The 53,597-nt window shown below is 71.4% G+C and carries 59 protein-coding genes, 1 tRNA gene, 2 pseudogenes and 2 other annotated features (1 of these 64 running past the window's edge); of the genes and pseudogenes, 22 read left to right on the top strand and 40 right to left on the bottom strand.

The window, feature by feature from the left end:
* Positions 1-7: 7 nt before the first annotated feature.
* Both FDF13_RS08960 and FDF13_RS08955 read right to left on the bottom strand, forming a co-directional pair.
* Positions 8-502 carry an OsmC family protein gene (locus tag FDF13_RS08960; protein ID WP_137319337.1) on the bottom strand — a complete coding sequence of 165 codons (495 nt, stop codon included), beginning with the start codon at positions 500-502 and terminating at the stop codon, positions 8-10.
* 104 nt (positions 503-606) lie between these two features.
* Positions 607-1,980, bottom strand: coding sequence for a PLP-dependent aminotransferase family protein (locus tag FDF13_RS08955; RefSeq protein ID WP_137319336.1), 1,374 nt, complete (start codon positions 1,978-1,980; stop codon positions 607-609).
* A gap of 141 nt (positions 1,981-2,121) precedes the next feature.
* Between FDF13_RS08955 and pdxS the strand changes: the two genes are divergently transcribed.
* Entirely contained in the window at positions 2,122-3,006 is an 885-nt protein-coding gene (pdxS, locus tag FDF13_RS08950; protein ID WP_137319335.1) for a pyridoxal 5'-phosphate synthase lyase subunit PdxS, read from the top strand.
* On the top strand, positions 3,003-3,647 hold the full coding sequence (gene pdxT, locus FDF13_RS08945; protein ID WP_137319334.1) for a pyridoxal 5'-phosphate synthase glutaminase subunit PdxT: 645 nt from the start codon (positions 3,003-3,005) through the stop codon (positions 3,645-3,647). The genes pdxS and pdxT overlap by 4 nt, the downstream gene beginning before the upstream one ends.
* A 153-nt stretch (positions 3,648-3,800) precedes the next feature.
* Here the strand turns inward: pdxT and FDF13_RS08940 are convergent, their stop codons facing one another.
* Both FDF13_RS08940 and FDF13_RS15475 read right to left on the bottom strand, forming a co-directional pair.
* Positions 3,801-5,009 carry a YeiH family protein gene (locus FDF13_RS08940; protein WP_137319333.1) on the bottom strand — a complete coding sequence of 403 codons (1,209 nt, stop codon included), beginning with the start codon at positions 5,007-5,009 and terminating at the stop codon, positions 3,801-3,803.
* Positions 5,006-5,137: a hypothetical protein gene (locus FDF13_RS15475; protein WP_295687480.1), complete on the bottom strand. Its 132-nt coding sequence runs from the start codon at positions 5,135-5,137 to the stop codon at positions 5,006-5,008. Before FDF13_RS15475 ends, FDF13_RS08940 begins: the two co-directional genes overlap by 4 nt.
* Positions 5,138-5,419: 282 nt before the next feature.
* Between FDF13_RS15475 and zupT the strand changes: the two genes are divergently transcribed.
* Positions 5,420-6,217 carry a zinc transporter ZupT gene (zupT, locus tag FDF13_RS08935; RefSeq protein WP_254668756.1) on the top strand — a complete coding sequence of 266 codons (798 nt, stop codon included), beginning with the start codon at positions 5,420-5,422 and terminating at the stop codon, positions 6,215-6,217.
* Positions 6,218-6,287: 70 nt separating this feature from the next.
* Positions 6,288-7,976: pseudogene (locus tag FDF13_RS15610) on the top strand (FAD-binding dehydrogenase).
* A gap of 194 nt (positions 7,977-8,170) precedes the next feature.
* On the opposite strand, the gene FDF13_RS08920 reads toward FDF13_RS15610, so the two are convergent.
* Positions 8,171-9,079 carry a diacylglycerol kinase family protein gene (locus tag FDF13_RS08920; protein ID WP_175406930.1) on the bottom strand — a complete coding sequence of 303 codons (909 nt, stop codon included), beginning with the start codon at positions 9,077-9,079 and terminating at the stop codon, positions 8,171-8,173.
* Positions 9,080-9,093: 14 nt separating this feature from the next.
* Positions 9,094-10,248, bottom strand: a complete 1,155-nt coding sequence (locus FDF13_RS08915; protein ID WP_137319328.1) for a C40 family peptidase — start codon at positions 10,246-10,248, stop codon at positions 9,094-9,096.
* A 216-nt stretch (positions 10,249-10,464) separates the two neighbouring features.
* On the opposite strand from FDF13_RS08915, the gene FDF13_RS08910 reads away from it, so the two are divergent.
* The 4 genes and pseudogenes from FDF13_RS08910 to FDF13_RS08895 all read left to right on the top strand — a co-directional run bounded on the left by FDF13_RS08910 (position 10,465) and on the right by FDF13_RS08895 (position 14,266).
* Positions 10,465-10,968: a hypothetical protein gene (locus FDF13_RS08910; RefSeq protein ID WP_137319327.1), complete on the top strand. Its 504-nt coding sequence runs from the start codon at positions 10,465-10,467 to the stop codon at positions 10,966-10,968.
* A gap of 69 nt (positions 10,969-11,037) precedes the next feature.
* A complete protein-coding gene (locus FDF13_RS08905; protein ID WP_137319326.1) occupies positions 11,038-11,556 on the top strand; it encodes an O-acetyl-ADP-ribose deacetylase in 519 nt (172 codons plus the stop codon).
* A gap of 61 nt (positions 11,557-11,617) precedes the next feature.
* Positions 11,618-13,268: pseudogene (locus tag FDF13_RS08900) on the top strand (helicase HerA-like domain-containing protein).
* A gap of 164 nt (positions 13,269-13,432) precedes the next feature.
* Complete coding sequence (locus FDF13_RS08895) at positions 13,433-14,266, top strand: patatin family protein (RefSeq protein WP_175407038.1); 834 nt, start codon at positions 13,433-13,435, stop codon at positions 14,264-14,266.
* Positions 14,267-14,520: 254 nt separating this feature from the next.
* Here the strand turns inward: FDF13_RS08895 and FDF13_RS08890 are convergent, their stop codons facing one another.
* The gene (locus FDF13_RS08890) at positions 14,521-14,913 is read right to left on the bottom strand and encodes a YchJ family protein (protein ID WP_217494840.1); all 393 of its coding nucleotides are present in this window, start codon (positions 14,911-14,913) and stop codon (positions 14,521-14,523) included.
* Between the two features lie 95 nt (positions 14,914-15,008).
* Here FDF13_RS08890 and FDF13_RS08885 point away from each other — a divergent pair, with 95 nt between their 5' ends.
* A complete protein-coding gene (locus FDF13_RS08885) occupies positions 15,009-16,088 on the top strand; it encodes a DUF808 domain-containing protein (protein ID WP_137319323.1) in 1,080 nt (359 codons plus the stop codon).
* 12 nt (positions 16,089-16,100) lie between these two features.
* Here FDF13_RS08885 and FDF13_RS08880 read toward each other — a convergent pair whose 3' ends face one another.
* Entirely contained in the window at positions 16,101-16,676 is a 576-nt protein-coding gene (locus FDF13_RS08880) for a hypothetical protein (protein ID WP_137319322.1), read from the bottom strand.
* 128 nt (positions 16,677-16,804) lie between these two features.
* Between FDF13_RS08880 and FDF13_RS08875 the strand changes: the two genes are divergently transcribed.
* A complete protein-coding gene (locus tag FDF13_RS08875) occupies positions 16,805-18,445 on the top strand; it encodes an NERD domain-containing protein (RefSeq protein ID WP_137319321.1) in 1,641 nt (546 codons plus the stop codon).
* 129 nt (positions 18,446-18,574) lie between these two features.
* Here FDF13_RS08875 and FDF13_RS08870 read toward each other — a convergent pair whose 3' ends face one another.
* The 3 genes from FDF13_RS08870 to FDF13_RS08860 are packed head-to-tail and all read right to left on the bottom strand — an operon-like array spanning position 18,575 to position 21,107.
* A complete protein-coding gene (locus FDF13_RS08870) occupies positions 18,575-19,777 on the bottom strand; it encodes an ABC transporter permease (RefSeq protein WP_137319320.1) in 1,203 nt (400 codons plus the stop codon).
* On the bottom strand, positions 19,774-20,484 hold the full coding sequence (locus tag FDF13_RS08865) for an ABC transporter ATP-binding protein (RefSeq protein WP_137319319.1): 711 nt from the start codon (positions 20,482-20,484) through the stop codon (positions 19,774-19,776). Before FDF13_RS08865 ends, FDF13_RS08870 begins: the two co-directional genes overlap by 4 nt.
* Complete coding sequence (locus FDF13_RS08860) at positions 20,481-21,107, bottom strand: hypothetical protein (RefSeq protein ID WP_137319318.1); 627 nt, start codon at positions 21,105-21,107, stop codon at positions 20,481-20,483. The genes FDF13_RS08865 and FDF13_RS08860 overlap by 4 nt, the downstream gene beginning before the upstream one ends.
* A gap of 259 nt (positions 21,108-21,366) precedes the next feature.
* Between FDF13_RS08860 and FDF13_RS08855 the strand changes: the two genes are divergently transcribed.
* Entirely contained in the window at positions 21,367-21,612 is a 246-nt protein-coding gene (locus FDF13_RS08855; protein ID WP_137319317.1) for a hypothetical protein, read from the top strand.
* Between the two features lie 223 nt (positions 21,613-21,835).
* On the opposite strand, the gene ppk2 is transcribed toward FDF13_RS08855, so the two are convergent.
* The 6 genes from ppk2 to FDF13_RS08825 all read right to left on the bottom strand — a co-directional run bounded on the left by ppk2 (position 21,836) and on the right by FDF13_RS08825 (position 28,418).
* Entirely contained in the window at positions 21,836-22,783 is a 948-nt protein-coding gene (ppk2, locus tag FDF13_RS08850; RefSeq protein WP_137319316.1) for a polyphosphate kinase 2, read from the bottom strand.
* A gap of 120 nt (positions 22,784-22,903) precedes the next feature.
* Positions 22,904-23,401: a thiol peroxidase gene (gene tpx / locus FDF13_RS08845; RefSeq protein WP_137319315.1), complete on the bottom strand. Its 498-nt coding sequence runs from the start codon at positions 23,399-23,401 to the stop codon at positions 22,904-22,906.
* Between the two features lie 31 nt (positions 23,402-23,432).
* On the bottom strand, positions 23,433-24,446 hold the full coding sequence (locus FDF13_RS08840) for a DUF368 domain-containing protein (protein WP_137319314.1): 1,014 nt from the start codon (positions 24,444-24,446) through the stop codon (positions 23,433-23,435).
* Positions 24,443-24,901 carry a SufE family protein gene (locus FDF13_RS08835; protein ID WP_254668754.1) on the bottom strand — a complete coding sequence of 153 codons (459 nt, stop codon included), beginning with the start codon at positions 24,899-24,901 and terminating at the stop codon, positions 24,443-24,445. The genes FDF13_RS08840 and FDF13_RS08835 overlap by 4 nt, the downstream gene beginning before the upstream one ends.
* Positions 24,898-25,803, bottom strand: coding sequence for a sulfurtransferase (locus FDF13_RS08830; protein ID WP_137319312.1), 906 nt, complete (start codon positions 25,801-25,803; stop codon positions 24,898-24,900). Before FDF13_RS08830 ends, FDF13_RS08835 begins: the two co-directional genes overlap by 4 nt.
* On the bottom strand, positions 25,800-28,418 hold the full coding sequence (locus tag FDF13_RS08825) for an excinuclease ABC subunit UvrA (protein ID WP_137319311.1): 2,619 nt from the start codon (positions 28,416-28,418) through the stop codon (positions 25,800-25,802). Before FDF13_RS08825 ends, FDF13_RS08830 begins: the two co-directional genes overlap by 4 nt.
* A 76-nt stretch (positions 28,419-28,494) precedes the next feature.
* Between FDF13_RS08825 and FDF13_RS08820 the strand changes: the two genes are divergently transcribed.
* Positions 28,495-29,076 carry an HhH-GPD-type base excision DNA repair protein gene (locus FDF13_RS08820; RefSeq protein WP_175406929.1) on the top strand — a complete coding sequence of 194 codons (582 nt, stop codon included), beginning with the start codon at positions 28,495-28,497 and terminating at the stop codon, positions 29,074-29,076.
* A gap of 27 nt (positions 29,077-29,103) precedes the next feature.
* Here FDF13_RS08820 and FDF13_RS08815 read toward each other — a convergent pair whose 3' ends face one another.
* The 3 genes from FDF13_RS08815 to FDF13_RS08805 form a co-directional block, all read right to left on the bottom strand.
* The gene (locus FDF13_RS08815; RefSeq protein WP_137319310.1) at positions 29,104-29,601 is read right to left on the bottom strand and encodes a pyridoxamine 5'-phosphate oxidase family protein; all 498 of its coding nucleotides are present in this window, start codon (positions 29,599-29,601) and stop codon (positions 29,104-29,106) included.
* A gap of 89 nt (positions 29,602-29,690) precedes the next feature.
* Positions 29,691-30,098, bottom strand: coding sequence for an SRPBCC family protein (locus FDF13_RS08810; RefSeq protein ID WP_175406928.1), 408 nt, complete (start codon positions 30,096-30,098; stop codon positions 29,691-29,693).
* 110 nt (positions 30,099-30,208) lie between these two features.
* Positions 30,209-30,979 carry an SDR family NAD(P)-dependent oxidoreductase gene (locus FDF13_RS08805; protein WP_137319309.1) on the bottom strand — a complete coding sequence of 257 codons (771 nt, stop codon included), beginning with the start codon at positions 30,977-30,979 and terminating at the stop codon, positions 30,209-30,211.
* A 128-nt stretch (positions 30,980-31,107) separates the two neighbouring features.
* Between FDF13_RS08805 and FDF13_RS08800 the strand changes: the two genes are divergently transcribed.
* Entirely contained in the window at positions 31,108-32,892 is a 1,785-nt protein-coding gene (locus FDF13_RS08800) for a bifunctional 3'-5' exonuclease/DNA polymerase (protein WP_137319308.1), read from the top strand.
* Here the strand turns inward: FDF13_RS08800 and FDF13_RS08795 are convergent.
* Positions 32,874-33,659: a DUF429 domain-containing protein gene (locus FDF13_RS08795; RefSeq protein WP_137320447.1), complete on the bottom strand. Its 786-nt coding sequence runs from the start codon at positions 33,657-33,659 to the stop codon at positions 32,874-32,876. The two genes, FDF13_RS08800 and FDF13_RS08795, sit on opposite strands and share 19 nt — an antisense overlap.
* Positions 33,659-34,306 carry an endonuclease gene (locus tag FDF13_RS08790; RefSeq protein ID WP_137319307.1) on the bottom strand — a complete coding sequence of 216 codons (648 nt, stop codon included), beginning with the start codon at positions 34,304-34,306 and terminating at the stop codon, positions 33,659-33,661. Before FDF13_RS08790 ends, FDF13_RS08795 begins: the two co-directional genes overlap by 1 nt.
* A gap of 81 nt (positions 34,307-34,387) precedes the next feature.
* On the opposite strand from FDF13_RS08790, the gene FDF13_RS08785 reads away from it, so the two are divergent.
* Both FDF13_RS08785 and FDF13_RS14805 read left to right on the top strand, forming a co-directional pair.
* On the top strand, positions 34,388-35,095 hold the full coding sequence (locus tag FDF13_RS08785) for an MgtC/SapB family protein (protein ID WP_137319306.1): 708 nt from the start codon (positions 34,388-34,390) through the stop codon (positions 35,093-35,095).
* Positions 35,088-35,243, top strand: coding sequence for a hypothetical protein (locus FDF13_RS14805; protein ID WP_175406926.1), 156 nt, complete (start codon positions 35,088-35,090; stop codon positions 35,241-35,243). Before FDF13_RS08785 ends, FDF13_RS14805 begins: the two co-directional genes overlap by 8 nt.
* Before the next feature lie 24 nt (positions 35,244-35,267).
* Here the strand turns inward: FDF13_RS14805 and FDF13_RS08780 are convergent, their stop codons facing one another.
* Entirely contained in the window at positions 35,268-35,837 is a 570-nt protein-coding gene (locus FDF13_RS08780; protein WP_137319305.1) for a mismatch-specific DNA-glycosylase, read from the bottom strand.
* A gap of 197 nt (positions 35,838-36,034) precedes the next feature.
* On the opposite strand from FDF13_RS08780, the gene FDF13_RS08775 reads away from it, so the two are divergent.
* Entirely contained in the window at positions 36,035-36,694 is a 660-nt protein-coding gene (locus FDF13_RS08775; RefSeq protein ID WP_137319304.1) for a hypothetical protein, read from the top strand.
* A 25-nt stretch (positions 36,695-36,719) separates the two neighbouring features.
* On the opposite strand, the gene FDF13_RS08770 is transcribed toward FDF13_RS08775, so the two are convergent.
* Entirely contained in the window at positions 36,720-37,592 is an 873-nt protein-coding gene (locus FDF13_RS08770) for an alpha/beta fold hydrolase (RefSeq protein WP_254668753.1), read from the bottom strand.
* An 86-nt stretch (positions 37,593-37,678) separates the two neighbouring features.
* Here FDF13_RS08770 and FDF13_RS08765 point away from each other — a divergent pair, with 86 nt between their 5' ends.
* Together FDF13_RS08765 and FDF13_RS08760 are read left to right on the top strand one after the other, a co-directional pair.
* Positions 37,679-37,984 (top strand): acylphosphatase, encoded by a 306-nt coding sequence (locus tag FDF13_RS08765; RefSeq protein ID WP_137319303.1) that lies wholly within the window; start codon positions 37,679-37,681, stop codon positions 37,982-37,984.
* A gap of 11 nt (positions 37,985-37,995) precedes the next feature.
* Positions 37,996-38,691, top strand: coding sequence for an HAD family hydrolase (locus tag FDF13_RS08760; protein ID WP_137319302.1), 696 nt, complete (start codon positions 37,996-37,998; stop codon positions 38,689-38,691).
* A gap of 63 nt (positions 38,692-38,754) precedes the next feature.
* Here FDF13_RS08760 and FDF13_RS08755 read toward each other — a convergent pair whose 3' ends face one another.
* The 3 genes from FDF13_RS08755 to FDF13_RS08745 form a co-directional block, all read right to left on the bottom strand.
* A complete protein-coding gene (locus FDF13_RS08755; RefSeq protein WP_137319301.1) occupies positions 38,755-39,192 on the bottom strand; it encodes a hypothetical protein in 438 nt (145 codons plus the stop codon).
* A gap of 1 nt (position 39,193) precedes the next feature.
* Positions 39,194-39,580, bottom strand: a complete 387-nt coding sequence (locus FDF13_RS08750) for a hypothetical protein (protein ID WP_137319300.1) — start codon at positions 39,578-39,580, stop codon at positions 39,194-39,196.
* A 126-nt stretch (positions 39,581-39,706) separates the two neighbouring features.
* Positions 39,707-39,777: transfer RNA gene (locus tag FDF13_RS08745), tRNA-Gly, on the bottom strand.
* Positions 39,778-39,887: 110 nt separating this feature from the next.
* Here FDF13_RS08745 and FDF13_RS08740 point away from each other — a divergent pair.
* The gene (locus tag FDF13_RS08740) at positions 39,888-40,403 is read left to right on the top strand and encodes a hypothetical protein (RefSeq protein ID WP_137319299.1); all 516 of its coding nucleotides are present in this window, start codon (positions 39,888-39,890) and stop codon (positions 40,401-40,403) included.
* A gap of 88 nt (positions 40,404-40,491) precedes the next feature.
* Here FDF13_RS08740 and FDF13_RS08735 read toward each other — a convergent pair whose 3' ends face one another.
* From FDF13_RS08735 to FDF13_RS08680, 13 genes are all read right to left on the bottom strand, one after another.
* Entirely contained in the window at positions 40,492-40,962 is a 471-nt protein-coding gene (locus FDF13_RS08735) for an HNH endonuclease (RefSeq protein ID WP_137319298.1), read from the bottom strand.
* Positions 40,963-41,007: 45 nt separating this feature from the next.
* The gene (locus tag FDF13_RS08730; RefSeq protein WP_137319297.1) at positions 41,008-41,217 is read right to left on the bottom strand and encodes an integrase core domain-containing protein; all 210 of its coding nucleotides are present in this window, start codon (positions 41,215-41,217) and stop codon (positions 41,008-41,010) included.
* Positions 41,218-41,239: 22 nt separating this feature from the next.
* The gene (locus FDF13_RS15280; protein WP_368074060.1) at positions 41,240-41,566 is read right to left on the bottom strand and encodes a transposase; all 327 of its coding nucleotides are present in this window, start codon (positions 41,564-41,566) and stop codon (positions 41,240-41,242) included.
* Positions 41,544-42,311, bottom strand: coding sequence for a transposase (locus FDF13_RS08725; RefSeq protein ID WP_254668752.1), 768 nt, complete (start codon positions 42,309-42,311; stop codon positions 41,544-41,546). The genes FDF13_RS15280 and FDF13_RS08725 overlap by 23 nt, the downstream gene beginning before the upstream one ends.
* A 131-nt stretch (positions 42,312-42,442) precedes the next feature.
* The gene (locus tag FDF13_RS08720) at positions 42,443-43,366 is read right to left on the bottom strand and encodes an IS3 family transposase (protein ID WP_175406925.1); all 924 of its coding nucleotides are present in this window, start codon (positions 43,364-43,366) and stop codon (positions 42,443-42,445) included.
* Positions 43,286-43,402, bottom strand: a sequence feature (AL1L pseudoknot). Its footprint overlaps the gene before it by 81 nt.
* Positions 43,363-43,674 carry a transposase gene (locus tag FDF13_RS08715; RefSeq protein ID WP_137318392.1) on the bottom strand — a complete coding sequence of 104 codons (312 nt, stop codon included), beginning with the start codon at positions 43,672-43,674 and terminating at the stop codon, positions 43,363-43,365. (Overlaps the previous feature by 40 nt.) Before FDF13_RS08715 ends, FDF13_RS08720 begins: the two co-directional genes overlap by 4 nt.
* Positions 43,675-43,838: 164 nt before the next feature.
* Positions 43,839-44,603, bottom strand: a complete 765-nt coding sequence (locus tag FDF13_RS08710) for an IS3 family transposase (RefSeq protein WP_137319295.1) — start codon at positions 44,601-44,603, stop codon at positions 43,839-43,841.
* Positions 44,508-44,642, bottom strand: a sequence feature (AL1L pseudoknot). It overlaps the preceding gene by 96 nt.
* The gene (locus tag FDF13_RS08705) at positions 44,600-44,911 is read right to left on the bottom strand and encodes a transposase (protein ID WP_137319294.1); all 312 of its coding nucleotides are present in this window, start codon (positions 44,909-44,911) and stop codon (positions 44,600-44,602) included. (Overlaps the previous feature by 43 nt.) The genes FDF13_RS08710 and FDF13_RS08705 overlap by 4 nt, the downstream gene beginning before the upstream one ends.
* Positions 44,912-44,953: 42 nt before the next feature.
* Positions 44,954-45,703 carry a nuclear transport factor 2 family protein gene (locus tag FDF13_RS08700; protein WP_254668751.1) on the bottom strand — a complete coding sequence of 250 codons (750 nt, stop codon included), beginning with the start codon at positions 45,701-45,703 and terminating at the stop codon, positions 44,954-44,956.
* A 92-nt stretch (positions 45,704-45,795) separates the two neighbouring features.
* On the bottom strand, positions 45,796-46,620 hold the full coding sequence (locus FDF13_RS08695; RefSeq protein WP_137319293.1) for an energy-coupling factor transporter transmembrane protein EcfT: 825 nt from the start codon (positions 46,618-46,620) through the stop codon (positions 45,796-45,798).
* Positions 46,620-48,650 carry an ABC transporter ATP-binding protein gene (locus tag FDF13_RS08690; RefSeq protein ID WP_137319292.1) on the bottom strand — a complete coding sequence of 677 codons (2,031 nt, stop codon included), beginning with the start codon at positions 48,648-48,650 and terminating at the stop codon, positions 46,620-46,622. Before FDF13_RS08690 ends, FDF13_RS08695 begins: the two co-directional genes overlap by 1 nt.
* A 27-nt stretch (positions 48,651-48,677) precedes the next feature.
* Complete coding sequence (locus FDF13_RS08685; RefSeq protein ID WP_137319291.1) at positions 48,678-49,601, bottom strand: cell division protein FtsQ; 924 nt, start codon at positions 49,599-49,601, stop codon at positions 48,678-48,680.
* A 142-nt stretch (positions 49,602-49,743) separates the two neighbouring features.
* Positions 49,744-51,564: an HAD family hydrolase gene (locus tag FDF13_RS08680; RefSeq protein WP_137319290.1), complete on the bottom strand. Its 1,821-nt coding sequence runs from the start codon at positions 51,562-51,564 to the stop codon at positions 49,744-49,746.
* A gap of 133 nt (positions 51,565-51,697) precedes the next feature.
* Here FDF13_RS08680 and FDF13_RS08675 point away from each other — a divergent pair, with 133 nt between their 5' ends.
* From FDF13_RS08675 to FDF13_RS08665, 3 genes are all read left to right on the top strand, one after another.
* Complete coding sequence (locus FDF13_RS08675; protein WP_175406924.1) at positions 51,698-52,849, top strand: LacI family DNA-binding transcriptional regulator; 1,152 nt, start codon at positions 51,698-51,700, stop codon at positions 52,847-52,849.
* Between the two features lie 73 nt (positions 52,850-52,922).
* A complete protein-coding gene (locus FDF13_RS08670) occupies positions 52,923-53,174 on the top strand; it encodes a PspC domain-containing protein (RefSeq protein WP_137319289.1) in 252 nt (83 codons plus the stop codon).
* 105 nt (positions 53,175-53,279) lie between these two features.
* Positions 53,280-53,597: the start of an alpha/beta hydrolase gene (locus FDF13_RS08665; protein WP_137319288.1), read on the top strand. 363 nt of this gene lie beyond the right edge of the window; the window shows 318 of its 681 coding nt (coding positions 1-318); the start codon lies at positions 53,280-53,282; its stop codon lies beyond the right edge, outside the window.

Below are 53,597 nucleotides of genomic sequence, written 5' to 3'. Positions count from 1 at the left end.
ACCCGGCTCAGTCGGTGACTTCGGCCCGGGACGCGATCCGCACCGCGGTCGGGTGCTCGACGGTGCGCGACACCGTGCAGTGCTTGTCGTGGGACAGGCGCACGAGGCGCTCGACCATGCCGGCCGCCGTCCGGCCGGCCTCGTCGTCGGGGAAGGTGAGATCGAAGTCGATGCCGATGTCGGTGAGCCGGGAGGCGCCGTCCTCCTCGATCTTCCGCCCGCTCGCGGTCGCCCCGAATCGCTGCGGTTCGGTGCGCCGCGTCGTCACGGTGTCGACGTCGATCGCCGAGCATCCTGCGATCGCCGCGAGCAGCAGCTCGACCGGGGTGAGGAGCCCTTCCCCGCGCCCGAACTCCACCGCAGCACCGTTCGCGCCGACGGCCCGGTAGTGGTTCTCCGCCACCCGGGTGAGCTCGACGGAGTGCGTGGGCGCAGCAGCCCGGGAGGAATCGGCGGGCGTGGGGTCCTGGGGTGCTCCGGCACCGGTGCGGGGATCATTCATGCGCCCATGATGGCACACGCCACCAGGGCGCACCCGCCACCACCTCCGCCGCCGGCACTGCAGCAGACCGCACAGTCGCAGACCGCACCACCCCATCCCGCGGCTCAGCCGCACCCGGCGATCACCGCGAAGACTTCCCGGAGCTGGACGGGCGCGGCGTTCGCATGGGCGATGACGAGTCCGTGGCGGCGCGGTGCGCCGGACCAGCCGGCGGCGAGATCGCCCACCCGGATCCCGCGGACGGCGAGCGCACGGTGAGCTTCGCGGGTGGCCTCGGCCGGCATCTCCACGACGAGTCCGCGGCCGCGGTGCACGAGTCCGGGCAGGTGCGAGAACTCGGCGACGACCGTTTCCGCGGCCCGCAGGCGTCGGCGCCCGCGAGCGATCCGCCGGCGCAGTCCCCCGGCGGCCAGGTACTCGGCGAGCGCGTGCTGTATGACGGGCGGCACCGCCGGGCCGAGGCGCTCCCGGGCCGCACGGATGCGCGTGCCCTCCGGCCCGCGCGCCACGATGTAGCCCGTGCCGACCGCGGCGGTGAGGACCGTGGAGAAGGTCCCGATGTGCACGACCCCGCCGCCGGGCGCGGAGTCGAACAGCGGCGGCACCGCAGGTCCCAGGTAGCGCGCCTCGCTGTCGTAGTCGTCCTCGATGAGGAGCATCCCGGCATCGGCGGCCCACCGGCACAGCGCGGCGCGGCGGCCGGCGGGCATCGCGGTGCCGTAGGGGAACTGGTGGTTCGGGGTGACGAGCGCGGCCTCGGGCGGGCGGCCGGGAGTCCCGCCGGCGGGCACCGCGCCGGCGAGCCCTGCCGGGGGCAGCCCTTCGGCGTCGACGGCCACCGGGACGAGCTCGACTCCGTGCAGCGCGCGGCGCAGGCCGGGGAATCCGGGGTCCTCGACCACGAGACTGTCCGCGCCGATCGCCGAGAGCACGAGTGCCACCCCGTCCCGCGAGCCGGCGGTGACGAGGATGTCCTCGGCCTCGACGACCATTCCGCGCATGACCCGCAGGTGTTCGGCGATCGCACGGCGCAGCGGTTCCTCGCCGAGCGGGTCGGGAGGGGCCGGCCTGACGTCGAGGGCCCGGCGCCAGGCCGTGCGGAACGCCGCCTCCCCCAGCGGCGACTCCCCGCCGCGGCCCGGCCGCAGATCCACCCGGACGGCGGGGACGCGGGGCACCGGGGAGCTGCGCGGCGCGCTGGGAGCGGCGAGCGCGGCGGCGGGCAGCTCGGGGTCGATGACGGTGCCGCTGCGCGGGCGCTGGACGACGTAGCCCTCGGCGGCGAGCTGGGCGTAGGCGGTGTCGACGGTGCCCCGGGAGACACCGAGCGCCTCGGCGCAGGCGCGCGCCGAGGGGAGCCGGTCGCCGGGGGCGAGCCGGCCGGCGGCGACGGCGGCGCGGATGCCGCGGATGATCTGCACCGGCAGCGCGATGCCCAAGGAGCGGTCGAGGTCGATGCGGAGGTCGTTGCGTGCCACAGGCCCAGTCCATCACATCTGGCCCAATGGAGTGAGATGATTCTGGCACTTCTCCTGGTCCACATCCGGATCTAGCGTGACGAGTGACGCGCCATCCACGCACCCGCACCCGGCGTACGCACCCACCCACCGAGGAGAACCATGACGACCGTCGCCCAGCCCCTGCTCAACACCGGACTCGCCCAGATGCTCAAGGGAGGGGTGATCATGGACGTCGTCACTCCCGAGCAGGCCCGGATCGCCGAGGCGGCCGGCGCGGTCGCGGTGATGGCGCTCGAGCGGGTGCCCGCCGATATCCGCGCGCAGGGCGGGGTGGCCCGGATGAGTGATCCCGACCTCATCGCCGGAATCATCGACGCGGTGTCGATCCCGGTCATGGCGAAGGCGCGGATCGGCCACTTCGTCGAGGCCCAGGTGCTCCAGACGCTCGGTGTCGACTACATCGACGAGTCCGAGGTGCTCTCGCCGGCGGACTTCGTCAACCACATCGACAAGTCCGGCTTCGAGGTGCCGTTCGTGTGCGGGGCGACGAACCTCGGTGAGGCGCTGCGCCGGATCACCGAGGGCGCCTCGATGATCCGCTCGAAGGGCGAGGCCGGAACCGGGGACGTGTCCGAGGCGATGCGCCACATCCGCACGATCACCGGCGAGATCCGGGCGCTCGCCGCGCGCAGCGAGGACGAGCTCTTCGTCGCGGCGAAGGAGCTGCAGGCACCCTACGAGCTCGTCGCCCGGGTGGCGCGCGAGGGCGCGCTGCCAGTGGTGATGTTCGTCGCCGGCGGTATCGCGACCCCGGCGGACGCGGCGATGATGATGCAGCTCGGGGCCGACGGCGTGTTCGTCGGCTCGGGGATCTTCAAGTCCGGGGACCCGGAGAAGCGGGCGCGGGCGATCGTCGAGGCGACCACCCACTACGACGACCCGGACACGATCGCCCGGGTCTCCCGCGGCCTCGGCGAGGCGATGGTCGGGATCACCGTCGGGGAGCTGCCCGCCCCGCACCGGCTGGCCGAGCGCGGGTGGTGATCCCGGCTCCCGTCATCGGCGTCGTCGCGCTCCAGGGCGCGGTGTCCGAGCACATGCGGACGCTCACCGGGCTCGGCGCCGAGGTCCGCCGGGTCACCAGGCCGGAGCACCTCGCCGGGCTCACCGGGCTCGTGCTGCCCGGTGGGGAGAGCACCGCGATGGTGCGCCTCGCCGCTGGGACCGGGCTGTTCCCGGCGCTCACCGACGCGGCACGCGCCGGTCTGCCGGTCCTCGGCACCTGCGCGGGCCTCATCCTGCTCGCCCGGGAGGTCGAGGACGGTGCGGCACTCGAGGGCTTCGCACGCGTCCCCGTGCTCGACCTCACGGCCCGCCGCAACGCCTACGGCGCGCAGCGCGAATCGTTCACCGCGCGGGTCGCGCTGCGCAGCCGCAGGGCCCCCGGGACGGACCCGGACGACGGGCCGGACGCCCCGGATCGGGAGATCGACGCGGTGTTCATCCGGGCACCGCAGGTCACCCGGGTGGGTCCCGGGGTTGAGGTGCTCGCCGCGCATGCCGGATGTCCGGTGCTCGTGCGGCAGGGGGCGGTCATGGCGGCGGCCTTCCACCCCGAGCTCACCGCAGACCCGGCGGTCCACCGGCTGTTCCTCACCGCCGCCGCGGCCCAGCCGGTGCACTGACGCGATTCCCGGGTCACCCCAGTGCGGTCACCGGTCTCCGCGGTCGCTCCAGTGCGGATACCGTCCGGTAAGCGCACTGGAACGACTGCGGAACCTCGCACTCCCGGGCCGCCGGGCCGACCGGGCCGACCGGGCCGACCGGGCCAGTGGCCCTCAGAACTGGAAGGAGCTGAAGAGCAGCACCGCGAGGCCGAGGCCGGCGACGAGGTTGACGAGGGTGGCGGCGGCGAACACGAGGATCGGCTTCCAGCCGGCCTCGCGCACCGAGGACACTGTGAATTCGAGTCCGATCGACACGAAGGCGAGGCTGAGCGCCCACACCTGGAGCTCCTTGGCCGCATCGAGGCGCGGTTCGAGCACCGCCGGGTCGACCGTCACACCGAGCACCGTGGCGACGATCGAGGCGAGGAGGAAGCCGAGGACGAACTTGGGGAAGCGATCCCACACCATCGCCCAGGCGCGCGGCTTGTGCCCGGACGCACTCGCGGTACCCGCACCGTCACCGGCAGCCGCACCGTCACCGGCAGCAGCAGCCACCCGGTCGACGCGCAGCGCGAAGAACAGGGTGAGGAGGACGGCGACGAAGCCGAGCAGCGCGTTCTGCGTGACCTTGACGATCGAGGCGATCTGCAGCGGCTGCTCGCCGGCGACCGCACCGGCGGCGGTGACCGCCGCGGTGGTGTCGATGTTGCCGCCGATCCACGCGCCGGTCACCGCCGGTGGCAGCCCCATGAGGGAGGCGAGCCACGGGAGCAGGAAGATCGAGGGCACGGCGAACACGATGACGAGCGTCGCGGTGTAGGCGAGCTGCTCCTTCTTCGCCCGCACCGCACCGGCGGCCGCGACCGCGGCGCTCACCCCGCAGATGGACAGGGCCGAGGCGAGCAGAGCGCGCAGGCGGTCGTCGAGTCCGAGCACCCCGGCGAACCACCAGGTGAAGGCGAAGACGATCGCGATGAGGCAGATCGCCTGCATGACCGCCGGACCGAAGGCCTTGACGAAGATCGCGAAATTGATCGTCGCGCCGAGCAGCACGAGCCCGATCTTGATGAACAGCTCCGTCCGGAACGCGGCGTTCATCCGATCGCGCACCCCGCACAGCGAGAGCACCGCGTTGCCGAGGAACCCGAGGGCGATCGCGTAGATCGGGTACTCGATCGACTGCGCGACATCGCCGAACCACGTCCCGGCGGTCGCCTCGGGGACGGTGTCGGTGAGGAGCTGCACGAGGGCGGCGAGGCCGAGCACCACGACCGCACCGGCGATCGTCCACCCGGTGCGGGCACGCGGGGATGCCGGCGCTGCGGGCGCCTCGGCGGAGGTGGTGGCGGGTGCGGGCCCTGATGCGTCGGTGCGGCTCACGGGATGAGGTCCGCGCTGATGAGGCCGAGCAGGCACGCGCCGAGGAGCAGGAGGCCGATGATCGTCGCGGTCCAGTCCTCGTTCAAGGAGAACTTCCCGTAGTCGTCCGGTGAGCTGTCGTCGTCCACGCCCGTATCCCTTCCTCGCTCGGCCCGCCCCGCCCGAGCCGGGCGGCGCCACCTCATCCTATGAGCGTCCGCGACCGCACCCTCCCAGCGGTCTGCCGGGGTCGGGCAGAATTCATCCTCCCGTCACCGGGCGCCGGATCCGCGCCGCCGCTGTCCCGCATCCCGTCCCGGCGTGTGAGCCGGTCCACATTTGCTCACCTGCGCACATCACGACTTGTGCAGGAGCGATCCGAATCGCTAGAAATTGAGGATCGCCGAGCGGACGGATCGAGGAGGGATCGAGTGGAGAACGTGCTCTTCGCCTTCGCGCTCACGCTCGCCGCCGGCGTCGCGACGAGCCTCGGCGGTCTCATCGCGATCCTCGGCGGCGGCGGTCGGTCGAAGCGCTTCCTCGCCGCCGCGCTCGGATTCTCCGGCGGGGTGATGATCTACATCTCGCTCGTCGAGATCCTGCCGAAGGCCGCGGACTCGCTCGCCGAGGAGCACTCCTCGCAGGCTGCGTCCTGGATGGCGGCCGGCGCCTTCTTCGCCGGCATCGCCGTCGTCGCGATCATCGACCGGCTCGTGCCCGACACCGTGAACCCGCACGAAGTCCCCGGCGACATCCACGAGGAGCGGCCCCGGGAGCGCGCGCTGCTGCGGATGGGCACCTTCACCGCGGTCGCGATCGCCGTCCACAACTTCCCTGAGGGCTTCGCGACCTTCGTGTCCGGCCTGCAGGACCCGCAGATCGCGGTCCCCATCGCCGTCGCGATCGCCATCCACAACGTGCCCGAGGGCATCGCGGTCGCCGCCCCGGTCCATCACGCCACCGGGTCGCGGGGCCGGGCGCTGACCCTCGCGACGCTCGCCGGGCTCGCCGAGCCGGCCGGCGCGCTCATCGGGTTCGTGCTCCTCGCACCCTTCATCACCCCCACCCTGTTCGGCCTCGTGTTCGCCGCGGTCGCCGGGATCATGGTGTTCATCTCCTTCGACGAGCTGCTCCCCACCGCGCAGCGCTCCGGACACCATCACCACGCGGTGTACGGGCTCATCGCGGGCATGGCGGTGATGGCGGCCAGCCTGCTCCTCATGATGTGAGGCGGACGATGTGAGGCGGGCGCGGCCGGTACGCTGGGACCCCACCGACCGCGCTGCCCCGGGAGGCACCATGGACACCGACGTCCTCGTCATCGGCACCGGACTCTCCGGGCTCGTCGCCGCGACCCAGGCGGCCCGTGCGGGAGCACGCGTCGTCCTCCTCGACCAGGAGGGTGAGCAGGACCTCGGCGGGCAGGCGTACTGGTCGTTCGGCGGCCTGTTCCTCATCGACTCCCCCGAGCAGCGACGGATGGGGATCCGCGACTCCTTCGAGCTCGCCCGGGCCGACTGGATGGGCTCGGCCGGCTTCGAGGAGCACGATGTGTGGCCGCGCCGATGGGCGGAGGCGTACCTCGACTTCGCGCACGGGGAGAAGCGGGCGTGGCTCCACGCGATGGGCCACCGGTTCTTCCCCGTCGTCGGCTGGGCCGAGCGCGGGGACGGCACCGCCGACGGCCACGGGAACTCCGTGCCCCGATTCCACACATCACCTGGGGCACCGGCCCCGGCGTCGTCGCGCCGTTCCTCGCCCGCACCAAGGAGCTCATCAGCGCCGGCCGGCTGCAGGTCCGCTTCCGCCACCGGGTCGACGCACTCCTCACCGGGCCCGGTTCCGTCACCGGCGTGCGCGGCTCGCTGCTCGCCCCCGATGACAGCCCGCGCGGCGTCGCCTCGAACCGGGAGGTCACCGGGGAGTTCGAGCTGCGGGCCGGCGCGACGGTCATCGCCTCGGGCGGGATCGGCGCGAACCACGCGCTCGTGCGGCAGAACTGGCCGACCGACCTCGGCACTCCCCCGCGCACCATGATCTCCGGGGTGCCGGAGTACGTCGACGGGCGGATGATCCCGATCGCCCAGGCCGCCGGCGCGCACCTGCTCAACCCCACCCGGATGTGGCACTACACCGAGGGCATCCGCAACTGGGACCCGGTGTGGGCCGGCCACGGGATCCGGATCCTACCCGGCCCCTCGTCCCTGTGGCTCGACGACCGCGGACGGCGGCTGCCCGTCCCGCTGTTCCCCGGCTCCGACACCCGGGCCACGCTCAAGCACCTGCGGGAGATCGACGCGGAGCACTCGTGGTTCGTCCTCAACCAGCGGACCATCGAGAAGGAGTTCGCACTCTCGGGCTCGGAGCAGAACCCGGATCTGACCGGGAAGTCGGTCCGGGCCACGCTCGGGCGGGCGCGCGCGGGGGCGACCGCGCCGGTGGAGGCGTTCAAGCGCCACGGCGAGGACTTCGTCGTCGCAGATTCCCTCGAGGAGCTCGTCGCGGGGATGAACGCGCTCACCGGGGCCGAGGCGGGGCGCGCGGGGGCCGGGGCTGGCGACGGGTGCCCGGCACGTGCTCGACCCGGTGGAGATCCGGCGCATCGTCGAGGCGCGCGATGCCCAGGTGGAGAACGATTTCGGCAAGGACGCCCAGCTCGCCGCGATCCGGCAGGCGCGCGGGTTCCTCGGCGACCGGCTCATCCGGGTCGCCCCGGTGCACCGGATCCTCGACCCGGAGGCCGGACCGCTCATCGCAGTGCGGCTCCACATCCTCACCCGCAAGACCCTCGGCGGCCTCCACACCGATCTGCAGGCACGCGTGCTCGATGCGACCGGGACGCCGATCGACGGCCTCTACGCCGCCGGTGAGGCCGCCGGATTCGGGGGCGGCGGCATGCACGGGTTCAACTCGCTCGAGGGGACGTTCCTCGGCGGCTGCCTGTTCTCCGGCCGGGTCGCCGGCCGCGCCGCCGCGGCAGCGGTCTGAGCCGAGGCTCCTGACCCGGTGCGCGCTCTGCTGACCCGGCGCGCACCTCGAGCGCGGGGCACCTGCCCGGACCGTGGTGGAAACGGCGGACAGTGGTGGCATCGATGCCACCATTCCAGCACGGAACCACCACGGTCCGCAGCGCGCACTCGCGGGTCAGTGCCGGCGCGCCGGTGCGCGCGGGATCGCAGTGTTCAGACTGCCACGGACAGGGCGCCCGGGAGCACGGAGATGCGCAGCCGGGCGACGTTCGGGAACGGTTCGCCGTCGAGGTGGATCGGTGCCGGTGCCGCGGGGACGATCTCCGCCCAGGCGCACCGGTGGTAGGCGAGCACAGCAGGCGCCTCGTCCTGTCCGAGCAGCCCGAAGCAGGCGATCCGCGCCCAGTCCCGCGCGCTCCGCGGCGTGCACACGAGCAGCTCGAGGTGCCCGGCGTCCGGGGCGGCGTGCGGGAACACGCGGATCAGCCCCGGCAGGCCGGCGACGTTCCCGGCGAGCACGCTCCACGCCGGGCCGCGGAACTCCCCGTCGTGCCACCGCACGTGCACCCGGGTGCCGGCATCACCGAGGTGCCGGAGTCCGGCGACCAGGTAGGCCGGCCAGCCGAGGACCCGTTTGGCCCGGTCGGTGAGCCCCATGATCGTGGCGGCGTCGCGGCCGAGGCCGACTGCGGCGAGGAACACCTCGCGCACCTCGGCGCCGGTTCGGGTACGGATGACGGCGATGCCGACATCGGCGCGTCGCACCTCGGCGGCGAACTGCCGCGAGACGCTCGCCGGGCCCGGGGTGATGCCGAGGTTCCGGGCGAAGAGATTCGCGGTGCCCGTCGGCACGAGGGCGAGCGGCGGGAGGTCCGCGCCCTCCCCCTCGACGGCCATCATGCCGCGCACCGCGGAGCGCACCGTGCCGTCGCCGCCGACGACGACGATCCGGGCAACACCCGCACAGACCGCGGCAGCGGCCTGCTCCGCCCCTTCGTGCACCGGGGTGGTGCGGTGCAGGGTCCACGCGATGCCGCGGTCGGCGAGGAGCGCGGTGAGCTCCGCGCACCGCCGGCGGCCGCTCGCGTGGATCGGGTTGAGGACGATCGCCCAGGGGCCCACGTGCTCTGCTCGGGTCAGAGGTACCGCTTGATCCCGGAGAACTGCTTGCCGCGGTCCCAGGCCCGCCAGTCGACGATCTCGACGCTCTTCGAGGCGTTGGGGGCGTGGATCATCTTCCCGTGCCCGAGGTAGATGCCGACGTGGTGGACGGCCCCGCGGCCGCCGTTGCCGGCGAAGAAGATCAGGTCGCCGACTGCGAGGTCCTTCACCTTCACCGACTTCCCCGCGCGCGACTGGGGGCCGGAGTCGCGCGGGATCTCGATGCCGTGGGCGCGGTGCACCGCATAGGTGAAGCCCGAGCAGTCGAACCCGGAGGAGGAGGTGCCGCCCCACAGGTAGCGCACCCCGAGGAAGTCCTTCGCGGTGGACACGAGCTCGGAGGGCTTGGGCTCCTCCGGCCCGCTGCCGGCCGGGTGGAGGTCGACGTCGCGGGTGGGCGCCCAGCCCTTCGCCCCGTCGGGCAGCGCCACCCGCACCCGGTCCCCGGCGCGGGCGAGCACGGGCAGCTCGGCGTTGAACGGCACGTGCTCGACCGCGCCGCCGGTGGGCCGAGCGGTGACCTCGGTGGTGCTGCTGGTGACGATCGCGGTGCTGTGGGCGTCGAGCGCCCGGTCGAAGTCGCGGTTCTCCACGAGCTGGCGGGTCGGCACCCAGCCGGGGTAGCCGTGCTCGTCCCCCGGGCTCTGCTGGCGGGCGACGGCGACCTTCGCCCAGTCGTCGGAGATCTCGAGGATCCGCACCTCGTCGCCGTAGACCGCTTGGGTCTGCGTCCGCCCGGTGAGCGCACGCCGCACCTCGGTCGTCGACAGGTTCGTGCTCCATTCCCCGGTCCGCACGGGGTTCGCGAGCGCCGGTGCATCGATGCGGCGCGGTGAGGAGGGCTTCGTCCACAGGGTGGCGACGGTGACGTCGACGAAAGCGGTGTCCCCGGCCTCGAGCCCCTTGCCCGGGGTCGCGGTGGGGCCGGCGACGGGGGTCCGGTCGATCGCGCCGGCGGACAGGCCCGGGGCGGCACCGGCCGGCACTGCGACGCCGGCGAGGAGGCCGATCCCGAGGACGGCGGCGGTGAGACCGCAGCCCACCCGGCGACGGGGAGCACTGCGGGAGGACTGAGCAGCGGAGGTCCGAGCAGCAGCGCTCTGACGGACAGCAGGCAGGGGTGCAGGCATGGGTGCGTCCTAAGGAGTGGGAAGTGGGACAGCTGCCGACAGTGTAGACATGCCGATCCGCGGCTCCCCACCGGGAATCGCACTGGTGCGGGCCATCGTCACGGAATCGTGACTCTGCCGCGCGACTCCCCTACCGGAGGAGCCCGAGTCCCCGCCGCGCGATCCGTACCCCGCGAGATCCCACGATCCGTACGCCCGCGGTGGGACAATGGGTCCATGGTCCCGGCAGGCAGCATCGCGGCGCTGAGCGCGGCCCTCGGGTGCGGCAGCGACGAGGTCTCCGTGCTCGAGGCGATGCTCGTCATGGAGGAGAATCCCGTCACCCGCTCCTGTGCGGGTGAGCTGAGCTGGGAGTTCATCAATTCCGGGGTGGACTTCGTGTTCTCCGACAGCACCCTGTCCGCGATCGGCATCCGCCTCGTCTACGACCGCAGCGGCGGCTTCAACGGCATCGCGGTCCCCTCGTGGCTCGTCGCCGATTGGCACCGCCGCCCGGGCCCGGCGGACATGCGCCGGGCGTTCGGCGAGCCCGTCGCGGCCGGGGAGACCGCTCGTGAAGAGGTGCGGCTGCCGGAATGGGAGGCGCTCGGCGAGGTCTCGCAGCGCACCCGTCCCGGCACGCTGTGGGAAGTGTTCGACCTCGCGGACGGGGTGATCCACGCCGACTACGACGACTCCCGCACCGTGCGCACCCTCACCCTCATGGCCGAACCCCGCTGAGTCCTCGCACCATCTCCCCGAGCCCGGCACCCCCTCCCCCGGGCCCGTGCCTCTCGCTAGGCTGGCTCCATGGACATCACCCTGCGCACCGGAGACATCACCACCTCGACCGCGCACGCGATCGTCAATGCGGCGAACTCCTCGCTGCTCGGCGGGGGCGGGGTGGACGGCGCGATCCACCGCGCCGCGGGCCCGGAGCTGCTCGCCGAGTGCCAGGAGCTGCGCGCCACCACGCACCCGGACGGGCTGCCGCCCGGTCGGGCCATAGCGACCGGAGCGGGCGCGCTGCCGGCCCGCTGGGTCATCCACACCGTCGGCCCGAACCGGCACACCGGCCAGACCGATGTCGCCGTCCTCGAATCGTGCTTCGCCACCGCGCTCGACGAGGCCGAGCGGATCGGGGCGCGCACGCTCGCCTTCCCCGCGATCGGCGCCGGGGTCTACGGCTGGGACGCCGCCGAGGTGGCCCGCGCCGCCCTCCGGGTGCTCACCGATGCCGGTGCGGCCGAACGCTGGCCGGGGGTCGGGTCGGTCGAGTTCGTGCTCTTCGGCGACGCGGTCGCCGACGCCTTCGCCGCCGTGTTCTGACGCGGTTCCGCGGTGCGTCCGGTGCTTCGGCCGTGTCCGCGCCCTGTGCCAGAATGACCGCATGAGCGATTCCCAGGCGGCCCTCGAGGCCATCCGCACCGGCTACACCTTCGACGTCCCCGCACTCGACCTCGGCTCCGCCATCGACGGCGACACCGTGGTCACCGACGCCCGCGTCCGCCTGCCGCTGGGCATACTCAACCGGCACGGGCTCGTCGCAGGTGCCACGGGCACCGGCAAGACGGTGACGCTCCAGGTGCTCGCCCAGGCGATCTCCGATGCCGGGGTGCCGGTGTTCGCAGCGGACATGAAGGGCGATCTGTCCGGTATGGCGACGCCCGGCGAGGGCTCCGAGAAGCTGCTGGCCCGCACCTCGGCGAACGGCCAGGACTGGACTCCCGCGGCGAGCCCGGTGGAGTTCCTCGCCCTCGGCGGGGAGGGCACCGGGGTGCCGCTGCGCGCCTCGGTCACCTCGTTCGGCCCGCTTCTCCTGTCGAAGGTCCTCGAGCTCAACGACACTCAGGAGTCCGTACTCGGCCTGCTCTTCCACTACGCGGACGCGCAGGGTCTCGCACTCCTCGATCTCAAGGACCTCAAGGCCGTGCTCACCCACCTGACCTCGGACGAGGGCAAGGCCGAGCTCAAGTCGATCGGCGGGGTGAGCAGCGCCTCGGTGGGTGTGATCCTCCGGTCGATCGCCAACCTCGAGGCGCAGGGTGCCGACGTGTTCTTCGGGGAGCCGGAGTTCGACATCGCGGACCTCCTGCGCACCGCAGAGGACGGCCGCGGCATCGTCTCGATGCTCGAGCTGCCGGCGGTGCAGAACCGCCCGGCCCTGTTCTCGACCTTCCTCATGTGGCTGCTCGCGGAGCTGTTCGAGACCCTGCCGGAGGTCGGCGATCCGGAGAAGCCGGCGCTCGTGTTCTTCTTCGACGAGGCGCACCTCCTGTTCCGCGATGCCTCGAAGGCATTCCTCGACTCGGTCGCGCAGACCGTGCGCCTCATCCGCTCGAAGGGTGTGGGCATCGTGTTCGTCACCCAGTCCCCCACGGACGTCCCCGACGAGGTGCTCGCCCAGCTCGGCTCGCGCATCCAGCACGCGCTGCGCGCCCACACCCCCAAGGACGCGAAGGCCCTCAAGGCCACGGTGGAGACCTTCCCGATCACCGATTTCGACCTCGGGACGCTCCTCACCGGGCTCGGCACCGGCGAGGCCGTCGTCACCGTCATGGATCCCGACGGCTCCCCCACCCCCGTGGCCCCGACCCGGATCTTCGCGCCCGCCTCCCGCATGGGGGCCCACCGACGCCCCGGTCATGGAGCAGATGGTCGCGGACTCGCCCCTGCAGGCGAAGTACGGGGAGGCGATCGACCGGGAGTCCGCCCACGAGATCCTCACCCGGCGCTACGCCGAGGCCGAGGCGCAGGCGGACCCGGCGGACAGCCCCGCGAACGCCCCGCGCACCCCGGACGCCTCGACCACGGACCCGGGCCCGGCGGACATGCCGCCGACGCCCACCCGGCAGGAGACCCCGAACCGCATCCCGACGCCCGGCCGCGCGCCCCGGCAGCGCGCGGAGACGCCGCCCGCCCCGCAGGAGTCGATGTTCGAGAAGGTCGTCGAATCGCAGGCCTTCAAGCAGTTCACCCGCACCGCCGCCCGGGAGATCGCCCGCGGGATCTTCGGCACCGGGCGCAGGCGCCGCCGGTGACCGACGGCCCCGACGATCACGCACCGGGCTCCGCACACCCGGACTCCGGGGAACCGGCATCCGTGCCGCAGGCGTCCCCGGTGCCGACCACCGAGCACCATGCGCCGGGCGGCCCGCTGGCCCCGAACGTCACCGACACCGCGCTGATCTTCGAAGGCGGCGGGATGCGTGCCTCGCTCACCTCCGCCGTCGTCGTCGTGCTCCTCGATGCAGGGATCCGGTTCGACTACGTCGCCGGGATCTCCGCCGGGGCGAGCAATCTCGCCAACTACCTGTCGCAGGATTCCCGGCGGGCCCGCCGCTCCTTCGTCGACTTCGCCGCGGACCCGAGGTTCGGCGACGTGCGCACGATGCTCCGCGGCGAGGGCCTGTTCAACGCGAAGTACATCTACGAGGAGACCGGCCTGCCCGACCAGGCGCTGCCCTTCGACTGGCGGACCTTCGCCGACAATCCCGCCGACTTCCGGATCGGCGCCTTCGAGGCGGAGACCGGGGACGAGGTGTTCTTCTCCCGCGCGGATGTCACGGAGATGACCGACCTCATGGTGCGGGTGCGCGCCTCCTCGACGATGCCGGTGATCATGCCGCCGGTGACGATCGACGAGCGCACCTACGTCGACGGGGCGCTCGGGGCCGACGGCGGCATCGCCCTGTCCCGCGCCCAGGCGGACGGCTACGAGAAGTTCTTCGTCGTGCTCAGCCAGGAGCGCGCGTATCGCAAGGCCCCGCAGCGCTTCCCGTGGTTCTACCGACAGTACTTCCGCCGGCACCCGGCGATCGCCGAGGCCCTCCTCACCCGCTGGCAGCGCTACAACGACACCCGGGATCGGCTGCTCGAGCTCGAGCGGGCCGGGCAGGCCTACCTGTTCGCGCCCGAGGTCATGCCGGTGGGCAACGGCGAGCGCGACCTCGCGAAGCTCGCCGCGAGCCACCGCCGCGGCCTGTCGCAGGCCCGCCGCGAGCTGCCCGCCTGGCAGGAGTTCCTCGGCCGCGCCTGAGGTGCGTGCGATCGAGCTGCGTGCGAGCTGAGGCATTCGCGTGCGGACTGAGGCGCTCGCGCGCCCGCGCTCTGAGGCATTCGCGTGCGGTGGCCGGTCCCCGCGCTGCCCTCCCCGCCCAACTGCGGAGTATCCGAAGAGCGGCGCGCAATTGCGCGTCGCCTTCCGGATACCGCGCAGTACGCAGCGCGTCAGTGCCTCAGGTCAGTGCCTCGGGCCCGTGCCTCAGTTCACTGCCGTGCTCGGTCGGTGCCTCACTCGATGGGGTCGAGGTACATCCAGCGGCCGGCGCGGCGGACGAACCGCGACTTCTCGTGCATCCGGCCCTGCGCCATGAGGTCGCGGAACCGGGCGGTGAAGGTCACCGTGCCCTCCTCGTCCTCCGGTCCGCCGCCGGTGACGTCCTCGATCTCGAGACCGAGCCACTGCGTCGTCCGATCGGCCGTCGAATCCACCGGCCGGGTGCGCGGGTGCCAGGTGCGGAACAGGTGGTCGTCGTCGCGCAGCGCGAAGGCCGTGTAGCGCGAGCGCATGAGCGCCTCGGCGGTCTCCGGCCACACCTCGCCGGCGAGCGCCGGCCCGCAGCACTCGATCAGGGAGCTGCCCGCAGGCACTCCGCCGCACGGGCACGGGATCACAGCAGACATCTGTTCTCCTTCGTCTAGCATGACCCTATGCCGAATCCGCAGCACTGCACGACCGCCCCTGCCCAGCCTTCCCGCCGCGTCGGCCGGAGCACCCGATGAGCGGCGGTCTCGTCGCCCTCCTCGACGATGTCGCCGCACTCGCACGGATCGCCGCGGCGAGCGTCGACGACGTCGCCGCCGGAGCCGCGAAGGCGAGCGCGAAGGCCGCCGGCGTGGTCATCGACGACGCCGCGGTCACCCCGCAGTACGTCACCGGCGCTGAGCCCTCGCGCGAGTTGCCGATCATCTGGCGGATCGCCAAGGGTTCGCTGCGCAACAAGCTCCTCATCATCGTCCCGGTGCTCCTCGTCCTCAGCCAGTTCGTGCCGTGGATCCTCACCCCGATCCTCATGCTCGGCGGCACCTACCTGTGCTTCGAGGGCGCGGAGAAGGTGTGGGCGAAGATCCGCGGGCACCATGCGGAGAAGGGCGAGCCCGCGGTCTCCCAGGGCAAGGACGCGGAGGACAAGGTCGTCAAGTCGGCGATCACCACCGACTTCATCCTCAGCTGCGAGATCATGGTGATCTCCCTCAACGAGATCGCCGACGAGACGCTGCTCAGCCGCGCGATCATCCTCGTCGTCGTCGCGATCGGCATCACGCTGCTCGTCTACGGCGTCGTCGGCCTCATCGTCAAGATGGACGACATCGGCCTCCATCTCGCGCAGAAGGAATCGGAGGGCTCGCAGAAGTTCGGCCGGCTCCTCGTCGCGGGCATGCCGCACGTGCTCGACTTCATCTCGCTCGTCGGCACCTTCGCGATGCTCTGGGTGGGCGGCCACATCATCCTCGTCGGGATGGACGATCTGGGCTTCCACGCGCCGTACGCCTTCGTCCACGGCATCGAGGGCCTCGTCGCAGGGGTCGCGGTGATGGGCCCGTTCCTCGCGTGGCTCATCAACACGTTCTTCTCGCTCGTCCTCGGACTGCTGTGGGGCCTCGTCGTCGTCGGCATCGTCCACCTGCTGCCGATCGGTCGCAAGCACGGCGACGTCCACAAGGGCACCGACAGCGCCCGGGGAACCGCCGCCGAGGCGCGCGCCGGCTCACCCGCGCAGGCCGGGGAGCCGTCCCCTGACGGGGACGGGCCGACCGGTTCGCACGCCCCCGGGCACCGCCCGGGCGACTCCGCCTGAGGCGGCCCGGGTTCAGCGGAAGCGCCGCCACACCTCGGTGAGGAATGCGGTGAGCGGTTCGGCGCCTCCGCGCAGGGTGCTCGGCAGGGACAGGCCGGGTCCGCCGATGAGCTTCTCCTCGGTGGCGCGCAGGGACGCCAGGATCTCCGAGTCCGACTCCGCGATGTGCTCGGCGGCGGCCGGGGTGAGGCGGATGACGGTCATCTCCGTGGTGCGTCCGCTGCCGCCGGGCACCTCGGCCGTGTCGATCCCGGTGATGCCGGACCAGGCGAGCCGCCCGAGGTTGCGCTTGGAGTTCGGCCAGCCGCGCTTGAGCTCGACCCCGTCGGTGGTGACGATGAGCCGGTCGGGGTTGACGAACTGGCTGGCGAACAGCGGGAGGCCGAGCACTCCGAAGAAGCCGACGGACAGGATCCCGATCATCCACGACCAGGACCACATGGGCGATTCGAGGATCATGAGCAGGCCGGCGGCGGTGAAGCCGAGCGCGATGCCGAACACGCAGCCGAGCCCGGCCTTGCCCGTCGTGATGACGACGCGCCCCGAGCGGTCGAGCCGGGCGCGCCAGGTGTCGGTGAGGGATGCCATGGACTCACCGTACCCAGCCGCACCGGTGTTCGGAGATCCGGAATGTTCCGATTCCGTGACACCGGAGGCCGCCGTCCCCGCGCCGTGATCGCGCCCCACCGGTCCACCGTCCCCGATAGTCTGAGCCCATGAGCAGCGACGCCGCGGATCAGCAGGCCCCGGGACCGACCGTGCACTGCGACGACGAGCCCGAGGGGGCGGAGAAGGTCGTCCTCGATCACCTCCGCGCCCAGCTGCCCGACGAGGCGGTGATCATCCACGGGCAGCGGCTCACCACCCCGGACGCCGACGTCGAGATCGACTTCCTCATCCTGTGGCCGGGCTTCGGGATCGTCGTGCTCGAGGTCAAGGGCGGTCAGGTGCAGGTGGAGGACGGCCGCTGGTCGACGAGCGGGCACCCGCTGCGCCGCTCCCCGCTCGAGCAGGCGATGGAGGGCAAGTACGCGTTCCTCGACTGGATCCGGCCCCGGATGAGCATGCGCCCCGGCCGCACCGTCCACATGGCATGCCTGCCCTACACGAACACCTCGCGGTGGGACGACCTACCCGATGCGCCGCGCAGCCATGTCGTCGGCCAGCAGGACCTCGGCGGTCTCGCCGCGGCGATGAGCATGGTGCTGCGCACGAACATGCAGCGCGAGCACCCGCCGAGCCCGGCGGCCGTCGCCCTCGTGGTCAAGCAGCTGCGGCAGACGCACGCCGCGATCGAGAACGCGCGCTCGGCCGCGATCGAGCTCGAGGACCGCGCGAACCGCTTCACACAGGAGCAGGAGAAGCTCCTCTCCGTGCTCCGCTACCAGACCCGCGCCGAGCTCAGCGGCGGTCCCGGCTCCGGCAAGACCCACCTCGCGCTCATCAAGGCCCGGCAGCTCGCCGCGGACGGGCAGCGGGTGGCACTCATGTGCTACTCCCGCGGGCTCGGACGCTACTTCGAGCTCATGACCGCGCAGTGGCCGCAAGCGGAGCGCCCGGCCTTCATCGGCCTCTTCCACGACCTGCCGCTGAGCTGGGGCGCCGAGCACGCCGGTGACGACGACCCGCAGTTCTGGGAGGTCGAGCTCCCCACCCGGATGCGCGCGCTCGCCGCCGAGCGCGACCGGGCGGAGCTGTTCGACGCGATCGTCGTCGACGAGGGCCAGGACTTCTCCAACCTCTGGTGGGAGGCGGTGCTGTCGTGCCTGCGCGACCCGGACGCCGGCGTGCTCTACGTCTTCACCGACGAGCGGCAGCGGATCTTCGACCGCGACGGCGACGCCCCGATCGAGATGAACCCCTTCCACCTGGGCGAGAACCTGAGGAACGCGCAGACCGTGGCCGAGGCGTTCGGCTGGCTGTCCGACGAGCCGCAGATCGTCCGCAATCCCGGTGGGGAGCCGGTGGAGCAGATCGACGTGCCCTTTGACGCAGCGCAGGATGCCGCCGACGACGCCGTGGAGCGGCTGCTGGAGAGCGGCGAATGGCAGCCCGAGGACATCGCGCTCCTCACCACGTACAGCCGCCACCCCGAGCAGAGGCAGATCGTCGAGACCGAGGGCTACGAGGTCTACTGGGACGGCTTCTTCTCCGCCTCCCAGGTGTTCTACGGCCACGTGCTCGGCTTCAAGGGGCTCGAGCGGGCCGTCGTCGTGTTCTGCATCAACGGCTTCCGCGACCCCGAGCGCGCCCGCGAGATGCTCTACGTCGGGATGTCGCGGGCGCGCTCGAAGCTCGTGCTCGTCGGCGACATGGCCAAGATCCAGGAGCTCACCGCGGTCGCCGAGGAGCCCTGAATCGAAGCCCTCAGCCCCGCGCCCGCACGTCCTCGACGAAGGCGCGGGCCACCGGCGCCTCGGTCCCGGTGACGAGGAGCACAACGTGCTCCGGCGGGTGGATATCGTCGCCGTGAGGCGTTCGCGCCGCTACTGGCGGATCGCGTCGATGATCGTCACCCGGGCCGCGATCGCCCCGGGGATCACCCCGGCGAGCGCGCCGACGGCGATCGACACGCCGATCCCGATGAGCGCGGCGGACACCGGGAACGGCGGCACGTCGGTGACGATCTCCCCTATGAGGTTTGTCACCAGCGGCGACTTGAGGAGGAGCACCGCGGCGACGACACCGACGACCCCGGCGACGAAGGTCGCCACCACGCTCTCCATGACGATGGAGAAGAAGATCCGCCCACCGGTGGCGCCGAAGCTGCGCCGCACCCCGATCTCCCGGATCCGCTGGCGGACGGTGACGACGGAGATGTTGACGAGGCCGAGTGCGCCGAGCAGCAGGATGAGGGCGCTCACCCCGAGCAGCCCGTTACGCAGGCCGGCGAGGATGTCCGGCTCCTCCCCGGCGAAGAAGTCCATGCGGTAGGCGGACACCTCGTAGCCGGGCAGCTCTTTCGACAGCCGCGCCTCGAGCTGCGCGGCGAGGAGCTCGGCCTCGGCGTCGGGCACCCACAGCTTGGCGCCCACCCCGGTGCCGCTGAGGTCGAGGGCGTCGATCGACTGCGCGGTGCTCGGGAGCATGAAGAGCGACTCCGTGCCGGAGAGGCGCGGGACCTCGACCACCCCGATGACGGTGGCGGTGATGTGCTCCGCTCCCGGCAGGCGCATGGTCGTCGGCAGCGCGCTCGTGTCGATGCCGCTGCGCTCGGCGAGGTTCGAGTCGATGACGATCGGCGGGGACCGGTTCTCCCCGTCGCCCTCGGCGAACCAGCGGCCGAGCGCGGGCTGCTGGCGGTGGATGACCGCGTAGTCGGGCTCGACGATCCGCACGGAGACGGATCTCTGGGAGTCCGCGCCGGTGGACAGGGAGGTGTCGACGAGGAGGCTGGTGTGCCCGATCCCGAACTCCTCGGCGACGCCGTGGACCTCCGCGGCGACCTCCCCGAGGTCGCGGGCCGCCCCGGTGCCGGGGTAGAGGTCGACCTGCAGGGTGGCGGCCCGGCCGCCCTCGCGCTCGAAGGTCTCGCGCATCCCCTGGGAGGTCATCTCGCCGAGCGCGACGACGACGGTGAGCGAGCACACGGCGACCCCGACGCCGAACAGGGAGAGCAGCACGCGCAGCTTGTGGATGCGCAGCTCCTGCCAGGCCTCGACGCAGGCGGCGAAGAAGGTCGTGATCATCGGACCGCGCTCCCCTGCGCCTCGGGCACGAGACGTCCGGCGTCGAGCCGGAACCGGTGGTCGGCACGGGCGGCGATCGCGGGGTCGTGGGTGATCGTGACGAGTGCGGTGCCGAATTCCTGGGCGGCCTGCTGCAGCAGGTCCATCACCGCCCGCCCGGTGTCGATGTCGAGGGCGCCGGTCGGCTCGTCGGCGAGGATGACGCGGGGCCGGCGCACGAGGGCGCGGGCGATCGCCACGCGCTGCTGTTCGCCCCCGGAGAGGTTCTTCGGCTGGGCGTCGATCCGGTGGCCGAGCCCGAGCCGCTCGAGGACCTCGGCGGCGAGCGCATTGCGCCGGCGGAACTCCCCGGCCGTCCCGTAGAGCAGGGGCGCGGCGACGTTCTCGCGCGCCGTGCGGTCGGGCAGGAGGTTGAACTGCTGGAACACGAAGCCGATGTCGCGCCCGCGGATCCGTGCGGCTCTGCGGGCGGAGATCCGCTCGATCGGCTCCCCGCACCAGCGCATGGTGCCGGCGGTCGGCCGGTCGAGGAGGCCGAGGATGTTGAGTAGCGTCGACTTCCCCGAACCCGAGCGGCCGACGATCCCGAGGTGGTCCCCGGCACGCACCGTGAGATCGACACGGAACAGAATGGTGAGCACGCTGTCATCGGGCAGCCGAGCGGCGCGGGCGACCCCGGCAAGCTCGATGAGCGGGGCCTCGGTCACCAGTCGCCCTCGCCGCCGAACTCCCCAGGGTCGTCCGCGGCCTGCTCGGGTGCGGTGCCGGGGACGAACTCGGCGATCGCCTCGCCCTCCTCGAGCCCGGAGACGACCTCGACCATGGTGCCGTCGCTCATCCCGAGCTCGACCGCGCGCTCCTCCTCGGTGCCGTCGGCGCCGATCGTCCACACGGTGCCCTTCTCGGTGAGGCCGCGCACCGCGGTGACGGGCACGATGAGTGCATCCTCGACGGAGCCGGCGTCGACCTCCATGGTCATCGGCAGCCGGTTGTAGACGGTGACCTCGTCGGGCACGAGACAGGTGAGTGACACCGTGTCCCCGCCGCCCGGGTCGGGTGCCGCGCCCGCGTCCTCGGCCGGGGCCGGATCCGCCTCGCCCGTGCCCTCGGAGCCGCCGGTGCTGTCGGGACCGGCAGTGTACCCGGCCCCGTCGCCACCGTCGTCGCCGCCCGTCGATCCCTGGTCGATGCGCAGTCCGGTGCAGTCGAAGGGCTCGGGCCCCTTGGTGATGGTGATCTCCGCGGAGTCGGGCAACTCAGTCAGCCGGTAGAGATCGATCGGCTCGATCACACCGACGGCGCGGAAGATCCGCTGCGCGACGGAGGTCACAGGGGTGCCCTTCGCCACCTCGTCGCCGATCTCCTGGGTGAACTCCCCGAGCGTGCCGTCGGCCGGGGCGACGACGGTGTGGTAGCGGTAGCGCGGCGCGGCGGGCGGGGCGGGCGCGGGCTCCGCCGCGTCGGGGTCGGTGCCCGGGGCGGGTTCCGGTGCTTAGCTCAGATGTCTCCTCGGCCCGGATCTGGAACAGCTGGTCGCCGGCCCGGACCTCGGCGCCGGCAGCGACGAACAGGTGGTTGATCGTCCCCGCGTGGCTCGCCTCGACGGGTTTCGCCGGGTCGATCCGGATCGTCCCCGACACCGTCATCGTGTTGGTGATGGTCCCTCGTTCGACGACGACCTCGGTGCTCAGCGGAGTGCCGCTGGGTTCCTCTCCCCCGCCGGCGGCCTGCCCGGTGGGCCGGAATGCGATCCACGCCAGGGCGATCGCGATGACGAGGAGGACGACGAGGAAGCCGGTGGGGAGGATGACGCGGCGGAACAGCTGCACGGGTGAGGCGCCCTTCTGGTGACGGACCCCGGGACGGGGAATGACCCGACGGTAACATCGGGATCCGTGCGGACTCCCGCGGCGGCGTTGCGGTTGTGCGGCGATCGCGTGACGAATCGGGCACCGCAGCGGCCCGCGACCGGATATGCCGAACGGCCGCCGGATTCCTCCGACGGCCGTTCCCGATCGACTCGTCACCGTGTCGGGCGGCGGCCCTTTACCGCGGATGTCACAGGTTGGGGAAGCTCCCGATCGACTCGCCCTCACCGGCTTCCAGGAGCGACTTGCCGCGGCCGACGATCTTCTTGTCGACCTTGCCGACGACCCGATGGTCCTTCTCCGGGTAGTCGAACTGCGAGAGCACGTAGCGCATCGCCTCGAGGCGGGCGCGCTTCTTGTCGTTCGACTTCACCACGGTCCACGGGGCGTGGGCGGAGTCGGTGTAGAAGAACATCGCCTCCTTCGCCTCGGTGTAGGCGTTCCACTTGTCGCGGCTGGCGAGGTCGGTCGGCGAGAGCTTCCACTGCTTGACCGGGTCGTTGGACCGGGCCTGGAAGCGGGCGGCCTGCTCCGCCTGGGAGACGGAGAACCAGAACTTGATGAGGTGGATGCCGGAGTCGACGAGCATCCGCTCGAACTCGGGGCAGGTCCGCATGAACTCGAGGTACTGGGCGGGGTCGCAGTAGCCCATGACGCGCTCGACGCCGGCCCGGTTGTACCAGGAGCGGTCGAAGAACACGATCTCTCCGCCGCTGGGCAGGTGCTCGACGTAGCGTTGGAAGTACCACTGGGACTGTTCGCGCTCGGTGGGAACGCTCAGTGCGACGATGCGGGCGCCGCGCGGGTTGAGGTGCTCCATGAACCGCTTAATCGACCCGCCCTTGCCGGCGGCGTCGCGGCCCTCGAAGAGGATCGCGATCTTCTGGTCGTTGGTCTTGACCCAGAGCTGGAGCTTGAGGAGCTCGACCTGGAGCTGTCGCTTCTGGCGCTCGTAGCTGCGCCGGGACAGCTTGGTCTCGTAGGGGTAGTTCTCCTGCCACGCCGGGATCCCGCCGGGACCGCTGGGAGCGGTGGCCTTGGCGTCCTTCGCCGCCTGCACCTTGACCTTGGAATGGAGTTCGACGAGCTCGTCGACCTCGTACCGGTTGTGGTCGTGCTCGATATCGAGTTCGGTCATGCGGCACCCTCGGCTCTGCGGCTCAAGCGACGCAGGATACGCCGCCGGTCAATTGTACAGGACATGGACGGTGCCCGCCGTGCCCGGGGGCTCCGGCACGGCGGGCATCGCGAGCGGATCTCAGCCCAGGGCTGCGACGGCGGCGTCGTAGTCCGGTTCGGTGGTGATCTCGGGGACGAGCTCGGTGTACGTCACGGTGCCGGACTCGTCGAGGACGAGCACGGCCCGGGCGAGCAGACCGGCCATCGGCCCGTCGGCGAGCCTGAGACCGAAGTCCTCGCCGAAGCTCGAGCGGAACGCCGAGGCGGCGGTGACGTTGTCGATGCCCTCGGCCCCGCAGAAGCGCGCCTGCGCGAACGGCAGGTCCTGGGAGACGCAGAGCACAGCGGTGTTCTCGAGGCCGGCGGCGAGCTCGTTGAACCGGCGCACCGAGGCGGCGCAGACGCCGGTGTCGATGCTCGGGAACACGTTGAGGACGAGGCGCTTGCCGGAGAACGATCCACTCGTCACCGCGCCGAGGTCAGTGCCGACGAGGTCGAACGCCGGGGCCTGGGCACCGGTGGCGGGGAGATCGCCGGAGGTGTGGACGGGTGTCGATTTGAATGCGGTTTCAGCCATGACCCCATCCTCGCCTGCCCGCGGCCCGCGATCAACCGTCTGCGGCATCCGTCCGGGTTCGCCGAGCGGCCTCCCGCTCGTCCTCCTCGGCCTCGATCTCGTGGACCGTGGGCGAGAACTTCCGCTCGAACACGACGAGGGCGGCCACCGCTGCGGCGCCGAGCAGCGCGAGCAGCACGGGGCCGAGGACGGGGTCGTACGGGCCGAGCAGCATTCCGGGCGCGCTGTCGTCGCCGCCGGCCGACGACTGCCACGGCCACAGGGCACGGAGCGAACCGATCATCAGCCCGGTCATGACGAGCAGGGTGAGGCGGCGGTGGCGGGTGAGGAGGTGCTTGAGGAGCCGCACGAACGAGGCGAGCCCGACGAGCGCGCCGAGACCGAACACCGCGATGTAGCCGAGGTCCCGGTCGTCGAGCGCGCTCATCGTCGTCGAGTACAGGCCGACGGCGAGGAGGAAGAAGGAGCCGGAGACCCCGGGCACGACGAGCGCGCAGATCGCGATCGAGGCGGCGAGGAACACGACGAGGAGCGAGGGGTCGGTCTGCGCTCCGCCGCCGGCGAATCCGATGAGCACGAAGGCGATGATCGCGGCTCCGATGACGAGCCCGGCATCGAGCAGCCGGGCGCCGGCCGAGGGCGATTCGCGGGAGGGGAGCATGAGGACCGGGACGAGGATGCTCATCGCGACGAGTCCGAAGAACAGGCCGCGCGAGGCCTCGGGGTGGTCGGCGACGAAGCGGGCCATCACTCCGGCGGCGGTGAGCACCGCGGCGGCCATCCCGATGAGCACCGGGATGATGAGCAGCCACTGCGTGCGCGCGAGCTCCGCCCGGAACCCGGCCCAGCGGTCGGGGCCGGCGACGAGCCGCTTGATCGCGGACAGCATGTGCGAGGCGGAGTCGATGAGCTGGTCGTAGACCCCGGTGACGAGTGCGACGGTGCCGCCGGACACGCCCGGGACGAGCTCGGCCATGCCGATGAGGAAGCCGCGGACGAGGTCGAGGGGCAGCACCCACAGGGGGCGTCGGACCGGGGCGCTCATTCGGCCCCCGCAGCGGTGCGCTCGCTCACCTGGCGCTGGATGCGCGCGAGCATGCCGCTCATCCCGCGCAGCCGCAGCGGGCTCACCTGCTCCTCGAGGGACAGGCGCAGCGGCAGCTCCGCCGGGACTGAGAGCACGGTGGCGGCCGGGCGGCCGTCGAGTCCCTCGTGGAGGATGCCGGCGAAGCCGCGGGTGGTGGGTGCTTCGGGCGGGGCGCTGAAGTGGAGGTGCACGGTGCGCTCGGAGTCGTCGTCGATCTCGGTGACGAGGAAGATCGGCGACTGGCACTCGGGCACCGGTTCGAGCAGCTCGGGGTGCTCGGCGAAGCGGTCGGGCAGGTCCGGCAGCTCCTGGCTGAATTCGAGGAGCAGCTGGAGCTTGTCCGCGTCCGGCATCGCGGCGAAGTCGTCGGCGATCTCCTGCAGGCCGCCGGGCAGGGGTGCGGTCTCGCTCACGACGTCCGGGCCTCCCCCGGCTCCTCGCCGCGCGCGATCGGCACGCGAACGACGTTGCCCCATTCGGTCCACGAGCCGTCGTAGTTCTTCACGCCGCGGAAGCCGAGCAGGTGCTCGAGGACGAACCACGTGTGGCTCGAGCGCTCACCGATCCGGCAGTAGGCGATGACGTCCTCGTCCGTGTCGAGCCCGAGGTCGTCGACGTAGATGCTGCGGAGCTCCGCGGCGGACTTGAAGGTGCCGTCCTCGTTCGCGGCCCGGGCCCACGGCACGGAGCGGGCGGTCGGGATGTGCCCGCCGCGCAGCGCGCCCTCTTCCGGGTAGTCGGGCATGTGGGTGCGCTTCCCGGTGTACTCGTCGGGGCTGCGGACGTCGATGAGCGGGACGCCGCCGATGCGCTCGAGCACCTCGGGGAGGAAGGCGCGGATCCGCGAGTCGTCGCGGTCGATGACAGGGTAGTCGGTCGCCGGGCGCTCGGGCTTGGCGGTGGTGAGCTCGCGGCCCTCGGCCTGCCACAAAGCGCGGCCGCCGTCCATCAGACGGACGTCGGAGTGGCCGAACAGGGTGAACACCCAGAGGGCGTAGGCCGCCCACCAGTTGGACTTGTCCCCGTAGATCACCACGGTGTGGTCCCGGCCGATGCCCTTGGCCCCCATGAGGGCGGCGAATCCGGCACCGTCGACGTAGTCGCGGGTGACGGGGTCGTTGAGCTCGGTGTGCCAGTCGATCTTCACCGCGCCGGGGATGTGCCCGGTCTCGTAGAGGAGGACGTCCTCGTCGCTCTCGACGACGACGACGCCGGGGGTGTCGAGGTGGTCGGCGACCCACTGGGTGCTCACCAGCCGCTCGGGGGCCGCGTATTCGGCGAACTTGGGGTTCGTGCTGTCGGCGGGTGCTCTCACGGTGCCTCCACGGTGTCGGGTTCGGGGTGCTCGTCCGGCGCGGCGCCGGTCGGGTCGGTAGGGGCAACGGCGGGCCGGGCCCCGGATATTCCCGCCTGCGCGTCTCCGGTCCTCCCGCCCAGGGCCAGGCAGCGGCCGGTCGCGGTGCCGGCGGCGGCGACCTCGGCCGGGGTGCCGGCCGCGATGATCCGGCCGCCGTGCTCGCCTGCTCCGGGACCGAGGTCGATGACGTGGTCGGCTCCGGCGACGACGCGCATGTCGTGCTCGACGAGGACGACGGTGCCGCCCTGGTCGACGAGGCGGGAGAGCTCGGCGAGGAGGAGGTCGACGTCGGCGGGGTGGAGCCCGGTGGTCGGTTCGTCGAGGAGGTAGACGGTGTGTCCGCGGGGTGCGCGCTGGAGCTCGGTGGCGAGCTTGATGCGCTGGGCCTCGCCGCCGGAGAGCTCCGTGGCCGCCTGGCCGAGCGTGAGGTAGCCGAGCCCCACGGCGGCGAGCGCATCGAGGGCGCGGGTGATGCGGGCGTCGGAGGCGAACACCGGGCGGGCGGCTTCGACGGTGAGGTCGAGGACCTGCGCGATGGTGAGCCCGTTCCACGTCACCTCGAGGGTGTCCGGGGCGTAGCGGGCGCCGTGGCAGTCCGGGCAGCGGGCGTAGCTGCCGGGGAGGAACACGAGCTCGACCTCGATCTGGCCCTCCCCCGCGCAGGTCGGGCAGCGACCCTCGACGACGTTGAAGGAGAAGCGGCCCACGCCCCAGCCGCGGGCCGCGGCTTCCGGGGTGTCGGCGAACAGCCGGCGCACCCGGTCGAACAGGCCGGTGTAGGTCGCCAGGCAGGAGCGCGGGCTGCGGCCGATCGGCTTCTGGGTGATGTGGACGAGTCGGTCGACCGATTCCGCCCCGGTGACGGCGCGCACGTGCACGGCATCCGCCCCGGCGCCGTCGTCCCCGTCGTCCCCGACGACGGTGGTGCGCACCCGTCCGGCGAGCACCCGGGCGAGCACATGGGTGACGAGCGTGGACTTGCCGGAGCCGGAGATCCCGGTGACCGCGGTGAGCACGCCGAGCGGGATCTCGACGTCGAGATCGTTCAGCGTGCGCGCGGTCACCCCCTCCAGGCACAGGCGGCCGGTGGGGGTGCGGACCTGAGCAGCGGTGCGCGGCGCGGGAGGCGGGGCGCCGAGGTAGCGCGCGGTGACGGAGTCCGGGACGCCCGCGAGCGCGGCGACCGGGCCGGAGTGGAGGATCCGGCCGCCTCCGGTGCCGGCGCTGGGACCGACGTCGATCACCCAGTCCGCGCCGGCGACGAGTCCCATGTCGTGCTCGACGAGGAGGACGGAGTTGCCGTCGGCGATGAACCGGTCGAACAGCTCGGTGAGCACGCCCTTCTCCGTCGGGTGGAGGCCGGCGGAGGGCTCGTCGAGGACGTAGGCGACGCCGAACAGGCCGGAGCGCAGCTGGGAGGCCAGGCGCAGGCGCTGGAGCTCGCCGGCCGACAGGGTGGCCGCCGGCCGGTCGAGGGACAGGTGGCCGAGGCCGAGCCGCACGATGGTGTCGAGCACGGGCAGGGCCGAGGGCAGGAGGATGCGTTCGGCCTCCTCCTCCGGGGTGCCCTCCCCGGCAGGCAGCGCGGCGAGCCGGTCCGCGAGCCGGGTGCGGACCTCGGCGGCGGTGCGGGCGGCGAGTGCGGGGATCGGCTCGCCGAGGTAGGTCACGCGCAGGGCGTCGGCACCGAGCCGGTGGCCCTCGCAGACGGGGCAGGTGCGGGTGTCGAAGTAGCGCAGGGCGCGCGTCCGGGTCTTCTCCGATTTCGTGTCGTGGTAGGTGTGCAGCAGATAGCGGCGCACGGAGGACCACTTGCCCTGGTAGTCGCGCTGGATGCGGCCGGCCTCGCGCTCCGGTGAGACGGTGACGACCGGCTGCTCCTCGGTGAAGAGGATCCATTCCCGCGTGTCGGCGGGCAGGGAGTCCCAGGGAGCGCGGAGGTCGATGCCGAGGGTGCGGAGGATGTCGCGGAAGTTCTTGCCGAGCCAGGCTCCGGGCCAGGCGGCGATCGCGCCCTCGGCGATCGAGAGCGACGGGTCCGGGACCATCGAGGACTCGGTGGGTTCGTGGAGGACGCCGGCGCCGTGGCAGCGCGAGCACATGCCCTCCGGGGTGTTGGGGCTGAACGCGTCCGAGGTCAGGCGCCCGCCGTGGAGCGCGGAGCCGCGGGCGAGGACGTCTGCCGGGTGGTCGCCGGCCCGGGAGTACAGCAGTCGGATCGCGTTGGACAGCGTGGTGATCGTGCCGACCGTCGAGCGGGTTCCGCCGGCGGTGTGCCGCTGCTCGAGGGCGACGGTCGGGGGCATCCCGGTGACGGATTCGACGCGCGGGTCCACGGCGGAGCCGATGAGGCGCCGGGCGAACGGGGCGATCGATTCGAGGTAGCGCCGCTGCGCCTCCCCGTGGAGGGTGCCGAAGGCGAGCGAGGACTTCCCGGAGCCGGAGACGCCGGTGAACGCGACGAGACTGCCGCGCGGGAACGACGTGGAGACGTGCTGGAGGTTGTGGAGACGGGCGTCGCGGACCCGGACGTCACCGGTGGGCACGGCGGGTGCGGCTCGATTCGCTGGCATGGCGTCCACGCTACCGGCAGGCACGGACGCGGGCGCACCGGGCGCACTCGCCGGCGCACCGGGCACAATGGTGGGCATGAGCGATCTCTACCTGTCCACGGATGCCCGCGCCGACGCCCTGCTCGCGGAGAACCCCTTCGCCCTGCTCACCGGCATGCTGCTCGACCAGCAGGTGACGATGGAGTCCGCGTTCGCCGGCCCCGCGAAGCTCGCCGAGCGCCTGGGCGGCTACTCCCCCGCCCTCGTCGCGGACATGGACCCCGAGGCGTTCCTCGCGGCGTTCCGGGAGAAGCCGGCGGTGCACCGGTTCCCCAAGTCCATGGCCGAGCGGGTGCAGAAGCTCGCCGCCGCGATCTGCAGTGATTACGACGGCGACGCCGCGGCGCTCTGGACCGCGGGTGACCCGGACGGCTCCGAGGTGCTCCGCCGTCTCAGGGCGCTGCCGGGGTTCGGGGAGCAGAAGGCGAAGATCTTCCTCGCGCTGCTCGGCAAGCAGTTCGACCTGCAGGCCGCCGGCTGGGAGGCCGCCGCCGGCGAGTACGGAGCCCCGGAGGCCCGGCTGTCGATCGCCGACGTCGTCGACGAGCACACGCTCGCCGAGGTGCGTGCGACGAAACAGGCCCGCAAGGCCGCCGCGAAGGCGCAGAAGAAGCGCTGAGCAGCGGCGGCCGGCGGCGCCGTTCGCTCACATGTCGACGGTGCGCGATTCCCCGGTCTTCGGGGTGCCCTTCGTCGCCGCCGAGGTGAGCATCGAGAGCATGGTGCGCACGCCGCCGGGCGAGTCCCAGTACTGCGCGGTGTGCGGGGTGACGCGGATGAGGCGCACGGCCGGGTCGTCGGCGCCGCCGTCGAACCAGGCGGAGGTGAAGGTGTTCCACAGCTCCTTCTGCTTCGCGACGTCGCGGACCACCGTCGCGGTGCCGGACACGGAGACCCAGCTCGACTTGCCGGAGTAGGCGACGTTGACCTGGGAATCGACGGCGAGCTCGTCGACGATGTCGGAGTCCGCGGTGGTGATGAACCAGACGTCGCCGTCCTCGACGACCTCCTGGGTGCCCATCGGCCGGGATACGAGCGTGCCGTCGGTGTCGACCGAGGTGAGCATCGCGATGCGGGTGTCGTTCATGAGCTCGCGGACCTTCTCGCGGAGCTCGGCCTCGGAGGTGCGGGTGGTGTCATTCATGGCGGGTTCCTTCCCATCGTCGTGTGCCCCCACTCTTCCAGGAACAAGGCACCTTGTCGATGGAACGGCCTCGAGGGCTCGGCGGATGCTCAGCCGGAGGCCAGCCGCTCCCGCAGTCCCCGCTCCCCGGCGGCCATGACCCGGCCGTGCGCCCAGGGTGCGAGCGGTCGCAGTGCGCGCACGAGCCGGCGGCGGCTCACCACGCACCAGGTGATGGTGAGTGCGCTGCCGGCCCCCGCCTCGGCCGCGGTGAGCCGCCCGGTGCCGCGGAGGTCGCCGGCGGCGCGGACGCGGGCGCACTCCGGCGGGCTGGCCTCGGCGAGCTCGAGGGCGAAGCGCAGGCGGTACCCGAGCGGGCTGCCGATGGTGAGGGCCACCCGCCGACCGGGCGCGCCCTCACCGGTGTCGGCGATGACCCGCGCGCTGCGGATCCCCGGCCACCACCGGGGCCAGTGCTCGACCGCGATGAGCTCCTCCCACACCCGCGCAGGCGGCACCGGGGCCGTCCACGTCGAGGTGAAGTGGAACGCCGCGGATTCCCCGGGTGCAGGTGCGGTGTGCCGGTGGGGCCCGGCCGGTGCGGGGGGCGCGGTGATCGGGGTGCCGCTCAGCCGGCGGACCAGCCGGCGTCGACCGGGATCACGGCGCCGTTGACGTCGGAGGCGGCGTCCGAGGCGAGGAAGGCGATGACCTGGGCGAGCTCCTCGGGCTTGGCGTTGCGGATCGCGCTCTGGTGGACCGGGGTGATCGCGGCGAGCCCGTGCTCGGGGTTCATCGCGGACATGTCGGTGCCGGACATGATGTTCGTCTCCACTCCGCCCGGGCAGGCCGCGTTGCAGCGGATACTCTGCTTGCCGTAGGTGTAGGCGGTGTTGAGGGTGAGGCCGATGAGCCCGTGCTTGGAGGCGGTGTAGGCGGCACCGGCGGCGCCCCCGCGCAGGGAGGCCGAGCTGCCGACGTTGACGATCGCGCCGCCGCCGCGCTCGAGCATGACCGGGATCGCGGCGCGGATGAGGTACATCGGGGCGGTGAGGTTGACCCGGAGGATCCGGTCCCACTGCGCGGTGTCGACGTGGGCGGCCCCGGCGAAGGCGTCCATGATGCCGGCGTTGTTGACCAGGCCCAGGCGGTCGCCGCGCTCGGCGGCGAGTGCGATGAGATCGGCGGCGGCCTGCTCGTCGGAGATGTCTGCGACGACGGCGGTCGCCTCGCCCCCGGCTCCGGTGACGAGCTCGACGGTCTCGTGCGCGGACTCGGCGATGTCGGCGACGACGACGTGCGCGCCGCGGGAGGCGAGGAGCTGCGTCGTGGCGCGGCCGATCCCCGATCCGGCTCCGGTGACGACGATCGTGTGTCCGGTCATGTCGGTGGTGGTCATGGATCCTCCGTGATTCGGCGGGTGCGTGCGGTCGCGCTCGGGTGTGAGACGCGCCACCTCGAGCCTGTCACAATCACCGGGCCCCCGCATCCGAACTTCTGGCGAACGCACGGCGTGATAATGGGGGGATGCACATCGTCCTCGGCCCCGCAGATCCCGGTCCCGGAGCATCCGGGCCCGCGGACCCGGGCCCGTCCCCCTGGCGGGCCCTGCTCGTCGAGGACGGCCGGACCGTCGGCGCCCGCGACGCCCCGCTGTCCGAGCTGCCGGGCCTCGTGCGCTCGCTCGCGGCGGAATCGCCCCGGCCCGAGGCGATCCGCTGGGTGTGGTCGCAGACCGCCCGGGTCTACCCGCCGCTCCTCGCCGCCGGATTCGAACCGGCCCGCTGCTGGGACCTGAGCCTGTGCCAGCGGATCCTCAGCCAGGCGGCCGGCTTCCCCGACACCGGGGTGGAGTACGCGCCGGTCGTCGCGCTCGATCCGACCCCGCCGGAGCCCGCCGAGGAGCGGGTGCTGCCGCGCGTCGATCCCGCCCAGGGATCACTGTTCGACTCCCCCGCGGCCGCCGGGCGCTCAAGCGAGCCCACGGCCGATCAGCTCGCAGCTGAGCTCGCCGCACAGCTGCGCGCCGTCGCCGGGAGCCGGTACCCGCAGCGGCTCACGCTCCTCCTGGCCGGGGAGTCGCAGGGCGGGATGATCGCGGTCGAGATGCACGCCGCCGGCCTGCCGTGGCGGCGCGACCTCCACGAGGCGCTGCTCGCCGACGCGCTCGGGCCGCGCCCGGCCGACGGCGCCCGGCCGGCCCGGATGCAGGAGCTCGCCGACCGGATCGCCGCCACCCTCCAGGTCGCCGGAGTCAACCCGGACAGCCAGCCCTCGCTGCTCAAGGCGCTCCACACCGCCGGGATCCCGGTACGGACGACGAGCAAGTGGGACCTCATGGCGTGGGCGGAGGAGGGCGGCGAGCGGGTCGAGGAACGGCGAGCGCTCATCGCCGAGCTCCTCGAGTACAAGACGCTCCAGCGGCTGTGGACCGCGAACGGCTGGCACTGGCTCGACGAATGGGTGCGCGACGGCCGCTTCCATCCGTCCTACGCGGTCGGCGGGGTGGTGACCGGCCGCTGGGCCGCTCACGGCGGCGGGGCGATGCAGGTGCCGGCGACGGTGCGCGGGGCGGTGCGGGCCGACCCGGGGTGGCTGCTCACCGTGGCCGACGCCTCCCAGGTCGAGCCGCGCATCCTCGCCGCGATGTCCGGGGACCGGGCGCTCGCGCAGGCGGGCCGCGACGGCGACATGTATCTGGCCGTCGCAGAGCTCGGCCGGCGGGCCGGGTCGGCGGTGAGCGAGCGCTCGCGGGCGAAGATCGCGCTGCTCGGCGCGATGTACGGGTCGACGACCGGGGACTCCGGGGCGCTCGTGCCGCACCTGCGCCGGCTGTTCCCGGCGGCCCTCGAGTTCGTGGAATCCGCTGCCCGGATCGGGGAGCGCGGTGGTCGCGTCGCGACGTGGCTCGGCCGCACCTCGCCGGCCCCGAGCGCGGACTGGCAGGCGCAGGTCGCCGATGTGTCGACTGCGGAGGCCGAGTCCCGGGCGCGGTCGATGACCCGCTCCCACGGGCGGTTCACCCGGAACTTCGTCATCCAGGGCACGGCGGCGGAGTGGGCGCTGTGCTGGATGGGTGCCGTGCGCCGGCGGCTGCATGCGGGAGGCGCGGACGGCGCGGGGCTGCGCACGCGGCTGGTGTTCTTCGTCCACGACGAGGTCGTGCTCCACGGCCCGGCGGAGGAGGCCGGGGAGGTCCGGACCCTTCTCGCCGAGGCGGCCGCGGAGGCCGGACGGCTGCTGTTCGGCAATGCTCCCGTCGAGTTCCCCCTCACCGTGTCCTCGGTCGAGTCCTACGCCGAGGCGAAGTGAGCCGGCGGGGTCGGTAGATCGGTCGGCAGGCAGATCCACCCCTCGGCGCGAGCCGCCTCGTCCTGCTCCGGTTCGGGCCGGACGAAGCGTCCCCGGTCGATCTCGCGCGCGAGGAGAGCTGCGACCACGGCGTCGAGCGCATCGTCGCTGTCTGCGCAGAGCGCCTCGCTCCCCTGCCAGTCCAGCCACGGGAGCGTGGCGGCCAGCTGCTGCACGAGGGCCCGCCGGCGTTCACCGCCGTCCGTGCGCTTGTATCCCCGGTGCGGAAGTCCCCATCGCTTGAGTGCGGCGGCCGGATACACCTCGCATGCGCGACCGGTTCCGTCCCGGGCGGTGTCGGCTCCGGACTGTCCAAGTCGCGCGGCGATGGCGGCCCACCGGAAGGCCGGGTGCGCGATCCTGTCGGCAGACACGCTCAGCGGCACCAGCCCGGTCCGCTCGTGGACGAGGAGATCCGTCGTCCGCATCGCCAGTCGCCTGCGCCATCCGTCGCCGGTGGGCCGCGCTGGCCACTCCCCTCCCCGCGCATGGGCCCCGACGAGTTCGACGAAGGGCTGCGGCCAGCCGAACGGCACGTCAACCCCGGCCCGAGCGGCGCGCAGCACGGCGGCGATGATCGCCTCGTCGTCCGCGCCGACTGTCACTGACTCCACCCGGACGCGATGGTCCGAGGGATCCTCGGTCAGGAAAGCCAGTCCGGTCCTCCTTGGGTCCGCCGCCAGATCGATCCCGCACCAGACGCCCCCGGCCGAACCATCCTGCCTCATCACCCGTCGAGCAGCCCCGGGTCGCGGGCGATCCTGACCAAGGCGGCGGCGAGTCCTGCGAAGTCGTCGCCGCTCACCAGCGCACCCAGGGCTTCGAGGTCCGTCGGCAGCCCGGCCGCCTCGGCGCCCTGCAGGACGAGGTCGTCGGCCAGGGGCCGGAGCGAGGGCCACACCGCCTGCACCTCGCGCAGGAAGATGTTCGCCCCGGCAGGTCCGATCCCATCGAATTCCTGCAATCCGTCCGCGATCCTGCCGGGGTCGCCCTCCGCCTCGTCGCGCAGGCGCCGCAGGTCGCCCTTCCACCGGTCGAGGAGCAGCGCCGCGGCGTCGTCGAGGCGCGTCGCGGTGCTCTCGTCGTAGCGCCGGTAGCCGCCCCGGCCGAGCGCATCGACCCGTTCCTGCCAGGTGCTCTCACGCAGGTGCTTCGGCGTGCGCCAGCCGGCGTCGAACAGCTCTCCGGCGGTGGCGACGGCGATCTCCGACCGGATCCGGGCCGACAGCAGCAGGCTGAGGACGAGCAGCTGCCACAGCGGTGCCGGAGTGTCGCGCAGGGTGATGCCCGCCTCGTCGCAGAACGTCGTGCCGAACCCCTCGAGCAGGCGGCGGGCGGTCGCCTGCTCGGTCGCTGATCGCTTCTTCGCCGTCATAGGTGTTCCATCTTCCACCCCGGCGCGGATTCCGCAAGGCCCGGCGCTCCCGGACATAGGATGTCCCCACAGGAGGCAGGTATGGACTTCGACGTGATCCCGGACGACCTCGCGACCCAGGCGGTGCTGCTCGGCTGCGCCTTCGTCCTCTCCGCGATCATCGGGATCGAGCGCGAGGTGCGCCACAAGAGCGCGGGTGCCCGCACCCACATCCTCGTCGGCCTCGGCGCGGCCCTGTTCACCCTCGTCTCCGCGTACGGCTTCGCGGGCATGGTCGACGGCGATTCCGTCCGCGACCCGGGCCGCATCGCCGCGCAGATCGTCACCGGCATCGGCTTCCTCGGTGCCGGGGTGATCTTCGTCAAGCAGAACGTCGTGTCCGGTCTCACTACCGCCGCCTCGATCTGGGTGAGCGCCTCGGTCGGCATGGCGTGCGGCGCTGGGATGCCGATCATCGGAGCGCTCGCCGTGGTGTTCTACCTGTTCACCGTGACGGTGGTGAATGCGCTCGTCGAACGGATCAAGCGCCCCGAGCTCGCTGAGCATTTCACCGTCCAGTACGAGGACGGTCGCGGGGTACTGCGCGACATCCTCGGCGAGACCTCCCGGCAGGGCTACGAGTCCTCGCTCAATCACACCCGCCGGGTCCGGGGCGAGAGCGGGAAGCTCGTCGAGGCCGACCTCCGCTTCACGCCGCGGCAGAGCGGGGTGGACCGCGGGGTGTTCGAGATCCTCCACGACATCACCGGGGTGCACTCCGTGGAGATCAACGAGCAGGTCAATGACTGACCTCCGCAGGAGCATCCCGCACGACCGCCCCGGCGTCCGCGCAGACGCGCCCACCGGCGCCGGTCGGACGTGGGCGTCGGGCCGAAGCCGGGGCGCGGTGCTCGAGGTGTTCGCCCGCGCCCACCAGCAGTTCTCCGGCCGGCCCTGAGAGCCGGAACCAGCCGGAACCGTGTCAGTTCCCGCCGATCGCGGCGGCCGTCGCGATCCCCCGATAGGCCTCGGCGAGGTCGTCGAGACTCGCGTGCGCATTGAGCCCGCTCGGATTCGGGGCGACGAACAGCGCGGTGCCCGGCCACGGCGATTCCTGCCGACCGGTGACGGCGCGGGGCGCCTCGAACGCGGTGCGGTACGCGGTGATCCCGAGCACCGCGACGACCCGCGGGGCGTGCTCGGCCACGAGCCGGTCGAGCCGCCGGGCCCCGGCGCGCAGTTCCTCCCGGGTGAGCTCGTCGGCGCGGGCGGTGGCGCGCGGGCAGATGTTGGTGATCCCGATCCCCCGCCCGGTGAGCTGCGCCCGGTCGGATTCCGTGTACCCGTCCGCGGCGTCGATGAGGGTGTCGGTGATGCCGGCGCGGTGCAGCGCAGGATGGAACCGGTTGCCGGGCCGGGCGAAGTGGGCGCCGGTCGCCGCCGTCCAGAGGCTCGGGTTGATCCCGACGAACAGCAGCCGCAGCGGCTCCGGCAGGAGGTCGGGGACGGTGGCATCGCGGAAGCGCTCGAGCTCGGCACGGCTGAAACCCATGCGCCCAGGCTACGCGGGGCGCTCCGCGCACCATGGCGGCCGGTCGGCGTTGCCCGCGCCGGGGCCGGGGACTACCGTCGGATCCGATGGGTCCGCAGCGTGCGGACCGCTCCCCGGAGGAGGAGACCCTCATGATCATGGCATCCCCTGCCCTCCGCGCTGCCATGCAGGGGCATCGACCCCAGGGAGCCTGAGTCATGAGCAGGGATCGTGAGCGACTCAGGCCGGCACAGCTCCGCCGGGTCGACGAGCTGTGGGGCCGGCTGTGGCACACGGGCTCCGTCGAGATCCCGCCGCGCACGGGGCGCCTCGTGCTTTTGCTCATCGGGGCGGTCGTGTTCACCCTGCTCATCTGCATACTGCTGTTCACCACCGCGGTCGCCGTCGGCAGCGGGGAGGAGCCGTGGTGGGTCGCGTTCAACCCGCTGACGCTGATCATGTTCGTCGGGCTGTTCTTCTTCGGCTTCCTGGGGATCCCGGCCGTCATCATCGTCATGGTCAACCGTCCCACCCTTGTGCTCAACCGGGACGGCTACGCCGAGGTCGTCGGACGCGGCAGCAGCCGGAAGGTCCGCGCGTTCCTGCCGTGGGACGACGTGGAGCGGATCGGTGCGACCTTCATCGCGGCCCACAAGTGGCCGATGCCGCCGACCCACCTCGTGACGATCGTCCTCACCCCGGAGGCGTTCGCGCGGCACACCGCGGGCAGCGGCAAGCTGGCCCGCATCCTCTCCGCGGCCGACCGCTCGATCTCTGGGCCGCGCTCGTTCGTCCTGCGCCACGGCATCCACGGTCACGGCCGGGTGCTCCAGGAGCTCTTCACCCGGGCGCAAGAGCAGTTCGCCCGGACGCGGTGACCGGGGCGACCAGGGGTGGCCGGGGTCAGTCCCTGTCGTCGAGGAGGAATCCGCGCAGCACGGCGATGAACTCCTCGGGCTTCTCCGAGTGGAGCCAGTGCCCGGAGTCCTTGATCATCATCCGCGTGGTGCGCGGGAACAGGGCGCGCATCGCCTCCCCGTATTCGGGGCGGATGTAGTCCGACTTCGCGCCGCCGACCCACAGCACCGGGTGATCGAACCGGGCATCGCCGAGTTCGGGGAAACCACCGATCACCGCCAGCGAGTCGTGGAGGAGTTCAAGGTTCGGCTCCCAGAACAATCCGTCGTCGCCGCTGCGGAGGTTCTGGAGGAGGAAACCGCGGACCGTGCGGTTGGGGATCGACTCGCTGAGCGCCTCGTCCGCAGCCGCACGGTCGGCCACGGAGCCGAAGTCGAGAGCGCGGAGACTGCTGAGCAGATGGTCGAACTCGGACCCGCCCGACCCGGCGTCACCTGCGTCATCGGAGACTGCGTCATCGGACACTGCATCACCGGATTTCGCGGCCTCGGTCCCGACCGGGGAGATGTCCTCGACGACGAGCCGGTCGACGAGCTCGGGGTGGCGCAGCGCGAGCACCATGGCGACCTTGCCGCCCATCGAATGGCCGATGACGTCGACAGGGCCGGCCGCGGCGAAGTCCGCACGCAGCGTCGCGGCGACGTGGTCGGCCATGGCGCGGTAGTCGAACTCCTCCGTCCAGTCCGAGCGGCCGTGGTTCGGGAGGTCGACGAGGAGGCTCGTGCACTCCGGCTCGAGGCCCTTGGCGATCCGGGTGAAGTTCTTGCCGCGGCCGAACAGCCCGTGGAGGAACACGACGCGGCGCTCCCCGTCGCCGACGGTCCGGGTGAAGAGGTCGATGCTGTCTGAGTCCGTCACGCGTGCAGTCTAACGGGGCGGCCGGGTCGACGTGGGCAGCCCGAGCCCCCTCCCCGGGTGGGGATCCGCTCGTTAGGGTGGAGGTCATGACGAACGCTGAGCAGACCCCGGACCAGGCGGAGGACCGAGCGGCGCGGGTCGTGGTCACCGGTGAGGTGCAGGGCGTGTCGTACCGGGAATCGTGCCGCCGCGCAGCGGAGTCCCGAGGGGTGGCCGGCTGGGTGCGCAACACCGAAACCGGGACCGTGGAGGCGCTGTTCGTAGGTCCCGGAGCCGCGGTCGACGCGATGATCGACTGGTGCCGCACCGGACCGCCCGCGGCCGAGGTGGCCGGCGTGCACGTCGAGCCGAGCGACGAGTCGGCCCCTGACGCCGGTTTCACGGTCCGCTGAGGGAGCGCGCGATGACACACGACACCGTCCTCCTCGACGTCGACGGCACCCTCATCGATTCGACGTACCACCACGCGATCGCCTGGCACCGCGCCTTCGGCGACTACGGCATCGACCTCCCGATGTGGCGCATCCACCGGGCGATCGGCATGGGCGGCGACCGGCTCATCACTGCCGTTGCCGGGGCCGAGGTCGAGGAGCGGCTCGGCGACGTGCTGCGCACGGCGCACGGGGAGAAGTACGAGGAGATCGCCGAGGATGTGGGCCCGCTGCCCGGGGCGCGCGAACTCGTGCAGTTCCTCGGTGAGCGCTTCATCGTGGCGCTCGGGTCCTCGGGCAGTCCCGAGCACACCTCCCTGGCACTGGAGAAGGTGGGGCTCGGCGAGCACGATATCGCCGCCGCGACCTCATCCGGGGACGCGGACTCCTCCAAGCCGGCGCCGGACATCCTCCGGGCCGCGCTCGAGCAGGCGGGCGGGACGAGCGCGATCGTCATCGGCGACGCCCCCTACGACATCGTCGCCGCCGCGCGGATGGGTGCCCCGTGCATCGCAGTGCGCACCGGGGGCTTCGGACCGGCCGAGCTCGAGGCGGCCGGAGCGATCCTCGTGGTCGACGGGCTGCCCGAGCTGCTCGAAGCGGACTGGGATGCACTTGCTCGCGCGACCCCGCCGGCGGGCGCCGAGGACGACCCGCCGGTGCTCTGAACAGCGTTTCGGCGAGTCCCGGTACTCGGGGTTCATCCGAACAGTGTCAGAAGCGCCGCGGCGTCAGAAGCTCCACGGGCCGCCGTTGAGCGTGCCCGCGATCATGGTGAGGGCGCCATTCACCACAACACTCACGAACGTGTAGGCGGCGACCGCTGTCGCGACCACGACGAGCAGCCTGCGAGGTCGGACGCGGGCAAGGTGGACGATCCCGAGGACGAGGGCGACCAACGAGATGATCACACTGACGATCACCCCTGTCCGACCGAAGAGGACGTAGGTGTTGAAATCGATCGGCCCGTCGATGACCACCGGGAGCAGCTGGAGCACCGCGCTGTACCCGATCTCGACGAGCCACGCCAGCGCCGCAAGGACCACAGCGCTGATGCCCAGGGAACCGCCGAACAGCGAGCGAGCGAGCGGCGGATGGTGCGGCGCAGGGCCCGAGTACGCGCCCGGATGCGGATCTGCGGGCCGGAACTCCGGAGTCGCGTCAGTCATCTCAGAACCTCCCTGCAAGGAAACCGGTCGACAAGCCGAGGACGCCGAAGAACACGGTGTCGAACACGATGAGTCCGGCGATCGTCGTGGCGATGACGGTCAGCGAGCGACGGGGCCGCACCCGCACCAGACCGATGGTCCCGCAGACGAGTGCGGCGAGAGCGGTGACGAGGATGACGATCGCGCTCACGAACGCGAACAGACCGTACAGCTCGAACGACCCCGAGAAATCGGGTGCCAGCAGTGGGAACAGGTACAGTCCCACTGACCGCGCCACAGTGAATGCCCACGCGAGACCGGCGAGGATGACAGCGACGAGACCGATCGGGCCGCCGGTTCTCGAGGAGCGCGGTGCCGGCGGCGCCGCATACTGCGATGGTTCGGTCATGGTACGAGCATAAGCAGTCGGCGGGTGTGCAGACGCCACTGGGCGAGGACGACGAGCCCGCGGCTGGAGATCAGCAGGCCGGCCGCGGCTGTGCAGCCGATGTCGGGCGCCTCAGGGCATGAAGAGAGCGGGCGACGGGAATCGAACCCGCGTATCCAGCTTGGGAAGCTGGCGCTCTACCATTGAGCTACGCCCGCGTGCAGTGAGAGTCTAACGCACATCTGGCCGGTGCGAAGAACCGGGAGGTTGAATCCACAGCCTGTGGAAAACGCCTGCACGACGATCCGAACCCGGTCACACTGTTCTCATGGGAATCAGATACCGCGCCTTTCCGCTCCGCACTGAACTCGACCTGATGTACGCCCGAGCGAACCCGTTGGAATGCGCTCACGCGCTGGACCACCGCGAACATGAATGGGAGCACACCGCTCCGGGAACTCCTCGAATCGGTGAGCTGTACCTCGATAAGGCGTGGAGGCAACTGCAGTGGTACTTCTCGGAGAGCCCGCCGATACCGGATGAGCTGCGGGGTCCCGTCGCGGCTCATTCGCTCGCGCGGCCGGGTCTGCTCCTGCTGAGCGGCGACGTTTCGTTCGTCGGAACCGACTACGGCTGGGACCCTTACCTCGGCGTCGTTCCTGCACCGTATGTGCGAATAGCCGCCGACGACTACGCCACCGTCGATGAGAACGATCTATTCGAGCGTGGAGAAGAGTATCGCGCGGGTGACGGCGAGTATTGCCGGCAGTACTTCGTCCACCTGCGCGATACGACCCGCCGGTGGTCGGATGAGGGGTTCGGAGCGCTCTACTACATCGGCTGAGCCTCGGGTGCTCTTCTGAACCATGCGAACACCGGGACAGACCGACCTCCGCCGCGCACGTCACGACAGCTGCATCCTGCAACCGGCATCACGACGCAACAGGGAACTCGACGAGCCGGGACCGCAGCAGGTGCTCGGCCATGCTGAGGATCCTGCCGGGCGGAGAGCGATCATCGCCGAGGTGCTCCCCGGCCGGACCTGCTCGTGACGGGCCTGCAGGTGACGGACCTGCAGGTGATGGACCTGCTCGTGACGGGTCCGCACGGGCTCCCGTTACCGCGGACTGCAACGGAGCGACGACATCGGCGTGGGTGATCATCACCGGCGGAGTGTCGACCGTGTACTCGTGCCCGGTCGGGGTGCGCACTGCGAGCACATCCGGTGTCGCGTCGTGGGTCCAGCCGGGGTTCTCCTTCGCGTAGTTGCATGCCGCGCACAGCCCGGAGGCGTTCGTGAAGTCCGTGACCCCGCCGTCCCGGTGCGGCTGCGCGTGATCGACGTGTCGGATCGGCGCATCGCAGAAGGGGCTGCGGCACACGTCGTCCCGGAGCATCACCATCTGTCAAATCCCGGGTTTAGTTGAGGCTGAACGGTTGTTCTGTATTCAGGCTGCGTTGCCGATGGTCTGGTTCTCGGCGAAATGTGTGGCCTCGATCTCGGCAGGGGTCTGGTAGTCGAGCATGGAATGGAGCCGTTCGGTGTTGAACCAGTGGACCCAGTCCGCGGTCGCGGCCTCGACGTCCTCCCGGCCGGCCCAGGGCCCGTCGAGGTGGATCAACTCTGCCTTGTAGAGCGAGTTCAGCGCTTCGGCCATGGCATTGATGCTCCTATAGTTGTCAAGCCGTGATTTCGCCTGTTCGTGGGTTGGTCTTGATGAGGTGGTAGACCTCGCGGATGACGTAGCGTTTCAAGCACCGGATGATGTCGCGTTTGCTCTTGCCCTCGGCTGTTCGGCGAGCGACGTAGGCGATGGTCGGCTCGTGGAACCGCATCCGCACGATCACGGTCCGGTAGATCGCGGCGTTGAGCTGCCGATGTCCGCCGTGATTGATGCGATGCTTACCGCTGCTCATTCCTGACCCGGCGGGCACGGGACTGATTCCTGCGAGTTTCGCGAACGCTGCTTCGCTGCGGATCCGTTCAGGATTGTCCCCGGCGACGATGAGGATCTCCGCGGCGGTGTCGACGCCGATGCCGAACTCGTCCAGCAGGTGCGGGGCGCGTTGGGCGACGAGTTGCTCGATCTGCGCTTCCAGGCTTTTTGATCTCCTCGTTCAAGGCAATCCAGCGCCTGGCGATCGATCGGAGTGCGTGCCGGTTCGCGTCCTCTGGCGTCTCTAATCCGCGTGGGCGGAGCGCGGCGCAGTGACGGGCGATCATCTTCTGCGTTTTCCGTGCTGTCTCACGCCGTAGCTCTTCGTCCGAGTGGACGAGCAGCGCCTTGAGCGTCACCATCGCCCCGGTGCGGTCTTTCACCGCGGTATCGTGGGCGACTTTCAGCTGCCGGATCATCTCCACCACCCCGTCAGCGGTCTTCGGGACCGCAGTCGCGAACCCGGCAAGTACTGCCCGGGCAGCGTTCTCCGCGTCGAGCGTGTCGGATTTCCCGTTCAGTCGGCGCAGCCGCCGATCGGGCCGGGAGACCTCGACGACCTTGTGTCCGTTCCGGCGGACGAACGAGGTCAGCCCGGCACCATAGGAGCCGGTGCCTTCGATTCCGAACGCGATGATCTTCCCGAATGACGACGCCCACTCGAGCAGCTGCTTGAACCCCGCAGCGTCGGTCGCGATCGTGAGAGTCGCCAGGACCCCGCCGATCGAGTCCATCACCGCGGCGACATGAATGTGCTTGTGGGTATCGACGCCGATCACGACGTGCCCGGAACGGGCGGGCTCGATCTGTTCCATGGGGTGCTGTCTCCTTCATCGGTTAGCGTGGTCACACGCTGTCGCCGGCGGGTGGACAGGACTGTCATGGGGACGCTTTGACGAGGCTCTGTCAAGCCCTGGGTTTGGTAGAGGCTTCTTTTCTTGGTTTCCTATGCGGCCACGCCTGTAGTGGTCTGCTGTTTGATCCAATCAGAATGCGCCTCGATCGGCGGCCGGTAGTGCAGCGCCGAATGCAGTCGGACGTGGTTGTACCAAGCCACCCACTTCGACGTCTCGGCCATCACTTCGATCACTCCCGACCACTCCCGCCGGTCGATCAGTTCGGCCTTGTACACCGAGTTCAGCGCCTCGGCCATCGCGTTATCGAAGGAATCGCCCCGCGAACCCCCCGATGCCACGATCGCAGACTCAGCCAGCGTCTCGCCATAGCGAATCGAGCGGAACTGGACTCCGCGATCCGAGTGGTGAACGAGCCCGGATACATCGTGCCCGGCCCGGTACTTCGCCGCCAGAGCCATCGTGAGCGCGTCCCGGGCCAGGGATTCACGCATATGGTTCGTCACCTGCCAGCCGACGATCTCGCGATGGAACACATCGAGGATGAACGTCGTGTACACCCACCCCGAGCGCGTCGGCACATAGGTGATATCGGCCACCCATAAGCAGTTCGGTGCAGGCGCGGTGAACTCCCGCTCGACGAGGTCCTCCGGGCACTCCTCGGCTCTGGCCGATGCCGTCTTGGGACGTTTGCGTTTGCGCCGCACCCCATCGATGCCCAGTCGGCGCATCAAACGCTCGACCGTGCAGCGGGCCACCGGCCCGAACCGGTCGGCGTGATCACGGTTGATCGCTTTCCACATCTTGCGCACTCCATAGCAGGAGTAGTTCGCTTCGTAGATGTCCCGGATGACGACCATGAGATCGCAGTCCCGAATAGCCCGGGCCGAGGGCCGGCGCAGTTTGTACGCGTAGTACGAGCTCACAGCGATCCGTGCAGCAGTCCCGCGCAGGACCCGCACGATCGGCTCGACTCCGAACTCGTCACGATTCTCGTCGATGAAGTCGACGATCACCTTGATGGGCGGTCGAGCTCCGCCGCGAAGAAAGCCGATGCTCTGCGCAGGATCTCGTTCGCTCGCCTGGCTTCGGCCAGCTCCGCCCGCAAGCGTCGGTTCTCCGATTCCAGATCCACAGACTCCGACGGTGTGATCCTGCCGGATTCCTTGTGCTTCCGCACCCACACGCGCAAGGTCTCCTTACTCAACCCGAGCTCTTTCGCGACCCGAGTAATCGAGCCGTTGGCAGTCGCGGGATCGGCCTGAGCGTGAATGACGAGCTCTACTGCACGAGCCCTGAGCTCGTCGGTGTACTTCACTGGCATGAGAGAAACTCCTTCTTCCAATCTCCCTGCCTCCATTATCCCCGGGGCGATTCACTCCAGGCTCCTATCAGGTCACGCCCGATCCGGCGGCAGCGGTACTGCGCCCGGCCGGAGGTTCGACAGATCAACGCCAAGGCACCCTGCGGGCCAATCGTAAGCAAGGGTCAGAACACTCCGGCCAGGACTACCTCATCCTTGCGGGACGCGGCAGAAACAGACTGACAGTCGAACGAGTCGCCCTTGGACCCCACGGAGGCCACGGCATCGACCTCCTCCAGGGCCTGGGTGTACCGCAGGGCCCTGTACTGCACTCCTCGATCACTGTGGTGCTTGAGTCCGGAGACGTTCTGACCTGCACGTTTACGGGTCCAGAGGCCCATGTTCAGTGCGTCCAGGGCCAGATCGGTGTACATCCGGGTCGAGGTCTGCCAGCCCACGATCATCCTGGCGAACACGTCCAGGATGAAAGCGACGTAGACCCACCCGGACTCGGTCCGGACGTAGGTCAGATCGGCCACCCAGAGCCTGTTCGGAGCGGTGGCGGTGAAGTCGCGTCTGACCAGGTCACCGGGTCGATTCGTCTCCGGCGACGGCTTCGTGGTGCGCGGATAGCGGCCCCTGACGGTGCCGCGGACCCCGAGTTCACGGCAGAGCCGCTCGACGGTGCAGCGGGCCACAGGGACCCCGTTGCGGTTGAGCTCGGCGTGGATTTTCCGGATCCCGTAGACCCGCATACGCCGGTGGGCGTGGATGGCCATGATGTGCTCCTTGAGCTCGGCGTCCCGGACGGACCGGGCGCTGGGCGGTCGGTTCTTGAAGGCGTAGTAGGTTCCCGGGGCGATCTTCATCCCGTGGTCCTGGGTCAGGACACGGCAGATCGGTTCGATCCCCCAGCGGTGCTTGTTCTCGTCGACGAAGGCGACGATCACCTCTGTGGGCGGTCGAACTCCGCCTTGGCGAAAAACGCTGTCGCTGAGCGCAGGATCTCGTTCGAACGCCGCAGCTCGCGGTTCTCAGCCTCGAGCTGTCGGATTCGGGCTTCGGTGTCGACCGGCTCCACGGGCAGGTCGGCGTCCTCGGCCTTGCGGACCCAGTTGCGCAGGGTCTCCTTGCCGATGCCGGTCTGCTCGGCGACCCGCGCGATCGCACCAGAGCGGGTCGCCGGATCATGACGGGCCTCTACGGCCAACCGGGTCGCCCGGTCACGGAGTTCTTGGGGGTATTTCGACGGGGCCATCAGAGAATCGATGTCCTTTCAGGATGTTTGGCTTACCCTCAATCAAACCAAGGACGATTCATTGGGCGCGAAGACCGGCCAGTTGTCCGGGAACTTGAGGTAGGGCAGGTGGTCGTACCAGACGGGATCGTGCAGGCACAGCGACTTGTACCGGGACCGCCACTGGTCGCCGGGCCGCTCCCACCGGTCGACGACCAGAGCGGGCACGCCCAGCTGCCGCAGTCGCGCACCCAGTGCGATGCCGCCCTGCCCGCCGCCCACCACCAGGGTGTACGGGTGGGCCGTGTCGCCCCAGGCCGCGTCCTCCTCCGCCCGCTTCTCCGACCAGCTCTTCCGCTGGGGGTCGACGCCGTGCTTCGCACCGCTGATCCGCCTGGGCCCCCGGGGCTCCTCGTGCCCGTCCAGTTCCTGCAGGGCCGTCAGCAGAGTCCACGCCTTCGTGCCGTCCTCGTCGACGAGCCGGACCAGGCCGGTGCCCCGGCCCACCGAGGTCGCGAAGGTGAACCAGGCCTCGGTCACCCCGTCCGCGGTCGCGGCCGGTTCGCTCAGCTCGAAGTCGGTGGGCGCGACCCGTTCGAGGGTGTGGGTGAGCAGGTCGCGGACCCCGTCGCGGTCCTCGACGGTCCTGAGGTTCCACGTGAAGGACACGAGGTCCCGCCAGTAGCTGGTGGTGGCGAACAGGTCCACCGCCGCGTCGATGTCCTGCGCCCGCAGCGCCGCTTCGAAGTCCTCCAGCCACCCTGTCGCGATGTCGTCCGCGGTCCGCTGGGTCTCGTCGACCATTGTCGTCATAGCACTCCTCCTCCTTGAGACGTGTGACTTCACACTAGGAGGGCGGTCACCGGGGCGAAAGAGTTGCATGACCGTTGCATGGCCCGGTCAGATCACCCGATGACGGGGACGCCGGGACCCACGAGGAACGCGGCCGCCACCAGCAGGACCGTCACGACGACCACCGTCACGTCCAGTGCGGACACCCGCAGGTACGCCAGTCGCAGCGTCCGCCCCGCCTCGTTCTTCGCACCGTAGGTGAACCCGCGGGTCTCCAGCGCTTCGACGGTCGTGCGGACGTTCTTCGCGGTGTTGAGCATGATCGGGTAGAACGCGGTCACCGCCAGGACGCACCACTGCCACACGACCCGCAGACCCAGGAAGCCGGGCTTCTCCACCGGCGCGTGCCGCAGCCGCTGTCCCTCGAAGACCGTCACGTACTCGTCGACCAGGATCGGCAGCATGCGGTACCCGTAGCTCACGCCGAACGCCAGCAGCTCCGGCGCCCGGAACCACAGGAGTGCATCGGAGAGCTTCTCCGGATCCAGCGACACGAACGCCGCCATCGACGCCATCGACACCGCACCCAGCTTGAGGTTGAGCTCGCCCAGCGCCACGAGCGTGCCCAGGTCGCCGCCGAACAGGAACGACGCGGCGAACAGCCCCACGACGTTGCCCAGCAGCCCGATGAGGAACAGGCCCAGCACCAGCGGTCCCACCCGCGCCAGCACGACGGAGGCCGCTCCCAGCACGAACAGCACCAGGAGGACGCCCGTGCTGTGGGTGAACCACGGGGCGATCGCCATGACGAGGTACCAGGCCAGCACCATCCGCGGATCCATGCGGCTGAACAGACCGCCGCGCGTCGAGTACGCGGTCCGCAGCAGTTCCAGCCGGACCCAGTCGACGCTCAGCACGTCGTGTGTCTTCCGCGCCATCAGCGCTCCCCCGTCCCGGTCGTGTCGAACCCAGTCGCGCCGAGGCCGTCGGTTCGACTCAGATGATCAGCCCGGGCGGACTCGACGGTCCCGTCGATCGTCCGCAGCCGAGCCCGCAGGTCCTCAGCCGTCAGCGGCAGCGGGTCGAGTCCCAGCTCCAGGCCGATGCGGGCTGCCTGCGGCGGCACCAACCGCGTCTGCGTCGTGAGCTCCGGCCGGGAGAACAGCTCCTGCGGGGTGACATCCGCCAGCACCCGCCCCCGGTCCAGGACGAGGACGCGGGTCGCCCACGTCGCCACGAGCTCCATGTCGTGCGTCGCGACGACCGCGCACTGCACGGTCCCGGACAGGGACTCGAGCATCGTCGTCACGTCGTCGCGGGACCGGATGTCCAGGCTGGACGTCGGCTCGTCCAGCAGGAGCAGCCGCGGCCGCATCGCCAGTCCGATCCCCAGGGTCGCCCGCCGCTGCTGGCCGCCGGACAGGCTGCGCCCGTCGCGCTCGGCCAGCGCGGACAGTCCCGCCTCCGCGACCACCCGGTCGACGATCGCCTCCGCGTCCTCGACCCTGCGCCCGCGCGGGAAGAGGGCGATGTCCTCGCGCACGGAGTCCTTGAGGAACATCTGCTGCGGATGCTGGTAGATGTACGACACGTGATCCGCCAACCGCGCGGCTGACCGGCTGCGCGTATCGATCCCGTCGACGGTCACGGTCCCGGCGCGCGGCACGATGAGTCCGGTCAGCAGCTTCATGAGGGTCGTCTTGCCGGCGCCGTTCGTGCCCACGAGCGCGACCTTCTCCCCCGCGTGCAGGTCCAGGTCCAGCCCGTCCAGGACGGTCGAGAGACCGCCGGCGACCGTCCGGTAGCCGTGGTGCACCCCGCGCAGCGACGCGACGACCGCGGGAGGTGCCGTGTCAGCGACCGTCTCCCCGGCCTCGGGACCGGTGTCGACCATGCCCGAGGCCGGCGTCGCCGGATCGGGACCGGGCACCTGCCCGTCGTTGCCTGCTCCCGCTGCCGCAGGCACCGGTTCCGAACCGGGCACCTGCTGCTCGCGCAGGGCCGGGCGCAGGATCCGGACCGCGGAGTCCACGTCGAGGGCGACGTGGGGTGCGCCCACGGCCGCGGTGAGGGCGACGGCGTCCGGGGCGGGCACGCCGTGGCTGGACAGGTCCGCGTGCCGGTCCATCGCCTCCTGGATGGGCAGGTGCCAGACAGGCGCGCCGTCGGCCATGAGGACGACGGACTTCGCGAACTGGGCGATGAAGTCCGCGTGGTGCTCGATCGTGATGACGGTGAGGCCTTCGCGCTCGTTGAGGTCGCGCAGACGGCGGTAGATCTCGCCGGCGCGGGCGGGGTCCAGCTCGGCGACGGGCTCGTCGACGACGATGACCTCCGGCCGCAGCGCCAGCACGGCGGCGAGCGCCACCAGATGCGCCTGCCCGCCGGACAGCTGCCACACGAACTGGTCGCGCAGGTGCTCGATGCCCAGCTGGGCGAGCGCCTCGTCCGTGCGCTCGCGGTAGTCGGCGTGGCCGAAGTTGAGGGGTCCGAAGGCGACCTCGTCGCGCACCGTGGGACGGACCAACTGGTTCTGGAAGTCCTGGTAGACGTAGCCCACGCGGGCGGACAGCTCCGCGACGGACGACTCCCACGTGTCGATGCCGCCCACGTGGACGCTGCCGGCGAAGTCGCCGCTCCAGTAGTGCGGGACCAGCCCGTTGAAGGTCTTGCACAGCGTCGTCTTGGCCGACCCGTTGCCCCCGACCACCGCCACGAAGTCCCCGCGCTCGATCGTGAGATCGACGTTGCGCAGCGTGTCGCGGTCCGTGCCCGGGTAGCGGAAGGACAGGTCCTTCACCCGGATGACGGGCGCGGCGGCCTGCGCGGCGGGGGTGTCCTGCACGGCGGCCTCCTGCGGCGCTGGATCCTGCGACGCGGTATCCCGCAGAGTCGCCCGCTGCGCAGTCGCCTGCTGCGGCGCTGCCTGCTGCGCGGTGGGGTGGGTGGTCGGGGGCACGGTCGGCACGAGGGGCTCCTTCTCAGACGATCCGGTTCAGGACCGGTCCGCGGTCGACTTCGAGGTCCGCGACAGGCGGAACAGCAGGATCGCCAGGCCCAGCACCACCACGATCGCGACGATGGAGACGAGGATGAACCAGTCGCCGAACATGTCGAGGAAGTCCGGCTCGAACGCGCCCGCGGAGATGTCGAACGCCTCGAGGAACGCGAAGCCGAAGCTCACGATCGACAGGAGCACGGCGAAGCCCACGAAGACGCCCGAGGCCTGCGCCTGTCCCGGGATCGGCTCACCCGCGACACGGGGCCGCATGCCCATGAGCGGCTCGATCTTCCCGTGCAGGGCGGGGATGAGCCAGACCGCGGGGATCGCGCCCAGGAGGACGCCGGACATGACGACGTCGACGCCCAGACCCAGGGTCTCCAGCGCCAGCATGGACTGGGGCAGGCCCTCGACGAACTCGGCGTCCTCGACGCCGATCCACACCTTCGACAGGTCGACGATGGCGGAGAGGATCTTGTCGACCAGGACCAGGACGATCGAGCCCACCGCGATCTGCCCCTTCGAGCGGGGGTTGCGGATCAGGGAGCCTGCGATGAAGACGGCGAGGAACATCTGGAGGTAGCCCTCGATCTCCGCGAGGCCGGAGAAGTCGCCCATGAGGAGGTCGGTGAAGACGATCTCGCCCAGCGGCGCGCCCAGGGCGGCCCAGAACGGGGAGAAGAGTGCGGCGATCGTGAGCGGCACGAACACCATGTAGGACACGGAGATGTCGACGGGGCCGATCGAGGGGTCCGGGATGATCTCGAGGATGATGTTCGACAGTCCGAAGAGGGACATCGACAGCACGAACACCATGAGCTTCTGGGACGTAGTGAGCTCGACGCTGCGGATGCCGTCGACGGCACCGCGCAGAGTGCCGCGACGCTCGTCGGCGGGGGCGGGGGTCTGGGTGGACATGGGGTCTCCTTCAGTGAGGCAGGGCGGTGACGTCGGCGAGGTCAGGAGGGAAGGTCGGTTCGGAACGGAGGACGGGAGGGTCGGTCAGTCCGGTGCTGGTCCGGTGGCGGACGTCAGGCGGGTGAGGGCGCGAAGGCTGGGGTCAGGCCGGTAAGGGCTCGGAATCAGGTGCCAGGCGCGCGCCGAGGACGTCGATGACATCCGCGGGGCCGTCCAGGACGTGGTCGGCCCAGCCCTGGGCCAGCGCTTCGTCGAGGGCGGCGTCCGCGTCCTTGCCGCCACGCAGCAGGCAGACGGTGCCGATCCCGGCGTCGCGCCCGCCGCGGCCGTCGTTGAGCGCCTTGTCGCCCACGTAGACGACGTCCGCCGGCTCCACCTGCAGGCCGGACAGGGCCGCCGCGAACACGGCGGTCCCGGGCTTCCGCACACCCACCTCGTCCGAGTACGCACCGGGGCCCAGCAGGTCGAGGATCCCGTAGTCGGCCAGCGTGGCGCGCACACCGCGGCCGGAGATCGTGTTCGACACGATCCCCACGACGATCCCCTGCGCGTGCGCCCACCGGACCAGCTCGAGCGCACCCTCGCGCGGGCTGGGCGTGCCCTTCGTCCGGTGCAGCAGGTAGGACAGCTCCGCGGCCTCGAGCCGCATCGCCGCGCGCACCGGCTCCGGCAGGTCCGCGCCCACCAGGTCGCCCCACAGCACGGCCGGGTCGACCTCGTCGAAGCGGTGGGCGGGGTCGGTGAGGACGTCGCGGGATCGCTTCCGCGCCCGGTGCCGCTCCCAGCCGTCCCGCATCGCCGCGGACGCGGCCTCCAGCGTGATCGGATGCCCGCACCGCTGCGACAGCTCCACGAGGGCCTGCCCCATGACCGCGTCCCGGTCCGGATTGGCGACCGAGGTCGTGAGCACGCCTCCGTGGTCCAGCAGCAGGGCGACCCGCCGAGGCCCCGGCCGGCTCCCCGTCGACGTCGGGTCCGCGGACCCGACCACGGCGGACACGGGCCCGGCGGCGTCGGATCGAGCGGCCTCGGCGGCGTCGGATCGAGCGGCCTCGGCGGTGGAGTTCTCCCACGTCCCCGCGGGGACGGACCGGCGCAGTTCGTCCAGCAGGCCCGCGGGGGTGTCGAGGACGAGGTCGGGGGTGTCCGCGACCGAGAACGGCGGGTGGTCGGTGCGACGGTCACGGGTGATGATGACGCGGCCGGCACCGGCGCGGCGGCCGGCGACCACGTCGCGGTCGACGGTGTCGCCCACGTACCAGGTCTCGTGCGGAGCGGCCCCCAGCGCTTCAGCGGCCAGGCGGATCATGCCGGGGTGCGGCTTCCGGATGCCCACCTCGTCGGAGTAGACCTGGACGCCGAAGCACCCGTCGAGACCCTTCTCCCGGAGGATCTCCCGGTGCGCGCCGCCGGCGTGGGCGTTCGAGACGATGCCCAGCCCGATCCCGCGCTCGCGTGCCAGTGACAGCAGCTCCGGGATGCCGGGGCGCACGTGGTGATCGGAGACCGCCCGGCTCTTCGCCGCGAGGATGCGGGCGGCGTCCAGGGCGAGCGCGCGGCGGGCCGGACCGGGCAGATCGGACAGGAGGAAGTCCTCGACGATCTCACCGGGTGCCAGCTCGCGCGGCTCCTGGCGGCGGGAGGAGGCGTTCTTCCACAGGGACAGGGCGGAACGTCCCGTCCGCAGCGACTGCTCGACCAGGTCGCGGTCCAGGTCGAAGCCGGCGCCTGCGGCCAGGTGCAGCACGGTGTCCGCCAGTGTCTGCGCCCAGTCCTCGCGTGCGGTCGTCGAGACGACCACACCGCCGAAGTCCAGCAGCAGCGCGCGCGGCTGGACGAGCGCGGCGGGAGCGGAGGGGGCGACGACGGCCTGGGCGGCCGGCGCGGTGCCGGCGGTCGCGGTGTCCTGCGCGGTGAGCGCGGGGCCGGGAGCAGGCGCGGGAACGGTGTGGACGGAGTTCATGGCGGTCACGCTACGGAGCCGGTCCGGTCCCCGGATGAACCGGCGGTGAACCGGCGGCCACCGCACAGCCACATCTTCTGCAGATCTGCAGTACATGTCCCGTCACCGATGCCGGCGGTGCTAAGCAGGGGGCATGGGAGCACGATCGGGGCGGGCCACGCTGGCGGATGTGGCGCAGGCGGCGGGGGTGTCGGCCTCGGCGGTGTCGATGGTCATGAACGACAGGACGGGCCTCACGCAGGCGACCCGGCTCAGGATCCTCGCGGCCGCGCGGGCGGTGGGGTACCCGGTGCGGGGACGGGCCGGACGCGAGGGCCGGGTCCTGGGCGTCCTGCCCACGGACCTGGGCAACCCGTACCACACGGACGTCATCACGGGGATCGAGAAGCACGCGGAATCCGTGGGGGCGGCGGTCGTGATCGGGCACGGCCGCCGCGACAGCGCGCACCTGGAGCGGCAGCTGGACCGGATGCTGGGGTTCGGCGTCGACGGCATCGTCGCGGTGACGACGTGGTTGCGGCCGGCCGCCCTCGAGGACGCGGCGACCGTCCTGCCGGTCGCGGTGATCGGGCGGATGCAGGACCCGGCGACCGGGGTCGACATGGTCCGCGGCGACGACGCGGCCGGCGCCGCGCAGGCCGTCCGCCACCTCGTCCGGCTGGGGCACACGCGGCTCGTCCACGTGACGATGTCGACGCGGCCCGGGCCGGCGGCGCGCCGGGCGGGGTTCCTCGCGGAGGCCGCTCGGCTGGGACTCGAGGGACAGGCCCGCGTCATCGGGCCGGCGGCGGACTGGGCGGCGATGGAGGAGCAGATCGATGCATTCCTCGAGCGGATCCGCGCGGGACGGTCGACCGCGCCCACCGCGGTGTTCGCCGCGAACGACATCGCGGCGGTGCGCGTCATGCACCGGGCGGCCGCGCTGGGCGTGCGGGTGCCGCAGCAGCTGAGCGTGGTGGGGTACGACTCCTCGGCGGCGGCGCTCATGATCCGGCCCCATCTCACCAGCGTGAACCAGCCGCGTGAGGAGATGGGGCGGTTGGCGGCGGGGATGGTCCTCGAGAGGCTGGCCGGGCGCGCTTCCGACGCAGAGCTGATCGTCCGTCCGGTCCTGCGCGAGCGGGAGTCCAGCACGTGGCATCCGGACGCAGACCGGGAGACTGCGAACCAGACGGGCGATGCGGCGAACCCGACGGGCGATGCGGCGAACCCGACGGGCGACGCGGCGGACCCGCCGGGCACGGGACCGAACCGGTCAGCGGACCCGGCCGCGGCCTCGGGCTGAGTGGGGTTCTCCCCCGCCCGGAATCCGGCTGACCACCCTGTGCTCGCGTCCGCCGGTCCGTACCGTGGTGGGCATGAACTCCTTCTTCGACACCATCAGGAACATGGGCTTCCGCCGCGGTCCCCAGCGACTCCTCACCGGCATCAGCGGCGGGCTGGCCGTCTCCCTGGGCATGAACGTGTGGCTGGTGCGCGTCCTCGTGCTCCTGTCCTTCCTCCTGCCCGTCGTGGGCCTGGGCCTCTACGCGCTGGTGTGGGTGCTGACCCCCTGGCAGGACGGCTCGATTCCGCTGGAGCGGGCACTGGGCGGCACGTACCGCGCCTGAGGCAGGCGGCTCGCTGGCACTCCGCGACGATGCTCAGCGCACGCCCGTCCGGCTACCCTGCGCGGGATCCCCCGCGAGACCCCGCACCCGCGTATCGTGCGTTGCATGGATCCCGCATCGGCGCCCTTCGACCGCATCGTCGTCGTCCACGGCTTCCGCGCCTCCCCGCAGAAGCACTGGTTCCCGTGGCTGGCCCGGACGGAACCAGCCGCTCGGGTGCTGGCCCTGCCGGACTCGGCGACACCGGACGCGGACGCCTGGATCACGACGGTCGCCCGGACGATCGGCACCCTCGATGCCCGCACCGCTGTCATCGCGCACAGCCTGGGCTGCATCACGACGGTGCGCGCCGTGCAGCGACTGGCGGCAGAGCAGGGAGAGGCGGAGCCGGGGACTGAGTCGGGGGCGGCGGAGTCGCAGACG

Origin of the sequence: Brevibacterium sp. CS2 (genome assembly GCF_005280295.1) — a bacterium.
GTDB classification, from domain to species: Bacteria; Actinomycetota; Actinomycetes; order Actinomycetales; family Brevibacteriaceae; genus Brevibacterium; species Brevibacterium pityocampae.
Note: the sequence above shows the minus strand (reverse complement) of the source record. Positions and strands in the feature narration are given on the sequence as shown.

Coding starts and splice junctions, on each gene's coding strand:
- FDF13_RS08890 (WP_217494840.1), bottom strand. CDS start 14,913: ATGTCTGCTGTGATCCCGTGCCCGTGCGGCGGAGTGCCTGCGGGCAGC.
- FDF13_RS08840 (WP_137319314.1), bottom strand. CDS start 24,446: ATGAGCGCCCCGGTCCGACGCCCCCTGTGGGTGCTGCCCCTCGACCTC.
- FDF13_RS08805 (WP_137319309.1), bottom strand. CDS start 30,979: ATGACCACCACCGACATGACCGGACACACGATCGTCGTCACCGGAGCC.
- FDF13_RS08700 (WP_254668751.1), bottom strand. CDS start 45,703: ATGACGACAATGGTCGACGAGACCCAGCGGACCGCGGACGACATCGCG.
- FDF13_RS08755 (WP_137319301.1), bottom strand. CDS start 39,192: ATGACTGACGCGACTCCGGAGTTCCGGCCCGCAGATCCGCATCCGGGC.
- FDF13_RS08735 (WP_137319298.1), bottom strand. CDS start 40,962: ATGGTGATGCTCCGGGACGACGTGTGCCGCAGCCCCTTCTGCGATGCG.
- FDF13_RS08960 (WP_137319337.1), bottom strand. CDS start 502: ATGAATGATCCCCGCACCGGTGCCGGAGCACCCCAGGACCCCACGCCC.
- FDF13_RS08795 (WP_137320447.1), bottom strand. CDS start 33,659: ATGAGGCAGGATGGTTCGGCCGGGGGCGTCTGGTGCGGGATCGATCTG.
- FDF13_RS08670 (WP_137319289.1), top strand. CDS start 52,923: ATGAACTCCTTCTTCGACACCATCAGGAACATGGGCTTCCGCCGCGGT.
- FDF13_RS08765 (WP_137319303.1), top strand. CDS start 37,679: ATGACGAACGCTGAGCAGACCCCGGACCAGGCGGAGGACCGAGCGGCG.
- FDF13_RS08915 (WP_137319328.1), bottom strand. CDS start 10,248: ATGCCTGCACCCCTGCCTGCTGTCCGTCAGAGCGCTGCTGCTCGGACC.
- FDF13_RS08875 (WP_137319321.1), top strand. CDS start 16,805: ATGAGCAGCGACGCCGCGGATCAGCAGGCCCCGGGACCGACCGTGCAC.
- FDF13_RS08760 (WP_137319302.1), top strand. CDS start 37,996: ATGACACACGACACCGTCCTCCTCGACGTCGACGGCACCCTCATCGAT.
- FDF13_RS08725 (WP_254668752.1), bottom strand. CDS start 42,311: ATGGAACAGATCGAGCCCGCCCGTTCCGGGCACGTCGTGATCGGCGTC.
- FDF13_RS08905 (WP_137319326.1), top strand. CDS start 11,038: ATGGACATCACCCTGCGCACCGGAGACATCACCACCTCGACCGCGCAC.
- FDF13_RS08750 (WP_137319300.1), bottom strand. CDS start 39,580: ATGACCGAACCATCGCAGTATGCGGCGCCGCCGGCACCGCGCTCCTCG.
- FDF13_RS08675 (WP_175406924.1), top strand. CDS start 51,698: ATGGGAGCACGATCGGGGCGGGCCACGCTGGCGGATGTGGCGCAGGCG.
- ppk2 (WP_137319316.1), bottom strand. CDS start 22,783: ATGACCGAACTCGATATCGAGCACGACCACAACCGGTACGAGGTCGAC.
- FDF13_RS08715 (WP_137318392.1), bottom strand. CDS start 43,674: ATGCCAGTGAAGTACACCGACGAGCTCAGGGCTCGTGCAGTAGAGCTC.
- FDF13_RS08680 (WP_137319290.1), bottom strand. CDS start 51,564: ATGAACTCCGTCCACACCGTTCCCGCGCCTGCTCCCGGCCCCGCGCTC.
- FDF13_RS08895 (WP_175407038.1), top strand. CDS start 13,433: ATGCGTGCCTCGCTCACCTCCGCCGTCGTCGTCGTGCTCCTCGATGCA.
- FDF13_RS08825 (WP_137319311.1), bottom strand. CDS start 28,418: ATGCCAGCGAATCGAGCCGCACCCGCCGTGCCCACCGGTGACGTCCGG.
- FDF13_RS08705 (WP_137319294.1), bottom strand. CDS start 44,911: ATGGCCCCGTCGAAATACCCCCAAGAACTCCGTGACCGGGCGACCCGG.
- FDF13_RS08910 (WP_137319327.1), top strand. CDS start 10,465: ATGGTCCCGGCAGGCAGCATCGCGGCGCTGAGCGCGGCCCTCGGGTGC.
- FDF13_RS08740 (WP_137319299.1), top strand. CDS start 39,888: ATGGGAATCAGATACCGCGCCTTTCCGCTCCGCACTGAACTCGACCTG.
- FDF13_RS08870 (WP_137319320.1), bottom strand. CDS start 19,777: ATGATCACGACCTTCTTCGCCGCCTGCGTCGAGGCCTGGCAGGAGCTG.
- FDF13_RS08785 (WP_137319306.1), top strand. CDS start 34,388: ATGGACTTCGACGTGATCCCGGACGACCTCGCGACCCAGGCGGTGCTG.
- FDF13_RS08695 (WP_137319293.1), bottom strand. CDS start 46,620: ATGGCGCGGAAGACACACGACGTGCTGAGCGTCGACTGGGTCCGGCTG.
- FDF13_RS08885 (WP_137319323.1), top strand. CDS start 15,009: ATGAGCGGCGGTCTCGTCGCCCTCCTCGACGATGTCGCCGCACTCGCA.
- pdxS (WP_137319335.1), top strand. CDS start 2,122: ATGACGACCGTCGCCCAGCCCCTGCTCAACACCGGACTCGCCCAGATG.
- FDF13_RS08685 (WP_137319291.1), bottom strand. CDS start 49,601: ATGTCCACCCAGACCCCCGCCCCCGCCGACGAGCGTCGCGGCACTCTG.
- FDF13_RS08780 (WP_137319305.1), bottom strand. CDS start 35,837: ATGGGTTTCAGCCGTGCCGAGCTCGAGCGCTTCCGCGATGCCACCGTC.
- FDF13_RS08880 (WP_137319322.1), bottom strand. CDS start 16,676: ATGGCATCCCTCACCGACACCTGGCGCGCCCGGCTCGACCGCTCGGGG.
- FDF13_RS08730 (WP_137319297.1), bottom strand. CDS start 41,217: ATGGCCGAAGCGCTGAACTCGCTCTACAAGGCAGAGTTGATCCACCTC.
- FDF13_RS08775 (WP_137319304.1), top strand. CDS start 36,035: ATGAGCAGGGATCGTGAGCGACTCAGGCCGGCACAGCTCCGCCGGGTC.
- FDF13_RS08800 (WP_137319308.1), top strand. CDS start 31,108: ATGCACATCGTCCTCGGCCCCGCAGATCCCGGTCCCGGAGCATCCGGG.
- FDF13_RS08790 (WP_137319307.1), bottom strand. CDS start 34,306: ATGACGGCGAAGAAGCGATCAGCGACCGAGCAGGCGACCGCCCGCCGC.
- tpx (WP_137319315.1), bottom strand. CDS start 23,401: ATGGCTGAAACCGCATTCAAATCGACACCCGTCCACACCTCCGGCGAT.
- FDF13_RS14805 (WP_175406926.1), top strand. CDS start 35,088: ATGACTGACCTCCGCAGGAGCATCCCGCACGACCGCCCCGGCGTCCGC.
- FDF13_RS08820 (WP_175406929.1), top strand. CDS start 28,495: ATGAGCGATCTCTACCTGTCCACGGATGCCCGCGCCGACGCCCTGCTC.
- FDF13_RS08815 (WP_137319310.1), bottom strand. CDS start 29,601: ATGAATGACACCACCCGCACCTCCGAGGCCGAGCTCCGCGAGAAGGTC.